Source organism: Microbacterium kunmingense (assembly GCF_023155745.1).
In the GTDB taxonomy this organism is placed as follows: Bacteria; Actinomycetota; Actinomycetes; order Actinomycetales; family Microbacteriaceae; genus Microbacterium; species Microbacterium kunmingense.
The window spans coordinates 57,154-107,744 of sequence record NZ_JAKNUS010000012.1 but is presented as its reverse complement, the minus strand read 5'-3'; the positions used below and the strand labels follow the sequence as shown (position 1 = coordinate 107,744).

Sequence of the window (50,591 nt, the reverse complement as noted above, 5' to 3'; positions counted from 1 at the left end):
ACGCTCGCACCGCGGCCCTTGACCCCTGGCTGGAGCACTACAACACTGGACGTCGCCACTCAGCACTCGGAGGCAAGCCCCCGATCAGCCGCCTGCAACCAACGTCCTGACCCGGTACATCTAGGGCGACACCGCCAGCGATGAGGGCGAGCGCGGTGCGGATCCACGCGAGGAACGTTCGCTCGTTGGCGAGGGTGAAGCGCGCGTCGGGCTCGATACCGTGCCGAAAGACGGATGCTGGGAAGCGACGATCCCCGCTCACAGGGCAACCGTCCGGAAGCCGGCGTTTCCCATCGACGAATCCGGAGTGTTCTGCGACCGCGCGGAATTCCGATAGCGGTTGCAGTAGGAGATCTGGCAGAGGTAGCTGCCGCCGCGCAGCACCCGCGCGACTCCCCGGTCGGGTCCCGCCGGCGAGTCCACGGGCGATCGGCGGTAATACGCGGGGTCGAACCAGTCCTGGCACCACTCCCACACGTTGCCGACGCTCTGCCACGGGCCGAAGCCGTTGGGTTCGAAGCTACGCACCGGTGCGGTTGTCAGATAGCCGTCCTGGCGGGTGTTCGCCCGCGGGAAATCTCCCTGCCAGATGTTCGCGCGCCAGCCGCCGTCGTCGACCTCGTCGCCACCCCACGGGTACTTCGCCCCCGTGAGAACACCGCGCGCCGCATACTCCCACTCGGCCTCGGTCGGCAGCCGGCGACCCGCCCAGGCGCAGTACGCCTGAGCATCGTTCCAGCTCACATGCACAACCGGGTGATCACCGAGCGAATCGCCGCGGCACTCCCGCACCGCCCGATCGGACTCGAGCAGCTGCCCGACGGCTTCGAGGTCGAGCTCGTCGAGACGGCAGAACGTGGTGAGGTCAGGGGTCGCGAACGTAGGGTGGTGCAAGTCGAGGTCGTTCCGGCGAACGGTGAGTGTAGGAACTTCCATCCTGGAAGACCTCGACGCCTATCCGCGAACCAGCGGCCGGCTCTCGACTACACGCTCAACGGCGAAGAGCCGGATATCGGCCAAGTCCGACTGAACGCGAACGCCCCCCGGGCGGGACGGATCCCGCCCGGGGGCGTCACGACGGCCGGGCCACGGCTAGGAGGGCACGACCTCGGTCTCGCCCGCCCAGGCCGGCTCGCGTCCCTCGTCGAGAGCCACGTCGAACGGCTTCTGATCGCTCAGCGTCCACTCCGGCAGGTAGGTCTTCTGGCCACCGTTGACGGCCGACTCGTGCGACAGGATGCCCGCACACGTGATGTTCGCCGCCTGCACCGCGTTGGGGAACGTCTCCCCCTCGCCGGCGACCGCCATGAGCAACGCGTGGGCGAGATGCGGGTGCGATCCCCCGTGGCCGCCGCCCTGCACGAACGACCGGTGCTCCGACTCGCCCTCATCGGTGTAGACGCCCGCGGTCGTGAACGACTGGATCTCGGCGGGCAGCCGGCTCGCGAAGTCGGGCACCTCGATCCGCTCGGCACGCTCGCCGAGGTAGACGACGTGCGAACCGTCCTCCCTCTGCGACCACTCGAAGGAACGGATCGCACCGTACGCGTCGAAGCTCTCCCGGTACTCCCGGGCGACGGCCCAGAGATGCCGGGTGACCTCCGCGCCCAGATCGGCGTCGAGGAACTTGATGTGGGTCGACTCGACCGCGAACGGCGAGCCGTAGGCGGACTTCATCCGCTCGAAGACCGAGCCCGATCCGAGCGCCTGGACGTACTCGGCCTGGTGGCGGCCAAGCGCGAGCGTGGGGCTGATCGCGTGCGTCGCGTTGTACATCGGCGGCATGCCGTCCCAGTACGACGGCCACCCGGTCATGTCCTGGTGGTGCGAGGCGCGCAGGAACTGGAGCTTGCCGAGCGCGCCCGAGCGATAGAGGTCCTGGACGAAGAGGAACTCACGGCTGTACACCGTCGTCTCCATCATCATGTACGTCAGGCCCGTGCGACGCTGGGCGTCGACGATGCGCTTGCAGTCCTCGACGGAGATCGCCATCGGAATGGTGCAGCCGACGTGCTTGCCCGCCTCCAGAGCGGCGACGACATGGTCGGCGTGGAACTGCAGCGGGGTGTTGATGTGGATGATGTCGATGGATGCGTCGGCCAGCATCCGGTCGTAGTCGGTGTAGCGGACTTCCACTCCGTACCGGTCCCCGACCTCGTCGAGCTTCGATTGCGTGCGCTGGCAGATGGCATACATCTCGGCATTCGGGTGCCGCTGGTAGATGGGGATGAACTCCGCACCGAATTCCAGTCCCACGATGCCCACTCGGTACACGTCCTTGATGGCCATGTTCTCGTCCTTTCCTGCTCCGACGGAGCTGCTCACTTCTTCGTTTCTCCCGCGTCGACGGTCATCGCGAGCCCGGTGACGCGGCGCGCCTCGTCCGACAGCAACCAGGTGACCGCTGCCGTGACGTCGTCAATCTCGACGTTCCGCGCGATCAGCTGTCGCTCGCGGAACCCGCTCAGCAGTTCCTCGCGCGGAATCCCGTTCAGCTCGACCATCGCGGTCGTCATGTCCGTGTCGACCCCGGCGGGGTGAACGGAGTTGCACCGGATGCCGTAGGGTCCGAGCTCCGCGGCGAGCGCTTCCGCCAGCCCCACAAGACCGGCTTTGGCCGCCACATAGTGGCTGAGTCCGGGCACTGCTTTGATCGCGACCCCTGAGCCGATGAGGACGACGGATGCGTTCTCCGCCCTCCGCAGCAGATGGGGCACGACCGCACGACAGGTGTAGAAGGCCCCCGACAGCGTGACGTCGATCATCGTGCGCCAGTTCTCGACGGGGAGCTCCCACGTGTTGTGGAAACGGTCCGTGATGCCCGCGTTCACCACGAGGTGGTCGATCCCGCCGAGCCTCTCGGCGGCGGCATCGGCGGCCGCTTGGAGCCCGGCGGGATCGCGCACGTCGACCTCGAAGACCTCGGCGGAGCGACCGATCGCGCGCACCTCCGCGGCCACGGCGGCGAGGTCGGCTCTCGTCGCGGTCGGATAGGGCGGGTGATCGATCGCCCCGGCGCCTCCGAGGTCGACGAGCGCGACATCCGCTCCTTCGCGGGCGAGCCGAAGCGCGTGGCTGCGACCCTGCCCACGACCCGCGCCCGTCACGAACGCGACCCGGCCGCTGAAGCGGTCGCCCACTATGCGACCATCGGCGTCGAGCTGGCGAGCCGGAGGCCGTTGGAGGCCAGCAGACCCTCGGCGCTCAGATACGCGAGTGCCTGCACGGTCTGGTTCGGGTTGTATCCGCCGTAGCTGACGAACTGGCCCCCGCCGACGGCGAACAGGCCGCGGCACTCGTGGACCTCGCCGTACACGTTCGTCACCGATGTCGCCGGGTCGAGGCCCATGCGGTGCACACCCACGTCGTGGGTCGACAGGTGGTACGGCGGCCGCGGCGAGTCCATCCAGTACTCCGTCGCGCCCATCTCCTTCGCGATGCGCTCCTTGTACCGACCCATCAGAGTCACGGAGTTCGCGTCGTGGTCCTCCCAATCGTGCGTGATGCGCAGAGCCGGCTGACCCCAGCGGTCCTTGACCACCGGGTCCAGGTCCGCGTAGTGACGCGCGTAGGGGAAGTTGGTGGTCTGCGAGTACATGCGGTGCATGTGACGGTACTTGTCGCGCATCCAGTGCTTGAACTCGAGGCCGAACTTCGCGACGCCCGGGTTCATGTTGTGGTACGCCTCGATCGGCTGAAGGTCACCGGTGACGCTGATGATCGGCGATCCCCACAGCACACCGAGGTCGTTGTCGGGAACGAGCTCGGACGTGTAGTCGTCGATCGCGCTGGACGCGTTGAACGTCCCCATGAACGGGTTGGTGACCTCCGGCAGCACCGAGGTGAACCAGCCGAAATTGTGCGTCATGAAGTGCTGACCGACCTGACCGTTCGAATTGATGCCGGAGATGAGCATCAGCCGAACGTTCTCGAGCGCGTACGCCGTCAGCACGACGGTGTTCGAGAACACGTCGTGCGTCTCGCCGAGCGCGTCGACGTAGGTCACCCCGCGCACTTCACGCCCGTCGGGAGAGCGGTTGATGCGCAGCACCCGGCTGCGCGCGCGGAGCTCGAGGTTGCCCGTGGCCTTGGCTGCGGGCACCGACGTCACCTGTGTCGTGGACTTCGCCTTCACATGGCACGGGAAGCCATGGCAGAACCCGCAGTTCACACAGGCAGGACGACCCCGATACTCCTCGGAGTTGATGGCGAGGGGCTGACGGAACGGATGCAGGCCGAGGCGCTCCGTCGCCGCCACCCACGGCACGTCTCCCGGCCCCTGTGCGACAGGCGGCATCGGATAATCGCGCTCACGGGGCGGGTCGAAGGGGTTTCCGCCCTCCTGGAGCACGCCCCCGACGTTCCCTGCCCGCCCGGAGAGGCCCTGCTCCTGCTCGACCCGCTCGTAGTAGGGCTCGAGGTCGGCATAGCTGATCGGCCAGTCCGCGAGCGACGACCCCTCCGGCAGCGCGGCCTCCCCAAACCTCTCCGCGATGGCCGATCGCATCCGGAAATCCGCCTCGCGGAACCGGTACGCGGCGCATCCCCAGTGCAGGGTCCCGCCCCCCGTGCCGATCGAGGGCAGGCCGTAGAGCGGCTCGTCGGTGCCGAGCGTGCCCGCCGACCAGGGCAGCACACGCGCGGTCGACGATTCGTTCGGACGCCACGTGACAGGATCGACGTTCACGCCGGCCACGATCGCCCCGCGCTGGTAGTAGCGGAGTTCGTCCTGCTTGACCATGAAGTCCTCCTGCGTGTAGTCAGGACCCTTCTCGAGTGCCAGCACGTGTGCACCGGCCTTGGTCAGCTGCTCGGCGATGATTCCTCCGGCCGAACCCATTCCGACGATGATCGCGTCGTATTCCGCTCTCATTTCATGCTTCCTATCCGGGAGTACAGATCCTTGACGGTGAGGATGGGGATGCTCGTAGAGTCCACCCCGGGGTGCATCTGCTCCGGCGTATACCCCCATTGCGCGCCGGGGAAGCCCACCAGCTTCCAACCGACGACGTCACGATTGCCGCCGTAGGCCGGATCGCCGAAGAACCCCTGCACGGTGTGTTCGCGGACGATGCGGTAGAACTGCCCCAGGAAGGCGTCTGGTCGAGCGCCGCTGAGCTCGTCGAGCTCTGCGATGACCGCGAGCTGCTGCTCGCCGTCGAGGTCGAGATACGCGGCTCCCGCGGTCTCCACGGCGAACGCCTCGAACTCGGCGAGCCCCTCCCGGTAGATCGGCTGAAGGTCGCGCATGAATCCCGACAACGCACGGTCGATGTACTCCGTGACGCCGGCTTCCCTCGCCCCCGGCGACCCCTCCTCGGAGGGGATGATTTGGCCGACGATCGCGTCGATGGTCGCGGCTTCCCGCGGATTCAGGAAGAGAAGGGCGAAGTCAGGGTGGAACGCCGACCCGGTCATCGTCACTGCCTTTCGTGTGTAGGACTACGCGCTGGGGTTGGCGCGAGCTGCCATCTTCTGCTCGACGAGGGGACGCAAGTACTCGATGGAGGTGCGCGCGTCCTCGTCGGGCTCGATGCCACGGCGGTGGAAACCAGTCTCCATCGTCAGGAACCCGTCGAACTTCACATCGATCAGCGCGTCGATGAGCGCGGGGAAGTCGCCGACTCCCGACCCCGGCGGAAGCCGGTCGTTGTCGGAGATGTGGATGTGCTTGAGGTTCTCGCCCATCTTGTAGGCGTAGTCGCTCAAGACCTCTTTGTTGTACATGATGTGGAAGGTGTCGAACATGAGCTTCACGTTGGGGCGGTCGACGTCTTCCATCAACTCGATCGCGTCGTCGGCGCTCATGCACAGGTTGGTGTCGTGCGAGGTCGGCTCGATCACGAGCGTCACCCCGGTGTGCGCGATCGCGTCGGCGACCTCGGTGAGAACCTCGCGGCTCCACTTCCAGGCCTGACGACGCGTGGTGCCGAAGATGATCCAGCCGGGCAGGTAGATGAGGGTCTTGCCGCCCCACTGCGCGGTGATCTCGGCGAGCTCCTTATAGTGCTCCACCGTCGCGCGGCGCTCTTCGATGTACGGCGAGGCGGGGTTGTTCCCGGGCCCCCCGGACGGAGCGGGTAGCATGCTGGAGAGCTGGAGGCCGTGCTCGTCGAGGAGTTCCCGCACCTGCTTGCGCCGGTCTGCGCCGAGGTGCGGAGGGTAGGCGTGCGGCGCAGCGGCGCCGATCTCGATTCCGTCGTAGCCGAGTCCCGCGATGCGCTTGATCGTCTCATCGAGGGTGTAGGCCGGAACCCAGACGAAGAAGCTGGAGTAGGCCCAGGTGTTGTAGGAGATCTTCATTGCGTGTGTCCTTTCAGGGAGAAGTGTGGGGCCGGACGCTCACCGACGCATCCGGCCCCGGCGCGATCACTGGGGAGCGCGCCCCGTGTACTCTTCGACGTTGTCGGCGTTGATGAGGGTCGAATCGAGCACGATGCGCTCGTCGATGGGCTCGCCGGCGCACAGCTTCGCGGCGGCGATGACCGACTCCTTCACGACGAGCGGGTATCCGACTGTCGCCGCGTACTCCCCCGCCTGAACGAGGTCGAGGGCGCCCGACTCTCCGTCGATCCCGTAGACCTTGATCTCGCCCTCGCGACCGGCCTCCTTGATGGCCTGGATGGCGCCGAAGGACATCTGGTCGTTGTGCGTGAAGACGGCGTCGATCTCGCCGGAGCCGAATCGCTGGAGGAAGTCCTCCATCACCTGCAGACCTTCGGCGCGATCGTAGTTCGCCGTCTGGGTGGCGATGATCTCGACGTTCGAGCCCTCGAGGGCCTGGCGGAACCCGTCGCCGCGATCGATCGTCGGCGATGCGCCCAGGCTGCCCGCGAGTTCGACGACGTTCGCGCCGTCGGGGAAGTCGGCGACGATGGCCTCGCCGCTCACGATTCCGGCCTCGACGTTGTCGGACCCGATGTAGGTCGACACCTCGGCGTCGACGGCGCGATCGGCCGCGATCACCTGGATGCCGGCGGCGGTCGCTCGGTCAACGGCCCCGGCCAGTGCCGCGGCGTCCTGCGGGGAGATGATCAGCACGTCGATGCCCTGCGCGATCATGTCGTCGACCTGACCGGACTGGACCGTGGAATCCCCCTGGCCGTCGCTCACGGTGACGTCCATGCCCGGGAAGAACGCTTCCGCGAACTCGGGGATCTGCTGCGTCGACTTCGCGCCGTACGGGAAGGAGGCGCTGCTCCACGAGACGCCGACGGAGCAGTCGATCGACGCGGGGTCCGCCTCGAGCGCGAGCTGCTCCTGGCACTCCTCGCCGCAATAGATGCTCGGAGCGAGTTCGTCACCGACCGCCTCGTTCTCCGATGTGGATCCTGCAGACCCGCTCGACGTGCAACCCGCGGTCATCAGGGCGATGGAACCGATGGCCGCCGCCAGGACGAGCCGACTTCCTCTGGTGTTTCTCAGGGCGTGCATCGTTGCACCTTTCTTCTTGGTGGTGGTGGGGGGATCTTCTCGTGAGCCCGGGGCTCGGGGAAGTGCTTCGCTACGTACCTGCCATGGCGCCGCGCGTGTCGTCTGAACCGGACTGGGGCGAGGTCGGCTTCGCTCCCGATTTCGGCGCGGACTGCTTCCTCTCGCTCAGTCGTCGCCTCGTCGCCTGCACCGCGACCAGCACGGCGATGACGATGACGACGCCCTTGACGATCTGCTGGTCGAAGGGCGAGATGCCGATCAGGTTCATGACGTTCGAAAGCACCGCGAGCAGGAGCGCGCCGAACACCGTCCCGACAGCGCCGCCGGTGCCGCCCATCAGGCTCGTCCCGCCGATGACGACCGCGGTGATGGCGTCGAGGTTCGCAAGGCTGCCCGCGGTGGGGTCGCCGACGCCGAGTCGTGACGCCGTCATCACTCCGGCCAGCCCCGCGCAGAGGCCGCTGATCGCGTACGCCATGACCAGCGTGCGCTTGGTGCGTACGCCCGAGAGGCGTGCGGCCTCGAGGCTTCCGCCGATCGCGTAGATGTAGCGACCGAAGGAGAGATAGCGGAGCGCCAGGATGCCGACGATCGCGACGATGACGAACACGAGAAAGGGCCCAGGGATGCCGAGCACGTTTCCGCTGCCGATCACCCGGAAGATCTCGGCCGCATTGTTGAACTGCTGGGGTCCTCCGTTGGTCAGCCGCAGCGACAATCCCTGGATGGCGACCATCGTCGCCAACGTCATGATGAAGGGTTGGATGCCCAGAACCGCGACGCCGATCCCGTTCAGGATGCCGACGCCGACGCCGACGAGCAACGCGACGATCATGGCGAGGGGGACGACCATTCCGTTGTTGATCAGCATGGCGGTCGTGACACCCGAGAGCGCCAGGATCGATCCGACGCTCAGATCGATCCCGCCGGTCAGGATGACGAACGTCATCCCGATCGCGATCACCCCGATGATGGCCGACTGACGGCCGACGTTCAGGAGGTTGCTGGGCTGGAAGAAGGCCGGGACGAAGACCGCGACGAGCACGACGATCCCGATGAAGATCACGATGGGGAGCCAGTTTCCGCGTACCTTCATCGATAAAGAATTCAAGGCGCCGTTGCCTGCGGTAGTCGTGTTCATCGGTTTCCTCCCACTGCGTGGAACATGATCTCTTCTTCGGTTGCGGTCGCGCCGTCGAGCTCGGCCGCGATCCCGCCGTGATACATCACGAGGATCCGGTGACTCAGCGCAAGCACCTCGGGCAGCTCCGAGGAGATGACGATCACCGCACGACCCTGCTCGCAGAGCGTCTGGATGAGCTCGTATATCTCCTGCTTCGCACCGATGTCGATGCCGCGTGTCGGCTCATCGAGGATGAGCACGTCGGCCCCCGCCTCCAGCCACTTCGCAAGCACGACCTTCTGCTGATTGCCCCCGGACAGGGTGCCGACGGGCGCGCCGACGTCGCCGGCCTTGATGCGCAGCTTCGTTACGTACTCGGCCGCGGTGCGGCGATCGGCCGCGGGCTGAGACCGCACGGCTCCGCGCTTGAGCATCCGCACGATCGGGATGTTCGCCGCTGTGGAGAGCGCGATGAACAGGCCCTGGCTCTTCCGCTCCTCCGGGACCAGCCCGATTCCGGCACGGATCGCCCGCAGTGGATTGTTGATCGTGGTCTTGGTGCCGGCAACGGTGACCGTGCCGCTCGTGATGGCATCCGCGCCGTAGATAGCGCGCGCGAGTTCGGTGCGTCCCGCGCCGCGCAGGCCCGCGATGCCCAGCACCTCCCCCGAACGGACGGAGAACGAGATGTCATCGAGCACGCCCGCGCGCGAAAGGTTCTTCACCTCCAGCGCCACGTCCCCGAAGGACTGGTTGACCGCACGAGGCGCCCGGGTGAAGTCCCGGCCGACCATCTTCGAGACGAGGTCGTCATGGTCGGTCTCGGAGATCTTTCCGGCGCCGGTCAGCTTGCCGTCCTTCAGCACGACGTAGCGGTCGGCGAGGCCGAAGACCTCCTCGAGGCGGTGCGAGACGAAGATCACGCTCACCCCGCGCTCCTTCAGGCCGTGGACGAGCGCGAGAAGATGGTCGACGTCCTCGCCGCCGAGAACCGCCGTGGGCTCGTCGAGGATCACGATCTGCGCCCGCCTGTGCAGCGCCTTCGCGATCTCGAGCATCTGCTTCTCCGCGATGCCGAGCTGACGCACCTTCATGGTGACGTCGACGGCCAGTCCGAGATCGCTCAGGAACGCGGCAGCCTCCTTGTTGGCCGCCCGCCAGTTGATGATCCCCTTTCCGGGGTACGCGCCGAAGAGGAGATTCTCGGCGACCGAGAGATCGGGGAAGAGACTGAGCTCCTGGTACACGGTCGCGATGCCGAGGTCCTCGGCGGCTGCGGGGCCGTTTATCGTCGCGCGGCGTCCGTTGACGAAGATCTCGCCGGCGTCCGGATCGTGGGCCCCCGAGAGGATGCGGATCAGCGTCGATTTGCCGGCTCCGTTCTCACCGATCAGAGCGACCACCTGTCCGGGCTCGATCCCGAAGCTTACGTCGTCCAGTGCCTGGACCCCCAGGAAGTGCTTCGAGAGCCCCTTCACCTCGAGTCTGAGCGTCATCGTCGACCTCTTTCGTTCGGCAGTCGTCTGTGGCTGTCTAGTTGCTGACTTTGACCTACCGTAGATAAGGTCACAGACAGAAAAAAGACGCCCGAATTATTTCGTTTTCTGCATAAATAGAGACCAGCGAAGGGTCGATTCGACGCCAATGGGAACACTGTGGACAGAAGTACAGCTTCTGAAGCCGGACCGCAACCTCGCACCCGATGCCCATGCCGCCCGCAGCGTCATCGCTCGGATGATCGCCGACGGCGGACTTGTGAGCCGGCGGGAGATCGTGAAGGTGACCGGACTCGCGCGGTCGACGATCGACGGCCACCTCGGCGTTCTGCTCGAGAACGGCCTCATCGAGGACGGCGGTCTCGGCGGGAGCAATCTCCGGGGCCGGCCCGCGCAGGTCTTCAAGGTCAGTGCGGCCAGGGGCGTCGTACTGGTGGCCGACGTCTCGATCGAGGTGACCCGCCTGGCGCTGACCACCCTGGACAAGGTGGTGGTCGAGCGGCGCGACATCGACATGCACGTCGAGGTGGGCCCCACGGTGCTGCTCGGCGCCATCTGCGACGCCTTCACCGAGATGCTCCATGCGAACTCGCTCGCCGCGGACGATGCCCTGGCGATATCCGTCGGGCTCCCCGGGCCGGTGGACTCGCATCTCGGCTTCGCCGTTCGCCCCCCGCTGATGCCGGGGTGGGACGGCTTCAGCGTCTGCAAGTTCATGGCGGAACGCTTCGTGTGCGACGTCATCGTCGACAACGACGTCAATCTCATGGCGCTGGGCGAGGCACGCGCCTACGGCGGCGCCCACCTCCCCCTGTTGATGATCAACATCAGTACGGGTGTCGGCGCCGGCTTCGTCAGCGAGAGCGGCCTGCTGCTGCACGGGGCGGATGGTGCGGCCGCAGACATCGGGCACATCCAGATGCGCGACATGAGCGACGTGCTCTGCAGCTGCGGGAACCGCGGGTGCCTCGAGGCGATCGCGTCAGTGGGCGCCATGGCAGGTCGCGTGTCGAAGGCGCTCGGCACTCCCGTCACGTCGAAGGACCTCATCAGCCGACTCGTGCTCGGAGACGCCACGACCGTCAGCGTCGTGCGGGAGACCGCCGCGACGCTCGGTCGCGCGATCGCCGACCTGGTGAACTTCTGCAATCCGGCCCGGATCGTGATCGGCGGAGATGTCACCGAGTGCACGGAAGACGTGCTCTCGCAGATCCGGAGCGTGGTCTACCAGCAGGCGCAACCGCTGGCGACCCGCAACCTCTCCGTCACGCACAGCTCGCTGGGAAACGAGGCCGGCCTGATCGGCGGGATGGTCTCGGGCATCGAACAGGTGCTCTCGCCCCGCGGCATCCAGTACCTCACCCGTCCGGCCGACTCCACGATGCTTCCCCTCGGGCTGCAGATCGGAGCCTGATGGGCGCACCGGTGGGCCGGTGATGGTGGGCACTTCTCGAGCCAGGTCACACGAGGCGGGCGCCGGCTAGAGTCCCAGCGAAGCAGAGTCGACGGCGTGACTCGTTTCCCGGCTCTTCGCCGTTGAGCGTGTAGTCGAGAGCCCGCCGCTGGTTCGCGGATAGGCGTCGAGGTCTTCCAGGATGGAAGTTCCTAACCACGTTCTACCGTCTCGACGAGCTCGGCCTCGAAGCCGTCGGGCAGCTGCTCGAGTCCGATCGGGCGGTGCGGGAGTGCCGCGTCGTCGACGATGACCCGTGGTGCCGGAAGTGCGGCGCGGAGGGCGTGCCGCGCGACACGGTGACCCGTCCACTCGCGCATGAGCCGTTCGGGCACCGGCCGACGACACTGCTGGTGCGAGTGCGCCGGTACCGGTGCGGCCACTGCCGGCGCACCTGGCGGCAGGACACCAGCAAAGCGGCGGCGCCGCGGGCGAAGATCTCCCGCCGGGGGGGGATCTGCTGGGCGCTCACCGCGATCGTGGTCGACCACCTCACCGTCTCCCGCGCCGCAGCCGGCCTCGGGGTGTCGTGGCACACCGCGAACACCGCGATCCTCGCCGAAGGCAAGCGGCGGCTGATCGACGACCCGTGCCGGTTCGACGGGTGACTACGATCGGTGTCGACGAGCATGTCTGGCGTCACACGAGGTTCGGTGACGAGTACGTGAACGTGATCATCGACCGCACCCCAGCCCGAAACAAGACCGGGCCGGCCAGGTTGCTGCTGTTCGGCAATGGCCAGGAACATCTTCGGCTGCCGAACTCCCCGGACGGCTGGTTCGCGGGAGCGGTACGGCGTGCGCGCAAGATCGACCCCACGATCCAGCACCTCACTCCACACGACCTCCGTCACACGGCAGCAAGCCTCGCGATCAGCGCCGGCGCAAACGTCAAGGCTGTTCAGCGCATGCTCGGACACGCGTCGGCCGCCATGACACTCGACACCTACGCGGATCTCTTCGACGACGATCTCGACTACGTAGCCGGCGCGCTCAGTCGCGCCCGCGAAGGTCGCGTCGTCGTGGTGCCGGAGAAGCGTCGCGAGCTCGAGTAGACCCGATTCCGGATCATCCGCGCGAGGTCGTGCTCACGGCTGCATGCTTGCTCGCCGGCGAGTCCCCTGAAAGGGCGACTTCGAACGGTTTTACTCTTTCTGTTCCCACGGGCCGTTTCGGGCATGAAGAAAGCCCCCGACTTCCGCGAAATTACGCGGAAGTCGGGGCCTTTCAGGCTGGCGGTGACGGTGGGATTTGAACCCACGGTAGGGGGTTACCCTACACAACTTTTCGAGAGTTGCACCTTCGGCCGCTCGGACACGTCACCGCCGAAGAGTCTACGACACGCCGCGGTCGGTCGCGAATCGCGGCATCCCGTCTCCCTTCGCCTGTCGACAATGACGACCGCGCGCCGCACATCGTGACAGGCGAACCACGCCGGCCCGCCTTCGCCTGTCACGTTGGGTGACGGCAAGCGACACGTCGTGACAGGCGAATCACCCCGGCGAACAAACGGCCCGGCGCCAGGCGCGAACCCGAGACCGGATGCCGCGGGCCGGCGCGCCACCCCGCCCCACCCAGCCGGCGAACAACACCACTCGCTCGGCGCCGAGACATCCGCCCACATCCGCGCACCCGCGCCTGGGAGACTGAGCGCATGGCGGTCATCGAGAACTCCAAGGTCACCATCGTCGGCGCTGGAAGCGTGGGTGCGAGCACCGCGTATGCGTCGCTGATCCGCGGCTCGGCCCGCCACGTCGCCCTTTACGACATCGCCACCGCGAAGGTCGACGCCGAAGTGCTCGACCTCGCCCACGGCACCCAGTTCACCGGGCGGAGCGACATCACCGGCGGCAGCGACATCTCGGTCGCCGAGGGCTCGCACGTCGTCGTCATCACCGCGGGCGCGAAGCAGGATCCCGGGCAGACGCGCATCGACCTCGCCGCCGTGAACGCCGGCATCCTCCAGCGCATGCTCCCCGAGCTCCTCGAGGTGGCCCCCCACGCGATCTACGTCATCGTCACCAACCCCTGCGACGTGCTGACCGTGCGCGCGCAGCAGGAGACCGGGCTCCCGCCCGAGCGCATCTTCGCCTCGGGCACGGTGCTCGACACCTCGCGCCTGCGCTGGAAGCTCGCGCAGCGCGCGGGGGTGTCGACCTCGAGCGTGCACGCCTACATCGTCGGCGAGCACGGCGACACCGAGTTCCCGCTGTGGTCGCGCGCGACGATCGGCACGGTGCCGATCCGCGAGTGGCAGGCCGAGGGTCATCCGCCGATGACCCAGACCGAACTCGACGACATCGCGGTGGATGTGCGGGATGCCGCGTACAAAGTCATCCAGGGGAAGGGCGCGACGAACTACGCCATCGGCCTCTCCAGTGCTCGCATCATCGAGGCGATCCTCGGCGACGAGCACGCGGTGATGCCGGTTTCGACGGTCCTCCGCGACTTCCACGGCGTCGACGGGGTCGCCCTCTCGGTGCCCTCGATCGTCAGCGCGTCGGGCGCGACGCCGGTGCGTGAGACCGGATTCTCCGACCACGAGCTCGAGCTGTTCCAGCGCTCTGCCGCCGCGATCCACGACGTCGCGCGCTCCCTGCGCTGACCGCCCGGCCCGCTCAGCCGCGACCTCAGCGCTGACCCGCGACCGCGACCGTGACCGCGACCGACCCCGCTTTAACCCTTCAGCCGAGGAACCCTCGAAGCAGGGCCTCCGATCCGGCGAGGTGCTCGATGATGGCCGCCTCGGCGGCATCCGCTCTCCCGGCCAGGATCGCGGTGACGATCGCCTCGTGCTGAGCGTTGGAGTGCTCGATGTTGCGGGGCAGGAGCGGGAACGCGTCGAGCCACTCGTTGACCTGCGCCCGGTTCTCGGCGATGAGGGCCACGAGCGAGGGAACGGCGGCGAGCTCGGCGATCGTGAGGTGCAGCAGAGTGTCGAGCCGCCGGTAGTCGTCGGTGCCGGCGAGCGCGGCCTCCTCGTGGCGGGCCCACAGCTCCGCCCGCGCGTCGGGATCGAGGGTGCGTCCCGCGGCGGCCCGCGCGGCCCCCGTCTCGAGCACCCGGCGAAGACCCAGCACGTCTTCGAGCTCGGCCGCGCTCACCGCGACCGCCGCCGGCTGCGGCAGCGGATCGGCGACGAACGTGCCGCCGTACCGTCCGCGGCGCCTGACGAGATAGCCGGTGTCGGCGAGCTCGCGGATCGCCTCGCGCACCGTGTCGCGGCTCACCCCGTAGAGCCCCGCGAGCTCACGCTCGGGCGGGAGCGACTGCCCCGGCGCGACGACCCCCAGCCGCACCGTCTGGATGAGCCGGGCCACCGTGTCTTCGAGGGCGTTCCCCCCGCGCACCGGGCGGTAGACCGCGCGCCGCACGGCGGGAAGGGGCACCTCGACCGACACCGCGCTCACCTACAGGGGCGTGACGTACGCGTTGGTGATGCCGCCGTCGACGACGAACGCCGTGGCGGTGATGAACGAGGCGTCGTCGGAGGCGAGGAAGGCGACCGCGGCGGCCATCTCCTCGGGCTCGGCGAACCGCCCCATGGGCACGTGGACGAGGCGGCGCTGCGCGCGCTCGGGGTCTTTCGCGAAGAGCTCCTGCAGCAGCGGGGTGTTCACCGGCCCCGGGCAGAGCGCGTTCACGCGGATCCCCTGCCGGGCGAACTGCACCCCGAGCTCCCGGGTCATCGCCAGCACCCCGCCCTTTGACGCGGTGTACGAGATCTGCGAGGTCGCCGATCCGAGGAGGGCCACGAACGACGCGGTGTTGATGATCGATCCGCGCCCGGCGGGCAGCATGTGGCGCAGCGCCGCGCGCGAGCAGAGGTACACGCTCTTGAGGTTGACGTCCTGCACCCGATCCCACGCCGGCAGCTCGGTCGTCTCGATCGAGTCGTCGTCGGCGGGCGAGATGCCGGCGTTGTTGAAGGCGATGTCGAGGCGCCCGAGATCGCCGGCGACCGAGTCGAAGAGCTGATTGACGGATGCCTCGTCGGCGACGTCGACCGGACGGAAGAGGCCGTCCACCTCAGCGGCCGCCCGTTCGCCCGACGCCGGGTCGACGTCGGCGATCACGACGCGGGCGCCCTCGGCGGCGAAGCGACGGGCGGTGGCGAGGCCGATGCCGCTCGCGCCGCCGGTGACGATGGCGACCCGGTCGGCGAGGCGTTGCGTGAGGTCCATGGGTGTTTCCTGTTCGGGTCGTGCGGGTCAGTCGGTGGCGAAGAAGACGTTCTTGGTCTCGGTGAAATGCTCGGCGGCGTCGGGTCCGAGCTCGCGCCCGAGGCCGGAGGCCTTCATACCGCCGAACGGAGTGGCGTAGCGCACCGAGGAGTGGGAGTTGACCGACAGCACGCCGCTCTTCACCCCTCGGGCGACCCGCACGGCGCGGCCGAGATTCTCTGTCCACAGCGACCCGGCGAGGCCGTAGATGGTGTCGTTGGCGAGGCGGATCGCGTCGGCCTCGTCGTCGAAGGGCAGCACCGCGACGACGGGTCCGAAGACCTCGTCCTGCGCGAGCCGGTCACCGGGGGATGCCAGCACCACGGTGGGCGCGAACCAGAACCCGTCACCGGTGGGCGCCGCTCCGCGGAAGGCGACGTCGGCGCCGTCGAGGAAGCCGGCGACGGTGTCGCGGTGGGAGGCGGAGATGAGCGGACCCATGTCGGTGTCGGGCGACGCGGGGTCGCCGACCCGCCACGCCTGGACGGCCGGCTCGAGCAGCTCGAGGAACCGGTCGTAGACCGAGCGCTCCACGAGGAGGCGGCTGCGGGCGCAGCAGTCCTGCCCGGCGTTGTCGAACACCGAGCCGGGAGCGCTCGCGGCGGCGCGCTCGAGGTCGGCGTCGGCGAAGACGATGTTCGCCGACTTGCCGCCGAGCTCCAGCGTCACGGGCTTCAGCATGCGGGCGCAGCCTGCCGCGACATCCGTCCCCACCTCGGTCGACCCCGTGAAGACGACCTTCCGCACATCGGGGTGGCTGACGAAGCGCTGCCCGACGACCGAGCCCGACCCCGTGACGACCTGGAAGAGCCCGTCGGGAAGCCCCGCCTCGAGGGCGAGCTCGCCGAGCCGAACGGCGGTGAGCGGTGTCAGCTCGGCGGGCTTGAGCACCACCGCGTTTCCGGCGGCGAGCGCGGGCGCGAACCCCCACGAGGCGATCGTCATCGGGAAGTTCCACGGCACGATGATGCCGACGACGCCGTACGGCTCATGGAAGGTGACGTCGAGGCCCCCGGCGACCGGGATCTGCTGCCCGATGAGGCGCTCCGGCGCCGCGGCGTAGTAGTTCAGCACCTGGGCGACGTGCGATGCCTCCCACCGCGCCGACCCGATGGGGTGCCCGGAATTCTCCACCTCCAGGGCGGCGAGCTCGTCGACGTGCGCCTCGACCACGCGTGCGAAGGAGCGCAGCGCGTCGGCGCGCGCCACGGGCGCGAGGGCCGCCCAGGTCCGCTGCGCGGCGACGGCGCCCGCGATTGCGGCATCGACCTCGGCGAGACCCGCGCGCGGGATCTCACGGAACGCCCGTCCGGTCGCGGGGTTGACGAGGGTGATCGTGTCGCTCATGCCGACACCTCCTGCTCCGAATGCGGCGCGCGCGAGCGTGCGCGGTAGTCGGCGGCCTCGCGCACGAGCCCGGCGAACAGCCGACGGTCATCGAGATTCTGTTCGGGATGCCACTGCACACCGAGCAGGTATCCGTCACCGGTTCCCTCCACGGCGTAGACGAGTCCGTCGTCGGTGCGCGCGGTCACGGTGAGGCCCTCGCCGAGGCGGTCGATGCCCTGGTGGTGGTAACTGTGCACCTCCTGCGTGCCCGCCCCGACGAGTTCGGCGAGGCGCGTGCCCGCCTCCACCTCGGTCGGGTTCGTCGCGAAGACCCCGTTCCCGAGCCGGTACTTCTCGGTGCCGAGCACGTCGGGCAGGTGCTGGTGCAGGGTGCCGCCGCGGGCGACGTTGACCACCTGCATCCCGCGACAGATCGCCAGCACCGGCATCCGTCTCTCCTCCGCGCCCGAGAACAGCGCCATCTCCCACGCGTCGCGATCCGCGCGGGCGGGGTCGGTGAGCGGATGCCGCGGGGCGCCGTACAGCTCGGGCTGGACGTCGACCCCGCCGGTGAGGATGAGTCCGTCGAGCCCGTCGAGGACCGCCGGCGCGGCGTCATCGGGCGCGGGCTGCGGCGGGAGGAGCACCGCGATGCCGCCCGAGGCCGTCACGGCGTCGAAGTACACCTCGGGGAGGAAGGCGGCGCGCACGTTCCACACGCCCTGGGCCGCCTGCTCGAGATAGGTGGTCAGGCCGATGACCGGCCGTCGGGTCTGCGCGACGGCGAGGCCGCCCTGATCAGAGCCGTTCGAAGCCACGCACCCGCTCCCAGTCGGTCACGGCGGCGTCGTAGGCCTCGACCTCGATGCGCGCCTGGTTGAGGTAGTGCTCGACGACCTCGTCGCCGAAGGCGGCCCGGGCGATCGCCGACTCGTCGAAGAGCCGCGCCGCCTCGCGGAGGGTCGTCGGCAGGTGGTCGACTCCGGCCGCATAGGCGTTCCCCCGGAGCGGGTCGGGGAGCGGCAGCTCGTGCTCGAGGCCGTGGAGGCCGCCGGCGATGATCGCCGAGATGGCCATGTAGGGGTTGACGTCACCGCCGGGCACCCGGTTCTCCACGCGCAGCGACGAGCCGTGTCCGACCACGCGCAGCGCGCAGGTGCGGTTGTCGATCCCCCACGCGATGCCCGTGGGGGCGAAGCTCCCCTTCGCGAAGCGCTTGTAGGAGTTGATCGTCGGGGCGTAGAGCAGGGTGAACTCGCGGAGCGTGGCGAGGATGCCGGCGATCCACGACTGCATGAGCGGGCTGAAGCCGTGGGGGCCGTCGCCGGCCATCACCGGCTCCCCCGCCTCCGAGCGCACCGAGAGGTGGATGTGGCAGCTGTTGCCCTCGCGCTCGTTGAACTTCGCCATGAACGTGATCGCCTTGCCGTGCTGGTCGGCGATCTGCTTGGCCCCGGTCTTGTAGATGGTGTGCTGGTCGGCGGTCTCGAGCACCTCGGCGAAGCGGAACGCGATCTCCTGCTGGCCGAGGTTGCACTCGCCCTTGACGCCCTCGCAGTACATGCCCGCCCCGTCCATTCCGACCCGGATGTCGCGCAGCAGCGGCTCGAGTCGGGTGGAGGCGAGGATGTCGTAGTCGACGTTGTAGTCGGTGGAGGGCGCGAGGTCGCGGTACCCCTTGGCCCACGCCGAGCGGTAGCTCTCGTCGAAGACCATGAACTCCAGCTCGGTGCCGCTGTAGCCGACGAGCCCGCGCTCGGCCAGGCGCGCGCGCTGGGCCTGCAGGATCGCGCGAGGCGACTGCGCGACGGGGTCGCCGCTCTCCCAGCCGAGGTCGGCCATGACCAGCGCCGTGCCCGGCTGCCAGGGGATACGGCGGAGGGTCTCGACGTCCGGGAGCAGCATCATGTCGCCGTAGCCGGTCTCCCAGCTGGCCATCGTGTAGCCGTCGACGGTGTTCATGTCGACGTCGACCGAGAGGAGGTAGTTGCAGGCCTCCGCGCCGTGGTGCAGCACCTCCTCCTGGAAGAGGCGCGCCGAGACGCGCTTTCCGACCAGGCGCCCCTGGGCATCGGCGAATCCGACGATCACGGTGTCGATCTCGCCGGCCGCGATGGCGGCGGTCAATTCGGGCGGGGTCAGGTTTCCCGGCATCCCATGCTCCTCACTGTCGCGCAGCGCTCCCGTACCGTCGTCGGCGTCGGTGCCTTCCACCCGGTGCCGCTCGACCGATGGGCCGCCGACCGGAGGGCTCCGGTCGCGACCACTGTAACCGGCCGGGGCGAGATAAAGGTAGACACAGCCGACCAATGGGGCCACAATCATCCGCAAGGCGCGTACCCTCGCCGCACCCGAGCGCACGGAGGACCGATGTCACAGTCGAGAAGCGAGTCGCAGAAGGTCGCCGGAGCGACCTATACGCGAGCCGGCCAGGAGTATTTCGAGAAGCGTGGACTCAAACGCGCCGCGGGGATCTGGGGCCTCTGGGGCCTCGCCGTCGCGGCGGTGATCTCGGGCGACTTCTCGGGCTGGAACTTCGGCATCGACTTCGCCGGATTCGGCGGCATGCTGATCGCCTTCGCCGTACTGGTGCTCATGTACTACGGATTGATCTTCTCGATCGGCGAGATGGCGGCGGCCATGCCGCACACCGGTGGGGCGTACTCGTTCGCGCGCTCGGCGATGGGCCCCTGGGGAGGGCTCGTCACCGGCGCGGCGGAGACGATCGAGTACGTCGCCACCACCGCGGTGATCGTGTACTTCTCGGCGTCGTACGCCGACGCGATCACGAGCGAGCTGCTGAACCTCTCGCTCCCGCCGTGGGTGTGGTGGCTGGTGCTCTACGTGGTCTTCATCGCCCTGAACTCGGCGGGCGCGGCGATCTCGTTCCGCTTCGCGATCGTCGTGTCGATCATCTCGATCGGCATCATCGTCGTCTTCTCCCTCATGGCGGTCTTCTCGGGCGCGTTCCAGTGGGCGAACCTCTGGGACATCGCCCCCGACCCGGGCCAGACGGCGTTCCTCCCGCACGGCGTCTTCCCGATCCTGTTCGCCCTTCCCTTCGCGATGTGGTTCTTCCTCGGCATCGAGGAGCTGCCGCTCGCGGCGGAGGAGTCGCACAACCCGGTGCGCGACATCCCGAAGGCGGGGTTCTGGGCCCGCGGCACCCTCATCGTCACCGGGCTCCTCGTTCTCTTCCTCAACACCGGTGTCATCGGCGCCGAGGCGACCGGGGTCGCGGGCGAGCCGCTGCTCGACGGGTTCCGTGCGATCGTGGGTGACGAGGCGGCCGCGGTTCTCGCGCTCCTCGCCCTCGTCGGGCTCCTCGCGTCGCTGCAGGGGATCATGTTCGCCTACGGCCGCAACATGTACTCCCTTTCCCGCGCCGGGTACTACCCGCGCTTCCTCTCCCTCACCGGAAAGCGCAAGACCCCGTGGGTGGCACTGACCGTCGGTGCGGCGATCGGCTTCGTGGCGCTGGCGATTCTCGACACCCTCTCCGCGGTGAACGAGGGCGCCGGGGCTGTCGCCGGGGCGATCGTGCTGAACATCGCAGTGTGGGGCGCGGTGCTGGCCTACTTCCTCCAGATGGTGTCGTTCGTGCTGCTGCGCCGGAAGTTCCCAAACGTCGCTCGTCCGTACAAGAGCCCCTGGGGTGTTCCCGGTGCGGTGATGGCAGCGGTGATCGCGGCGATCGTCTTCGTCGGGTTCCTCCTGAACCCGACCTTCCTTCCGGCGATCATCGCGATCGTGGTGGTGTACGTCATCATCCTGCTCGGATTCGGACTGTTCTTCCGTCACCGTCTCGTGCTTTCGCCCGAGGAGGAATACGCTTTGTCCGGGGGGCGTCACGGCGACCCCCAGGCAGAGGGATACGACGCCATGGAGTCTCCGGTCTTCGGCAAGGACGCCTGACCTTTCTCACCGGGGCGAGGCGCTGCAGCTGGGGGGTTGCGGCGCCTCGCCGACGGTGAGCAGATCGGATGTCGGGGGTCGCGGCTAAGGTCGCACCATGCCCCGTCGCGCCGCCACCACCGCTCCCTACCGGTGCACCGAGTGCGGATGGACGACGGCGCGCTGGGTCGGTCGGTGCGGCGAGTGCCAGCAGTGGGGAACGGTCGTCGAGGCTGCCGAGCAGACCGGGATCGTGACGCAGATCACGCCGGTCGCGCCGGGCGCCCAGCGCGCAGCTCGACCGATCACCGCCGTCGATACGCGGGATGCCCCGCGCCGGACGACGGGGGTGGGCGAGTTCGATCGCGTCCTCGGCGGCGGCCTCGTTCCCGGCGCCGCCATTCTCCTCTCCGGCGAGCCGGGCGTCGGCAAGTCGACGCTGCTGCTCGAGGTCGCCGTGCACACCGCTCGCAGCGGCCAACGCGTGCTGTACGCCAGCGCCGAGGAATCGCTCGCCCAGGTGCGCCTCCGCGCCGAGCGCACGGGCGCCCTGCACGACGAGCTGTATCTGGCCAGCGAGACCGACCTGGCCACCATCCTCGGTCACATCGACGAGGTCGCTCCCGACCTGCTGATCGTCGATTCGGTGCAGACGGTGTCCTCCGCGCTGTCCGACGGCGCGGCCGGGCAGCCGAGCCAGGTCCGCGAGGTCGCCTCCACCCTCATCCGCGTGGCCAAGGAGCGCGCGCTGCCGACGATCCTCGTCGGACACGTCACGAAAGACGGCACGATCGCGGGCCCGCGCATCCTCGAGCACCTCGTCGACGTGGTGTGCCAGTTCGAGGGTGACCGGCAGACGTCGCTCCGCTTCGTGCGGGCTCTGAAGAACCGGTTCGGTCCCACCGATGAGGTCGGATGCTTCGACATGACCGGGGAGGGGATCGCGGAGGTGCCCGACCCGAGCGCGCTGTTCCTCGGGCACGGTGAGCCGGTGCCCGGCACCTGCGTGACGATCGCGCTCGAGGGCCGGCGGGCGATGCCCGTCGAGATCCAGGCGCTCACCATTCCGACGGCTTCCCCGAACGCGCGCCGCGTCGTCAGCGGCGTAGACGGAGCACGCGTGGCGATGATCCTCGCCGTGATCGAGAAGCGCCTCAACCTCACGGTCTCGGCGTGCGACGTCTACGTCTCCACCGTCGGTGGGGTGCGACTGCTCGAGCCTGCGGCTGACCTCGCCATCGCGGTCGCCGTCGTCAACTCGATGCGCGACCGAGCTCTCGCGCGCGGTGTCGCCGCGATCGGCGAGCTCACCCTGGCCGGTGAAGTGCGGCCGGTCACCCAGGCCGCGCAGCGGCGGACCGAGGCGGCGCGCCTCGGCTACGCGACCGTCGTCGACGCGTCATCCGGTCACCTCGCGGCCGCGCTCCGCGACCTCGTGCCGCACGCGTCGGGTCGCTTGCGCGACATCCCCGAGTTCTGAGCCGCGCGCGCGCCCGCGCGGCGCCCGCGCTGCCCGCGCGCGATCACCCTGCCGCCCATCCCAGCGGCACGCCGGAGGAGATCCGCAGAAGGGAGGCGCCGCCACCACCCCCTCAACCTCCCGTGCGTCGATCTCCTCCCGTGCGCCGCCGGCACGGAGCCACACCGCGGTGAACCCGGCGCGCGGCGCCCGGGCGTGCGCGTCGCCGAGCCCGGTCACCTTGAGACCCATCCCAGCGGCACACCGGAGGAGATCCGCACAAGGGAGGCGCCGCCGCCGCCCTCCAACCTCCCGTGCGTCGATCTCCTCCCGTGCGCCGCCGACACCCAACCCCCACCACGCGGCCACACATCGCGCGGCGCGTCAGGCGTCCAGCGCGGCGATGAGGTCGTCGGGTGACGCCTGCATGGGGTGCGGGCCGGCGATGTCGAAGAAGACCGTCTTCACGGCGTCGCGGTGACGGCCGAGGAACGCGCGCAGCCACGCGGGTGACTGCAGCGCCACCGTGGGCGGCAGGCTCTCGGGCTTGTGCGCGGCATCACTGAACAGCAGGAGTGCCAGGTCGCCCGACTCGGGGTCGCGGTATGTCCACACCTCGCCCGCATCGCGCGGGTCATCGCGCGCCCCGGCGCGCAGCAGCGGCACGACCGTCGGTCCGTGTCGAAGGGCGAACGCGACGGCGGCCATGTCCTGGGTCTGGAGCGCATCGCTGAGCGCGGTGTTGCGGAACTCCAGCTCGGGCACTCGTCGTGCGCGCTTCTTCCCCGCCATCCCTCCAGCCTAGGGGAACGTCAATGGCCCTCCCGGAGACCCTCTGCGAGGAGAGGATCGGCGGAAGGGCCATGCCCATCGGGGCATGTCTGGACGCTCGCTGGGGACGAACTCGCTGCTGGGGACAACGACGACCGCTCGTCCGATGGACGTGTCCAGGATACGTCCACGCATCGGCGTTTCGCTGTCCCCCAATTGGGGGACACGCCCGTGTCATCCGGGCCCTTCGGACTCGAATTTCCGCAGCCGCGGAAAAGAAGAAAATCTTGTCCCCCAAACGGTGGACAAGGCCGCTCGACGGCGGCTAGTGTGATCACGGCGATCGAGCGGGGCTGGGGCTACAAGCCGCTCGATCCAACTGGGGAAGCTGGGAGCCGAGGGGGCATGGGGGCCGACTGATCGTTCACAGCATGCGAATCCCCTCGCATCGATTGCTTCGATGCGAGGGGATCGCAATCCCGTCTGAAGCACGATACCGATTGGGGATTCGGACGGGCCGGCTGCTTGGGGGACGCCGGCCCGGTGCTGGGGACACCTGCGTGCTTCTGAGTCCAGGGACCAGCCCACTCTAACCCGGCCGCGGCGCCCACACGCCGCGGCCGGGCCGGTATACCGCCTGGTCAGACGATATATCGGTTCACGGTCGGGTACTCCGGGGCGACGGCGCTCACAGCAGCAGGAACTGCGCGGTGTTCGTGGAGTTCACGCCGCCGATCGAGACGTACAGGTGGTATGACGTGCCCGCGGCGGGCGCGGCCTGACGCTCCGTCCCGCCACAGCTCTCCACCGACGAACGGGTCCGATCCCAGGTGATCGGGGCCGCACTGGTGACGACCTGCCCGGCCTCGAGGAGGACCATCAGGTCGCTCGGCTCGGCCTGGCAATCGGTGGACTTCCACCACGTGTCGTTGCCGCTCATCACAGTGAAGACCTGACCCGTCGTCCCGACGTTGAGCGTGCAGGCGTCGCCGTTATTCGTGAGCCGGATCGACAGCTGCGGGTTCTCCCCCGCGGCATACTCGGTCTTGTCGGTCACCGCCTCGACGAGGAGGTCTCCAGGGACGCACGGTTCAGCCGATGGAGCGGCCGGGGCGTCGCCCTCGCCGGCCGCGGCGTCGGCGTCTGGCGCGGCGGTCGCATCACTCGGCCCCGGAGTGGGCGTCGCCGCCGAGCCGTCGGACTCCAACGCCGGCAGGTCGGTGGCCACCGGATCACCGGTCGGCGTCGAGGAGGCGACGGGCGCGGGCCCGTCGGCGGCGGATCCACGCCAGGGGGGCGCGACGACCAGCCACACCACGAGGCCGATCACGGCGAGCAGACCGAGGAGCACCACCAGGCGCCGCCGACGGTAGACCGCCGGTGAGTGGCGCCGGCGTGTGACGGTTCCGGTCATGCGACAAGGCTAGGTCGCGGTTCTCACCGGTCCTGGACGGCGCGCCCGAAGGCCCGGGAAACGACAGCGCCGACGCGCCGCCGTGAGGCGGGCGCGTCGGCGCGGAGACGTCGGTCAGCGGGTGACGCTGCGGTTGCGCGTGACGAGCACGTAGATCCCGAGCACGATGATCGCGCCGATGATCGAGCCGATGATGCCGGCCGGCTGCAGGAAGCCGCCCATGGGGTCGGCGCCGAAGATGAGGAATCCGAGGAACCCTCCCACGAACGAGCCGACGATGCCGAGCACGATGGTCAGCAGGATGCCCATGCTCTGCTTGCCGGGGATGACGGCGCGGGCGATGAGACCGGCGATGAGGCCGATGACGATGAGGCCGAGGATGGTCCAGAGCATGATCTCTCCTTGTGGGTCAGGCCATGGGGCCGGGTCCGCGCTCCGGGTGAAACGCTGCGTCTATCTGAGCAGACGCTGGACGAATCGCTCCAAGCCTTGCGCGGCAGAGAAATCGGGTGTAAGCGCCGAGAGGTCAGAGTGTCTTGAGCATCCGCGTGTTGCCGAGGGTGTTGGGCTTCACGTGCGCGAGATCGAGGAACTCGGCGATGCCCTCGTCGGGGCTGCGCACCAGCTGCGAGTACACATCCGAGTCGACGATCTGCTCGCCGATCTCGTCGAACCCGCGGCTGCGGAAGAAGTCCACCTCGAACGTGAGGCAGAACAGCCTGGTGAGCCCGAGGGTGCGCGCGTTCTCTTCGAGGCGGTCCACGAGAGCCCGGCCGACGCCGTGGTGCAGCCACTCGTCCGCGACGATGAGGGTCCGCACCTCACCGAGGTCTTCCCACATCACGTGCAGTGCGCCGCATCCGATCAGAATCCCGTCGGCGGTCTCGGCGACGACGAACTGCTGGGTGGACTCGTACAGCACCACGAGGTCTTTTCCGAGCAGGATGCGCTTTTGCACATAGGGCTCCAGAAGAGTCTGGATGCCGCGGATGTCGGCGGTGCGCGCGGGGCGGACGGTGTAGTCGGACATCGGCTCCACGATACGCCCCGTTCTCGGCGACGACAGACGAAGGGGCGGGCACCGGCATCCGGCACCCGCCCCTTTCGTTCCTCGCTCGCTCAGCCTCCGGCGACGATGTCCGGCGTCGCGCTGATCTCACCGGCGGCGCCGACCCCGACGGCGACCTTGTCGCCGCGCGGACCGTGCTCGAAGACGAACTCGCCGTTCTCGGCATCGACCTTCACGTGGTCACCGGGCTCCAGCTCGCCGTGGAGGATCTTCTCCGACAGGCGGTCCTCCACCTCGCGCTGCATGGCACGGCGGAGCGGCCGGGCGCCGAGCGCCGGGTCGAAGCCGATCTCGATCAGCTTGTCCTTCGCGGCATCGGTCAGCTCCACCGTCATGTCGCGGTCGAGCAGACGCTCGCCGAGGCGCTTGGTGAACAACCCCACGATCTGACGCAGCTCGTCCTTGTTCAGCTGCGGGAAGACGATGATGTCGTCGACGCGGTTGAGGAACTCGGGCTTGAAGTTGCGCTTGAGCTCCTCGTTGACCTTGCCCTTCATCCGGTCGTAGGTTGTCCCCTGGTCGCCCTCCACCTGGAAGCCGACGGGACCGCCCGCGATCGCCGACGAACCAAGGTTCGTCGTCATGATGATGACGGTGTTCTTGAAGTCGATCACGCGACCCTGACCGTCGGTCAGGCGACCCTCTTCGAGGATCTGCAGGAGCGAGTTGAAGATGTCGGGGTGGGCCTTCTCGATCTCGTCGAAGAGCACCACGCTGAAGGGCTTGCGCCGCACCTTCTCGGTCAGCTGACCGCCCTCTTCGAAGCCGACGAACCCGGGAGGGGCGCCGAACAGTCGCGAGACGGTGTGCTTCTCGCCGAACTCCGACATGTCGAGGGAGATCAGCGCCGACTCGTCGTCGAAGAGGAACTCGGCGAGCGCCTTGGCGAGCTCGGTCTTTCCGACACCGGTGGGGCCGGCGAAGATGAACGAGCCCGACGGGCGCTTGGGGTCCTTCAGGCCCGCGCGCTGACGACGGATCGTCTTCGACAGCGCGGCGATCGCCTCTTCCTGACCGATGACCCGCTGGTGCAGGGCCTTCTCCATGAAGACGAGGCGGCTGGACTCCTCCTCGGTGAGCTTGAACACCGGGATGCCGGTCGCCTGGGCGAGCACCTCGGCGATCAGACCCTCGTCGACCACCGCGTGCGAGGCGACGTCGCCTGAGCGCCACTGCTTCTCCAGGCGCAGGCGCTCAGCCAGGAGCGACTTCTCCTCGTCGCGCAGCGACGCCGCCTTCTCGAAGTCCTGCTCCTCGCTCGCGCGCTCCTTGTCCTCGCGCACCTTGGCGATCTTGTCGTCGAACTCGCGGAGCTCCGGCGGGCTCGACAGGATCGACAGCCGCAGACGGGCGCCTGCCTCGTCGATCAGGTCGATCGCCTTGTCGGGCAGGAACCGGTCGGAGATGTAGCGGTCGGCGAGGTTCGCGGCGGCGACGATCGCGCCATCCGTGATCTGCACCTTGTGGTGCGCCTCGTACCGGTCGCGAAGCCCCTTCAGAATGTTGATCGCGTGGGGCAGGCTCGGCTCGGCGACCTGGATCGGCTGGAAGCGACGCTCGAGCGCAGCATCCTTCTCGAAATGCTTGCGGTACTCATCCAGGGTCGTGGCACCGATCGTCTGCAGTTCGCCCCGGGCGAGGAGGGGCTTGAGGATGGATGCCGCGTCGATGGCGCCCTCGGCCGCACCGGCGCCGACGAGCGTGTGGATCTCGTCGATGAACACGATGATGTCGCCGCGGGTGCGGATCTCCTTGGTGACCTTCTTCAGGCGCTCCTCGAAGTCACCGCGGTAACGGGACCCCGCGATGAGCGACCCCAGGTCGAGGGAGTACAGCTGCTTGTCCTTGAGCGTCTCGGGCACGTCACCCTTGACGATCGCCTGGGCGAGGCCCTCGACGACGGCGGTCTTGCCGACACCGGGCTCACCGATGAGGACGGGGTTGTTCTTGGAGCGGCGCGAGAGGATCTGCATGACCCGCTCGATCTCCTTCTCGCGGCCGATCACCGGGTCGAGCTTGTTGTCGCGCGCGGCCTGCGTGAGGTTGCGGCCGAACTGGTCGAGCACCTGCGAGCCGCCCTGCGGGCCGGAGGTCTGCTGCTCGCCGGCGCCGGTGGAGACGCCCGCGGGCTCCTTGCCCTGGTAGCCCGAGAGCAGCTGGATGACCTGCTGGCGCACCTTGTTCAAGTCGGCGCCGAGCTTGACCAGCACCTGGGCGGCGACGCCCTCGCCCTCGCGGATGAGGCCGAGCAGGATGTGCTCGGTGCCGATGTAGTTGTGGCCGAGCTGCAGCGCTTCGCGCAGCGACAGCTCGAGCACCTTCTTCGCGCGCGGCGTGAAGGGGATGTGGCCGGTGGGCTGCTGCTGCCCCTGGCCGATGATGTCCTGCACCTGCTCGCGCACGGCGTCGAGCGAGATGCCGAGGGACTCGAGCGCCTTCGCGGCAACGCCCTCACCCTCGTGGATCAGCCCGAGCAGGATGTGCTCGGTGCCGATGTAGTTGTGGTTGAGCATCTTCGCCTCTTCTTGGGCGAGCACAACCACACGACGGGCTCGGTCGGTGAATCTCTCGAACATCGTTCACTCTCCTCCAGGACGCTTCGGGTCGGCTCTCCCCCTGCGTCTTACATCGAGGGTAGCCAGCAGGCCTCGGCCCGATGCCCGTGTTCGCCGTGGGCATAGCGTCACCCGCGATGTGCCGGCGCGCCGTGGCGCGCGGCGGACTTGCGTCGCGGCATCCGCTGACTTATCGTTTTTCGATAACAACGTTTATCGATATGAAGGCGGGATGAAGATGACGACGGCACAGGCGACCGAACCGCAGGTCTGGTCACGATGGGATGCTGCGGCGATGTGGTTCTACGGCCTCCTCGGCGTGGCTTTCGTGGTGTGGACCCTCGTGGGGGCGACAAGACGCATCATCGAGGTCGTCGGAGGCGCCGCAGGCGGGGCGGGCGGCACGGTTCCGGTACTCGGGGAGTTCGCCGGCACCCCCGCCGAGGCGCCCATCGGACCGGACGGCGCGGCGGTGACCGTCGAGCTCGACCGCGCTGTGCTGCTTCCGACCGAGCTCCCGATCGCGTCGACCGTCGCCCTGGTGCTGGAGCAGGTGGTCATCGCGCTGTCGGTGACGCTCGCCGTCGGCTGCCTGCTGGTGCTTACCTGGAGCATCCTGCACGGGCGGCTGTTCAGCCGCCGGAACACCGCCCTCGTGGCCACCGCGACCGGCGCCGCGCTCGTCGGCTTCGCCGGCGCACCCTTCTTCGCGAACATGGGGGCCAACGGCGCGTTCGCGTGGATCTCGGATCGCACCTTCGACAACGTCCTCCTCTCGGTCGATCCGGTGCTGTGGTTCGGCGTGGCGTTCGTAGGGTCGATCGTCACGACCGCGTTCTCGGTCGGCGCGCGCCTGCAGCGCGACACCGAGGGCCTCGTATGACTCCGGCGGAGGACGAGGGCCCCACGGGGGTCCACTGCCGCCTCGACGAACTGCTCGAGGAGCGCGGGATGACGCTGACCCGCCTGTCGGAACTGGTGGGGGTCTCGGTGGTGAACCTGTCGGTCCTGAAGAACGACCGAGCTCGCGCCATCCGGTACTCGACACTGTCGGCGATCTGCCGCGTGCTGGACTGCGAGATCGGCGACCTTCTCGTGCGCGCCGACTGAGCGTCGCGCCCGGCGTGCGCCGCGCGATCATCACGCGAGCGCGCCGCGCACGCGGTTCACGAGCGCGGCTGCGCCCTCTGGTCCGGCTGCGACCCGTCTCGCGCCCGGCTCGCTTCGCCTGTCGCATTCGGCTCCCACCGGCGACAATCCGCGACAGGTGAACCGGGTGTTTCCGATTCACCGGACGCAAATGAGCACCCGCCCCAACCCTTTGCGACAGGCGAGGGGCCTCATCGCGGAAGGCGAGTGGCGAAGGCCCTTCGCACGCGGGCGACAACTTCTGCCGGGTCGGTGAACAGTTGCTTCTTGGTCACGCGAATGATGATCCAGCCGGCCGCGGCGAGCCGCTCGTACCGCGCGATGTCGAGGGCCCATTGCTCCGGGTCGAGAAGGTGGTGCTCTCCCTCGTACTCCAGGCCGATCTTGAGCTCGGGGTATGCCAGATCGAGTGCGGCGAGGTACATCCCGGCTTCGACGACCTCGAAGTTGAGCTCCGGCTCCGGAAGGCCGTCGTCGACCACGACGAGTCGCAGGTGGGTCTCGGGGCGTGACGCCGACCTGGTTCTGATCTGCGGAAGGGCCTTCCGCAGACGCACCACTCCGACTCGCCGTCCCGCTTCGGCGGCGGCAGCAAGCTCGTGCAGTTCAGCGAGGGGTGCGGTCACCCTCCAACTTCGAACCGCGGCGTCGCCGACGGCGACGACATCGCGAACGTCCGGGAGCACCGCTGCCAACGCAGCCCACGTGGTCGCTGGGCTTGTCACGAGCAGGCCGGTCGCCGGGTGCCGTCGAACGTGCGTCAGCTTCTCGTGAGCCTGGTGTCCTCGCACGCCTCGTCCGCGCGGGGCGCGACCCGGCGCCCAGACGGAGACGTCGATCGATTCCGTCCGCACGAGGCTCGCCGGAAGCGGCAATCCCCACAGCACCGCGGCGGTGACGTGACTGAAGAAGACGCCTGTGGCAGCGACCGCGGAGTAGGCGAGGGCGCGGTAGATGTGAGCTTCTTCGTTGGCGCCTCGCGCACCGAGGATCGGGGTGGACCACGACGAGCTGACGTCGGGGTCGAGGGAGCGAACGCCGTGGAATGGCCGCCGGAATGACGGGTGGCGGAGGCGAGCACGGGTCAAGCCGGCACGGAGCGCGTCGCCCACCCGGAAGTGCGGTCCGAGTTCGGCGGGGAGGAAGGGTCGTGACATGCGGAAACCCTGCCGAAAGGCGCGGCGCCACCGACGTTCTCAGGCCTCATCTGTGGGCAACTGTGCCCCCGCCTCGCCTGTGCAGGAGCCGATCATGAATGCGCCTCGCCGTCTCGCTGGTCGCGAATGGCGCGTGTCAATCGCACTTCGAGCCAGGCGAACGCGGGTCGCTGGGCGCAGTGCGCATTCGCCTGACTGAATGTGCGGCGGCCGCGCGCAAGGTGTGACAGGCGAGGACAGAGCACGACGTGCGCGAGCGAGCGGGCGAGCGGGAGCGCGAGAGGGCGCGGGACCGCGCGCGAGCGCGCGCGCCTCAGGGGGTGCCGAGAACCGGCAGCCGGATGTCGGCGAACTCGCCGCCCGACAGCACAGCCGTGACCGCCGCGTCGTCGTCGACGGCTCCGGTGACCGCGACGACGGTGACGCGCGGCGCCATGTCGGCGGTGCACACCTGGTCGGCGACGGGCTCGGCGAAGCGCACCTGCACCTCGGCGCCGGCCGCCTCGGCGGACTCCAGCACCGGCGGGCAGGTCGAGGACCCCCAGCTGAGGATCAGCATCATGTCGTCATCGGCCCACCCCGCGCTCGGCGCGAACTCCTCGGGCACGGCGATCTCGCCCTCGAGTCCGTCGAGGTCGGTGTCGTCGGCGTAGGTGCCGGTGACGACGATCTCGAGCTCGCGGGTCGGGTCGACGCCCTCGGGCAGGCCCACGTACGACCCGCGCGGCACGAGGTCGCGCGTGCACGCCTCGCCCTCGGGGTCGCTGATGTCGACGGTGAGCACGCCGTCGGCGTAGGTCGGCTCACCGATCACCGGCAGACACGACGACGACCCGTACGTGACCAGTCCCACGCCGCGTCCGCCGTCGAGCCACGCCGCTTCGACGTCGTCCGTCCCCGCCGCGCCGCCTGACGCCCCGGGCGACGCCGACTCCGACGCCGAGCCCGACGCCGAGGGCGCCGTCGACGCCGCGCCCCCACTGCCCGCGGGTGTCGCGCACCCGGAGAGCACCGCCGCCCCCGCTCCGAGAACGACGAAAGCGAGAAGCAGGCGAGGTCGGGTCATGCCCACATCATCCCGCGAACGGCGGCCCGCGTCATCCGTCTTCTGAAACGCCCTACTGCAGCGCCGACGTGAGCCGGGCGATGTTGTCGATCACGGTCGAGCGCAGCGGCTGCTTCAGCCACTCCTCGAGCGTCAGCTCGCGCGACAGCGAGCGGTACTTGTCCTCGACGCCGCGCATCTCGCGCACGAACTCCTCGCCGCGCACGAGCATTGAGATCTCCATGTTCAGACCGAAGGAGCGCATGTCCATGTTGCTCGATCCGATGACGGCGATCTCATCGTCGATCGTCATGCACTTGGAGTGCAGGATGTACGGCTTCCGGTACATCCAGATCTTCACGCCGGCACGCAGCAGCGCCTCGTAGTAGCTGCGCTGAGCGTGGTACACCATCGCCTGGTCGCCCTCTTCCGAGACGAACAGCTCCACCTCGAGGCCCCGCTGGCACGCGGTCGTGATCGCCAGGAGCAGCGCCTCGTCGGGCACGAAGTACGGGCTGACGATGATGATGCGGCGCTGCGCGTAGTACAGCAGCGCCGCGAAGAGCCTCAGGTTGTTCTCGGAGTCGAACCCCGGGCCCGACGGCACGATCTGGCAGTCGAGGTCGCCGTGGCTGGACTCGACCTTGAAAAGGTCGATCTCATCGGTGAGGATCTCGTCGGTCTCGCTGTACCAGTCGCTGAGGAACACCGCATTGATGGATGCCACGACGGGGCCGTGCAGCCGCACCATCAGGTCGACCCAGTGGAGCCCCCGCTTGATGTTCTTGCGGAGGTTGTACGTGGAGTCGGTGACGTTCTGCGACCCCATGTAGCCGACCTTGCCGTCCACGACGAGGAGCTTGCGGTGGTTGCGGAGGTCGGGCCGCTGATACTTCCCCTTCAGCGGCTGCACCGGGAGCATGAGCTTCCAGCGCGCCCCCATCGCGTCGAGCCGGCGGAGCGTCTGCTTGTAGAACGGCTTGCCGCGGTTGGCCCAGTGATCCAGGAGCACCCGCACGACCACGCCGCGCGCGGCGACCTCTTCCAGCGCGGCGAAGAACTTCTCGGTCGATGCGTCGGTCTGGAGGATGTAGAACTCCACGTGCACGTACCGCTCGGCGGTGCGGATGGCCTCGGCCATCTCGTCGAGGCTCTCCTGGTAGTCGGAGATGAGGTGCGCGTCGTTGTCGCCGGCGAGGGGCATCGCGCCGAGGGCGCGGTTCATCGTCACCAGCGACTGGAACCACTGCGGGGCGTGCGGGCGGAGGGTTCCGAAGTCGAGCCCGGCGCTGGTGTCGCGGATGTACTGATTGATGGCGTCCTGCTGGCGCCGGCGCTTGCGCGGCAGCCGCGGGTTGCCGATCAGCAGGAAGAGGAACACCCCGATCAGGGGGATGAAGTAGATGGCGAGCAGCCACGCCATGGCGGCGGTCGGGCGACGGTTCCGCGGCACGTAGATGACGGCGAGGATGCGCACGATGATGTCGAAGACGAACACCAGGATGAGCCACCACGACGCATCCAGTGTGATCTCGATCACATCTCCCCCGTTCGCCCCGCCCGCCCACTGCCAGCGTAGCGGCCGGCGCCGTCAGCGCCCGGCGGCGGGCGCCGGGGGCGCGTCGGGAGCCGACGACGCGGGGGGAAGGCCGCGCTTTGCGCGCTCCTGCGCCTCGATACGGGTGTAGGCGCGCCGCTCATTGCGGTCGGCGTGCAGGATGCTGCGGAGGATCCAGAAGAACAGGGCGCTGACCACCACGGTGGGAAGAAGAGTCCACGCCGCTGCGATCCAGAAGCCGTCCATGCCTCCAAGGATACGCGGGCCCACCCTGGGCACGGCCCGGGAGAGAGCGGATGCGACGGCGCGACCTCTCCTGCACAGCCGGCCGGATCCGCGAGTTGACCACAGAGTGCAGCACGCGGCCGCCACGGACGTCCGAGGGCGGCCAGGGTCGGGGCATGACCACGATCGTGAAGGCCGGTACCGCGGCCCAGTTCCTCTCCCTCGTCCCTCGGATGCTCGGCTACGTGCCCTCGAACAGCGTCGTGCTCGTGCCGTTCGAGGGCACGCGCACGCGGGGCGCGATGCGCATCGATCTGCCCGCGGTCGCCGACCTCGACGCCGCTGCTGCCACGCATGTCGGGCTGGTGTGCCGCATCGAGGCGGCCGACGCCCTCGCCGTGGTGGTGTTCACCGACGAGCTGTTCGGCGGCGGCGCGGCGCCGTGGACCGCGCTCGCCCAGGGCATCCGCGACAGAGCCGACGCCAGCGGCCTGCGCGTGGTGGACATGCTCTGCCATGCGCCCGACGGGTGGGCGTCGTACCTCGATTCCGACACTCCGCCCGGGGGACGGCCCCTCCCCGAGCTCCTCGAAGCGGACGTGGCGACGCCCGCGCTCGCCGACATCCCCCTCGCAGCGGGTGACCAGTGGTCGGGCGCGACACTGCCCGCTGTCGACTTCGCCGAGAAGGAGAGGGTCGGGACGGCGCTGAAGGCGATCCGCGTCGCGATCGAGGGCTTCGGCTCGCACGCGACCGGCCCCCGCGCGCGCGTGGATCCGCGGGCACTGGAGGCGGTGTGCCTGCTCGATGACCTGCCGGCGCTGTTCGAGGAGGCGCTGCAGTGGAATCCCGAGATGCTCGACCCCTTCGACGCCGCGCTGCTGCTGTGGTGCCTCGACCGTCCGGCGACGCGGGACGTCGCGCTCGTGCAGTGGTGCGGCGACATCGACCGCGGCGACGAGGCGATGGCGGCGCAGCTGCGCTGGGAAGCGGGCGAGCCCTACCCGGCGGACATCGCCGAACGCATGTGGGGCGAGGGGCCGCAACCGTCGGCTGAGCGGCTGCAGGGGGCACTGGAGATCGCCCGCCGCATCGCGGCGGCGGCGCCCCGCGCCGTCCGACCCGGTCCGCTCGCGGTCTGCGGTTGGCTGTCGTGGGCGCTCGGCCGGTCGACGCACGCCGAGTGGTTCGCCGATCGGGCGGCCGAGATCGACCCCGCCCACGGACTCACGGGCATCGTCCAGGGGATGGTGCGCGGCGGGCACCTGCCTGCCTGGGCGTTCCCGCCGACCGCCACGTGGCGCCCGCTGGACGCGAACGGTCCTCTTACTTGACGAGCGGGAAGAGGATGGTCTCGCGGATGCCGAGCCCGGTGATCGCCATGAGGAGCCGGTCGATCCCCATGCCCATGCCCCCGGTGGGGGGCATGCCGTGCTCGAGGGCGCGCAGGAACTCCTCGTCGATCCGCATGGCCTCGACGTCGCCGCGCGCGGCGAGCTTCGCCTGCTCGACGAACCGCTCGCGCTGGATGACCGGGTCCACGAGCTCGGAGTACCCGGTGGCCAGCTCGAATCCGCGGACGTACAGGTCCCACTTCTCCACCAGGCCCGGAATCGATCGGTGCTCGCGCACCAGCGGGCTGGTGTCGACGGGGAAGTCCATCACGAAGGTGGGGCGCGTGAGGCCGGGCTTGACGAAGTGCTCCCACAGCTCCTCAACGAGCTTGCCGTGGGTCGCGTGCGGGGGTGCCTCGACGCCGACCTCGGCGGCGAAGGCCAGAAGGTCGTCGAGCGAGGTCTCAGGAGTGATGGCCCGACCCGCGGCATCCGAAAGGGAGTCGTACATCGACAGCCGCTCCCACTGCCCGCCCAGGTCGTACACCGTGCCGTCGGCCCACGTGACGGTCGTCGATCCGGCGACCGCGACGGCGGCGTTCTGGATGAGCTCCTGGGTGAGGTCGGCGATGCCGTGGTAGTCGGTGTAGGCCTGGTAGGCCTCGAGCATCGCGAACTCGGGGCTGTGGGTGGAGTCGGCGCCCTCGTTGCGGAAGTTGCGGTTGATCTCGAACACCCGATCGAGCCCGCCGACCACCGCGCGCTTGAGGAACAGCTCGGGCGCGATGCGGAGGTACAGCTCGGTGTCGAAGGCGTTGGAGTGCGTGACGAACGGGCGAGCCGATGCGCCGCCGTGCTGCACCTGCAGCATCGGCGTTTCGACCTCGATGAAGTCGTGGGCGGTGAACGTCTGACGCAGGCTCGCGTTCACCGCGGCCCGCGCACGCACGGTCGCGCGCGCCTGGTCGCGCACGATGAGGTCGAGGAAGCGGCTGCGCACCCGACCCTCCTCGCTCAGCTCGCCGTAGACGTTCGGAAGGGGGAGCACGGCCTTCGCGGCGATCTCCCACGACGTGGCCATGATCGACAGTTCGCCGCGGCGGCTCGAGATCACCTCGCCCGAGACGAAGACGTGGTCGCCGAGGTCGACGAGCTCCTTCCAGCGCTGCAGAGACTCCTCCCCGACCGAGGCGAGGGAGATCATGGCCTGGATGCGACTGCCGTCGCCCGACTGCAGAGTGGCGAAGCACAGCTTCCCGGTGTTCCGGCTGAAGACCACCCGTCCCGCGACGCCCGCGGTCACCCCGGTCTCCGCCCCCGCCTCGAGGTCGCCGAAGCGCGCCCGGAGGGCGGGGATCGTGTCGGTGACCGGCACCGCCACGGGATAGGCGCCGCCCGCGGCATCCGTCCGCTCGGCGATGAGACGCTCGCGCTTGGCCAGGCGTACGGCCTTCTGCTCGAAGACCTCTTCGTCGCTGGGCTCGGCGGGGTCAGCGGGCGCGGGCGAATCGGTCATGAAAAGGCTCCTCGGGGGTCGCCGTCAAGTGTATCGACGGGTGCCCGAGCGCTCAGCGGCGGGATCCGCCGGCGGTCGCCGGGAGGTCACCTCGTCGGCGGTCCGCGCTCGCGGGCGCGGGAGCGGCCGTCACTGCAGCGAGATCTCGGTGTTGTCGATGAAGCGGTGCCCCGCGACGGTCGCGGCGATGAGTGCGAGCGCCCGCCCGCGATGGCCCTCGTCCACGGGGAGGAAGGTCGCGGGGTCGACCACGGTGAGGTACTCGAGGTTGATCCGCGGCTCGCCCATGAGCGCCGACTGGGCCGCCGCGATGCACGCGTCGACCCCGCGGTCGGCGTTCGAGGCCGCAGCATCCAGGGCCATCGTCAGTTTGCCGGCCGCCTGGCGGTCGCGGTCCTCGAGCAGCGATGCGCGGGTGGACACCGGCAGGCCGTCGTCGCCGCGTACCGTCTCGACCGTGGCGACGTCGATGTCGAAGAAGAGGTCGCGGATCATCCGCTCGACCAGGAAGATCCGCTGCCGGTCGCGGAGCCCGTAGACGGCGACGTCGGGCTGCACCAGGTGGAACAGCTTCGCCTCGACGGTGAGGAGACCGTCGAAGTAGTACGGGCGGAACCGGCCCTCGTACCGGAGGCCCAGGTCGCCGGCGCTGATCTTCGTCGTCACGCTCCCGTTCGGGAGGAGGTCCGCGGTGCCGGGGGCGAACACGACATCGACACCCAGCGACTCCAGCAGCAGACGGTCAGCGTCGGGGGTGCGCGGGTAGGCCTCGAAGTCGGCGGTCGTGGCGAACCGCAGCGGATTGACGAAGGTCGACACCACCACGATGTCGGCGCGCTCGCGGGCGGTGTCGATGAGGTCGATGTGACCGTCGTGCAGCGAGCCGATCGTCGACACCAGCGCGACCCTCGCATCCGGGCCGTCGCGTCGGACCTCGGCCAGGCGGCTGCGCAGCGCCTCGGGGGTGCGGATCATCCGATGATCGTATCGGCGGCGCGATCCCCGCCCGCACGGTCCGTGACAGCGGCCGCATCGTCGTGTCCAATGGACACCATGCCCGAGCCACGCGACGCCGCCGACGCGCTCGCCGAGATCCACCGCGCCGAGTGGGGACGGATCGTCGGGGGCCTCGCCCGCCGCTTCGGCGACCTCGACCTCGCCGAGGAGGTCGCGGCGGACGCCTTCGCCGTCGCCGTCGAGCGCTGGGCCGCCGACGGCGTGCCGCCCAATCCGGGGGCGTGGATCACCACGACCGCGCGTCGGAAGGCGATCGACCGCCTGCGGCGCGAGGCACGCCGAGACGACAAGCACCGCGAGGCCCTGCTCATCGCCGACGACTCACCCGCCGAAGAGGTGGGCGCGGTCGCTGATGATCGGCTGCGGCTGCTCTTCGCGTGCTGTCATCCGCTTCTGGGGGTGGAGACCCGGGTCGCCCTGACCCTCCGGGTCGTCGTCGGCCTCACCGTCGCAGAGATCGCGCACCTCTTCCTCGTGCCGCCCACGACGATCGCGCAGCGCATCACCCGGGGGAAGGCGAAGATCGGCGCGGCGCGCATCCCGTTCCGCGTGCCCGAGGCGGGCGATCTCCCCGAACGCGCCGCCGCGGTAGTCACCGTGCTCTCGCTGATGTACACGCACGGCTACGCCGCGACTGGAGAAGCCCCCGACCGACTGCGGATCGACCTCCTCACCGAGGCGGTCCGGCTCGCACGCGAGCTGCACGTCCTCCTTCCCGACGACGGCGACGTCACGGGACTCCTCGCCCTCCTTCTCGCCTCGGCCGCGCGGATCCCCGCCCGCCTCGCCCCGGACGGCGCGCTCGTCACCCTCTCCGAGCAGAACCGCGACGCATGGGATCGGGCGATGATCTCCGAGGCCGACGCGCTCATCGCCGAGCGGCAGCGGATCGCCCGGGCCACCGGCATCCGTCTCGGACGCTTCGAGCTTCTCGCCGCCGTCCACCTCGTGCACGCACGCGCCCCCGACGCCGGGAGCACCGACTGGTCGCAGATCGTGACGCTCTACGAGATGCTCGAGCGGGTCGACCCGAGCCCGATCGTGGGCGTGAACCACGCCATCGCCGTCGCCGAGGCGGATTCACCCGAAGCGGGCCTCGCGGTCCTGGAAAGACACGACGACACCCTGGCGGAGCACTACGCGTTCCACGCCGTCCGCGCCCACCTGCGCGCTGCGGGAGGGGAGACCGCCGAGGCGCTGCGGGCGTACGACCGCGCGATCTCGCTCGCCCCGTCTCCCGAGATGGCCGAACTGCTCGCGGCGCGACGGAGGAACCTCGCGCACAATTCGTCGCACTGAATGTGCGACGAGATGTCGGATCGGGCGGTCTCCGATCGTCGCTTGTTCGAAGAGGCCTGTTTGGGCCCCGCGTGACCATACGGAAGAGGAGCAGATGAGCAACAGATACCTGGTCATCCACATGACCGACCCCACCGGTACCGACATCCCGAGGGACGAGGACCAGCGCATGCTGGAGGGCTGGCTCGCCGAGGGCGAGAAGAAGGGGATGCTGCAGAGCGGCGCCCCGACCGCACCGGCCGATCAGGCGAAATCCGTGGTGGTGCGCGAGGGTCGAGCCCTCATCACCGACGGCCCGTTCCCCGAGTTCACCGAGTGGTTCGCCGGGTACGACATCATCTCGGCCGAGTCGATCGACGACGTCGCCGCCCTCATGACACAGCATCCGACCGCGATCGCGGGACGGGTGTACGTGCTGCCGCTGGTGAAGCTCCCCTGGGACGAGGACTGATCCCGCGTCGCGGCGCCCGGGAATGCTCGGGCGCCGCGACGCGCTTCACTCCTTCATGACGAACATCACGCAGCCTGCACAGTCGTCCGGAACCTTCCGCATCGGCGGCGACCTCGAGGTCAATCGCCTGGGCTACGGAACCATGCAGCTCACCGGGCCGGGCGTCTGGGGCCCGCCGAAGGACCATGACGAGGCGATCCGAGTCCTCCGCCGAGCGGTCGAACTCGGCGTGAACTTCTTCGACACCGCCGAGTCGTACGGTCCCTACGTCGCCGAGGAGCTCCTCAAGGAGGCGCTGCATCCGTACGCCGACGACGTGGTCATCGCGACGAAGTCGGGCCTGACGCGCACGGCCCCGAACGTCTGGCCGCCGCTCGGACGCCCGGAGTTCCTGCGCCAGGGCGCCGAGATGAGCCTCCGCCGGCTCGGGCTCGAGCGCATCGATCTCTTCCAGCTGCACCGCATCGACCCGAAGGTGCCCCTCGAAGACCAGGTCGGCGAGCTGAAGGCGCTGCAGGACGAGGGCAAGATCCGCCACATCGGTCTGTCGGAAGTCACGATCGACGAGGTGAAGCAGGCGCAGGAGATCGCCGAGATCGTCACCGTGCAGAACCTCTACAACCTGCAGACCCGAGACGCCGAGGACCTGCTCGACTGGTCGGAGGAGCAGGGAATCGGCTTCATCCCGTGGTTCCCGCTCGCGACCGGCGGCCTGACCGGCGCCGACTCGCCGCTGACCGACATCGCCGCGCGCAAGGAGGCGACGCCCGCGCAGATCGCCCTCGCCTGGCTGCTCAAGCGCTCGCCGGTCATGCTCCCCATCCCGGGGACCTCGAGCGTCGCCCATCTGGAGGACAACATGCAGGGTGGCGTCATCGAACTGACCGACGAGGAGTTCGCCGAGCTCTCCGCCCTCCGCGGCTGACACGCGCAGGGGTGCACCTTCGCGCCGAGGGAGTGCACCCTCGCGCGGAGGGATCAGGCGTCGGCGCGGGTCAGGGCGTGGTCGATCGTGGTGTGCACGAGGCTCGACAGGTATCGGCCGGGATCCTCGACCCCGGCGCGGGTGAGCAGGTCGGCCGCCTGGGCGATGATCGAGCGCGAGAACTCCGTCGCGGTGGAGATCGCCTCGGCGTAGATCGGCCGCTGCTCCTCGGCCACCTCGACCGGCTCGCAGCCGAGCTCGACCGCGAGCGCCTGCGCGATCGGCAGCACCGGCGCGGGCGCGGTCACGGCCGCGTAGGCGTGCGTCAGCTGCCGCAGATCGATGGATGACCCCGTGAAGGCGATCGCGGGGTGGATGGCCAGCGGGATGGCGCCTCGCGCCGTCGCCGGCTGGAGTACATCGATGCCGTGGGAGGCGTCGGTGTGCAGCACCAGCTGACCGGGCCGCCAGGCCTCGACCGTGGCGAGACCCGCGACGAGCCCAGGGAGCTCGGCGCGGGGGACGGCGATCACGACGAGATCACTCCCCGCGACGACGTCGACGGGGTCGAGCACCGGCACGTCGGGGAGCACCGCGTCGAGGCGGTCGCGGTCGGAGCCGGCGGTGATCCCGACGATCGCGTGCCCCGCGCCGCGGAGCGCCGCGCCCATCACCGGACCCACCCGGCCTGCGCCGATGATCCCGACACCGAGCCGGCCGTCGCGCCTCACGGTGACACCTCCGTGCGACGCGCCTCCTCGCTCGGCCCCGCGGGCGCGGACGCGTCCGACGTCGGCGCGGCATCCGTCCCCGGCACGGCGACAGTCCCCGGCGCGGCGACACCGAGGGGCTCCTCCCCGGCCCAGCGGTGACTGCGATCACTCGCGGCCGCGACGATGGCGGCGGCCTCCGTGCGGTCGAACAGCGACACCGCGTCATCCCGATCGATGATGCCGAGCGAGCCGCTCACGCGCCCGATCACGGTGTGCACCTGGAGGTTCGCCACGCGCAGCGCGCGATCGACCGGCCCCTGCGCGATCGCGAGGCTCTGCATGCGCGCAAGCGGGAAGAGCGCGAGCTTGCGCCAGATGAAGCCTCGGCGCACGAACAGCGCGTCCGGGGTGACGAAGGCGCCGTTGCGCCGCCAGCTGGTGGGTCGCAGCCACGCCGCCCGGCGCGGGGTGGTCACGTACGGGTCATCCCCCTCGGGGCCGAGGACGCCGTGCTGGAAAACGAGCGGCCACTCCTCGCGGGGAAGGTGGGGCAGCATCAGCTGGAGCACGCGCTCGACGTCGGCGCGGGTCCCCACGGGCAGGACGGTGGCGAACTGGTCCGACCCCGCGGCCTCCAGCCCGCGCCCCGACAGCCGGTTGACGGTGATCGCCCACCACCCGGCGGGTCGCCACAGGATCGGCTGGCTGATCTCCAGCGCGTGGATGCGCCCCGGGGGCAGCGTCTCGGTCACGGTGGTGAACAGGCCGAAGGTGATGCGCACCCCGCTCGAGGTCGGCGCTATCGAGTAGCGCAGCGATCGCGTGATCGTGCGGACCCAGTACGCGCCGAAACCGAGGAGCGCGGGGATGGCCGAAAGAAGCAGCCACGGGGTTCCCAGCACCGAGGCGACGATGATCGCGCCAACGAGGACGAGGAAGAACAGCAGCGATCCGTCGAGGAGGTGGGAGGCGATGAGGCGTCCGACCGGGATGTTCACGACGGAATCCGGCTCGTCGACGGGGTCTTCGGCGCCCTCGATCATCTCGTTCAGACCCGCGGCGAAGGTCGACGCCGCGCCTGCCACCCCGCGTCCGCCCGCCGCCGCGGCTGCCGCCTGACGAGCCTCGGCCAGGCGCCTGCCCGACGCGAGCCGCAGGATGTCGGCGCGCACCTCTTCGGCGTTGGCGGTCGAGAGGTACTCGAGCTTGACGTTGCCGTCGGTGCCGGCCCCGACGACCTCGAGCTTGGCCATGCCCATCAGCCGGGCGATCATCGGCCGTGTGAGGTTGACCCCCTGCACGCGGTCCAGTGGCGCGCGCCGCTGGGTGCGGAACAGCACGCCGCTTCGCACCTCGACGTCGTCGCCGGTGATGCGGAAGGTGTGGAACCGCCACGACAGGTAGAAGGTCCCGACGAGCACGAGGACCACGATGATCACGGCGCCGAGGGCGACGAGGAGCAGACCGCGTTCGAAGATGAAGTCGAGCGGATCGCCGGTCTCGAAGTCGCCGGGGTCTACCTCGGGGACGAAGATCGGCACGACCCCCTGGATCAGGCGGTCGCGGAAGTTGGCGATGAGGATGCCGGCGATGACGACGAGCGTCAGCCCACCCCGAAGGAGCGGGGTGAGCGGGTGCAGGCGGTGCCAGTCTCCGTCGCTGAGCGGCGAACGGGTCGGCGCGGGAGCGCTGGTCACAGTCCTGTCCGACGGGTCTCGGCGACGTCGATGAGGGTGTCGCGGAGTTGCTCGGCAGCCTCCTGCGTGAGCCCCGGAAGGGTCACGCCCGTCACCGCCGCCGCGGTGACGATCTTCAGCTGGGCGATGCCGAACCCGCGGTCGAGCGGGCCGTGGGTGATGTCGACGAGCTGCATGCGCCCGTAGGGCACGGCGACGATCCGCTGCCACAGGATGCCGCGGCGGAACACCAGATCGTCTCGACGCAGCTGATAGCCGTACGACCGGGCCTGGCGGGGTGTCACGGCGAGCACGGCGGCGAGGATGACGAGCACGATCCCCGCCGGGATCATGAGCCAGCGGAAGTCGAACACGAACACCGCGACGAGGCCGGCGGCGAGCACGAGCAGGAAGAAGAACCCGGTGGTGATCAGCTGCACCCGCACGTAGCCGGTGGCGAGCTGGTACCAGGTGCCGTCGCCGAGCGGGAGCCGGTTCTCCGAGCGCGGCTCGACGACACGGTCGAACGACCCGGCGGTGAACACGGCGGGGTCGTAATCGTCCTGCCGGACGTCGTCCGCGGCCAGCGGCACGACCCCCGTCTCCCGCTGCACCGGAGGCGCGGACGGGGCGGGCGGCGCCGACGGGGCGGGCGGCGCCGGCGGCGAAGCGGGCACCCGCTCAGTGCCCGTCGGGCTGGAGTCCGGGGTCGGAGCCTCCGGGCTGTTCGTCATCATCGTCCTTCCGGATCGTGCAGAACTGCTCTGCGACCAGGCCCGCGATCACCAGCAGCACCGCGCACAGGGCCGTCGCGATGACGGCCCCCAACGAGCCTAGCGAGGGCGGAACAGGCCGGGTGAGGAGGAACAGCGCAAGGCCCCCCGCGATCCCCGTCACGATCGCCCCGACGAGGCTCGACGCCTTCGCGAGCACCGCGATGCGCAGCGCCCGGAACGGATCGACCGGGGCGGCCGTTCCCCGGGTGGCGCGGCGGATGGGCACCGCGAGGGCGACGATCACCACCGCGAGCAGCACGAGGAGGATGGGCAGCGAGACGGCCGGGGTGAAGGTCGCGCGCCCCGCCGAGGTGAGTGCCTGGTCGATGAGGAATCCGACACCGACGCCCAGGACGGCGACGACGAGAAGGACGAGCGGGCGCGTGCGCGTCACGAGGGTTCCCGCAGGCGGGAGAGGATGTCTGCGACCCGGCCGACTCCGGGGAGCACGGCGTCGGGATCGACCTGCAGCCAGGGCTCGAGCACGAAGTCGCGCTCCGCCGCCCGAGGGTGCGGGAGGATCAGCACCGGCCCGTCGCTGGTGAGCTCGCCGTAGGCGATGAGGTCGAGATCGAGCGTGCGATCGGCCCAGCGGGCCCCTCGCTCGCGGCCGTGGCGCGCTTCGATCGCGTGCAGGTAGCCGAGGAGCACCGTCGGCGCGAGGCGCGTGGTGAGAAGCGCCACCGAGTTGAGGTAGGCGGGGGCGTCGGCGTCGCGACCCTCCGGCGTCAGTGCGACCGATTCGATCGGCGTCGCGGTCTTCACGTGCGTGACGAGGGGCAGCCGTGCGAGATCGGTCAGCGCCGCCTCGAGGATGGCCTTCCGGTCGCCGAGATTCGACCCCAGCGCGACGACGGCGATCGCCTCGTCGCGACGGTTCGGCGTGGCATCCGTCTGCAGTTCCTCAGCCAGTCGACGACTCATCGGCCTGCCCTTCGGTGTCGGTGCGTGCGCGGCTGATCGTCACCGACACGTCGGCGAAGGTCAGCGGGATCGGGGCGTGCGGTTTGTGGACGGTGACGCGCACGTCGGAGACGAGCGCGCGACGCAGCACCGCGCGCGCGATGCGATCGGCGAGCGTTTCGAGGAGGTTCACCGGATCACCCGCGACGATCGCCGCGACCTCCTCGGCGAGCTCGCCGTAGTGGACGGTGTCGGCGACGTCGTCGCTCCTCGCGGCGGGACGGGTGTCGAGGGTCAGGACCAGGTCGACGACGAAGTCCTGCCCCTCGCGCCGTTCGTCGTCGTAGACGCCGTGGTACCCGAAGACCTTCAGGCCCGTCAGCGTGATGGTGTCGCCGTCCACCGGCGGTCTCCCTCCCAGGCCTGAGCGATCCGCAGGGCATCGCGGGTGGCACCGACGTCGTGCACGCGCACGCCCCAGACGCCCTCGCGTGCTGCGAGCGCACTCGTGACGGCGGTTGCGAGATCACGGCGCTCTTCCGACACGTCGTCGAGCGTCGGCGGCTGCGTCCCCCTCTGGGCGCCGAGGACGGTGGGAAGAAGCGTCTCGGCGAGGAACCGCTTGCGGCTGGTGCCAACGAGCACCCGCGGGCCGATGCCGAGGATGCGCGGGAGTCCGCGAAGCACCGACCAGTTCTGATCGCCGCGCTTCCCGAACCCGATCCCCGGATCGAGGATGACGCGGGACGGCGCGATGCCGGCGACCGCGGCCGCTTCCAGGCGCCCCGAGAGCTCGGTGACCACCTCGCGGATCACGTCGCCGTACTCCGCGCGGGCGTACATGTCGCTCGACGGCCCGCGCCAATGGCCCACGACGAATTCCGCTCCCGTACCGGCGACGGCCGTGAGCATGCCGGGGTCGGCGAGGCCCCCCGAGACGTCGTTGACGATCGTGGCCCCGGCCGCCACGGCCGCGGCGGCGGTGGCGGCGTTCATGGTGTCGATGCTCACCGCCGCGCCTTCGGCGGCGAGCGCGCGGATGACGGGGAGCACACGCTCCTGCTCCACCGAGGGAGCGACCCGTTCGGCGCCGGGGCGGGTCGACTCGCCCCCGATGTCGAGGAGGTCGGCGCCGGCGGCACGGAGGGCGAGGCCGTGCGCGATCGCGGCGTCCTGCGCGAAGAACCTCCCGCCGTCGCTGAAGGAGTCCGGTGTGACGTTGACGATGCCCATCACGACGGTCATTCGCCCCGTGCCTCCGATCCACGAGGTGCCCCCATGAGGAGCATGAGCTCGGTGCGCGAGGCGGGGTCGGTGAAGTCGCCGCGAGCGGCGATCGTCACCGTCGAGGCGTCCCGCTGACGCTCACCGCGGAAGGTGACGCAGCCGTGGGTGGCCTCGAGCACGACCAGCACGCCTCGGGTGTCCAGGGCATCCCAGATCGTGTCGGCGATCTGCTCGCCCAGGCGCTCCTGCACCTGAGGCCGCGAGGCGAGGATGTCGACGACCTTCGGCAGGGCGCCGAGGCCGACCACCTGCTCACCCGGCAGGTAGGCGATGTGGGCCTTGCCGCGGAAGAGCAGGAGGTGGTGCTCGCAGACGGAGCGGAAGTGGATGTCGCGGAGCATGACCGCGCCGGAGGGAAGCGTGTCGGGTGCGGGGCCGCGGCTGACCGAGATGGTGTGCGACAGCGGCTCGGCGGGGTCTTCCCCGACGCCGGAGAAGAACTCGGCGTAGGCGTCGGCGACGCGCTGCGGCGTGAGTTTCAGCCCCGGACGATCGGGATCCTCTCCGATCGCGGAGAGGATCTCGGTCACGAGCGCGGCGACGCGCTCTCGATCAACGGCCACAGGCCGAGCCTACGCGGTCGCCGGTCGCGCCTGTCCGCTCGGCCGACGCACCGCCGCCTTCTCGGCGGCCGGTTCCTCGGCCGCGGCCGAAGCCGCCACGCCCGCGGGTTCCGCGCGACGCGGGACCTCGACCGGGGGAAGGGTCGAGACCGGGCGGTCGCTGCTGGAGAGCCACTGCGGACGTGGCGGGAGCTTGGTGACGTCGGCGAAGATCTCGGCGAGCTCGATGTGATCGAGCGTCTCCTTCTCGAGCAGCGCCAGGGCGAGCTTGTCGAGCACGTCGCGATTGGCGTTGATGACCTCGTACGCCTCGTTGTGCGCCTGCTCGATGAGGGCGCGCACCTCGGCGTCGACCCGCTCGGCGATGCGCTCGGAGAAGTCGCGGCCATGACCCATGTCGCGGCCCATGAACACCTCGCCCGAGGACTGGCCGAGCTTGACCGGACCCACCTGCGTGGTCATCCCGTACTCGGTCACCATCTTGCGGGCGATGCTCGTGGCCTTCTCGATGTCGTTGGAGGCGCCCGTGGTGGGGTCGTGGAACACGATCTCCTCGGCGACCCGGCCGCCCATGGCGTAGGTCAGCTGATCCTGCAGCTCGTTGCGGGTGACGGAGTACTTGTCATCCAGCGGCAGCACCATCGTGTAGCCGAGGGCCTTGCCGCGCGGGAGGATCGTGACCTTCGTCACCGGGTCGGTGTGGTTCATCGCCGCTGCCGCGAGAGCGTGGCCGCCCTCGTGATAGGCGGTGATCAGCTTCTCCTTGTCGCGCATGACGCGGGTGCGACGCTGTGGACCGGCGATGACGCGGTCGATCGCCTCGTCGAGCGCCCGGTTGTCGATCAGCTGCGCGTTGGAGCGGGCGGTCAGGAGCGCCGCCTCGTTCAGGACGTTCGCGAGGTCGGCGCCGGTGAACCCGGGGGTCTTGCGGGCGACGACCTCGAGGTCGACGCTGTCGGCCAGCGGCTTGCCGCGGCCGTGCACCTGGAGGATCTTCTGGCGACCCTTCAGGTCGGGCGCGTCGACGCCGATCTGGCGGTCGAAGCGGCCGGGGCGAAGAAGAGCGGGGTCGAGGATGTCGGGTCGGTTCGTCGCGGCGATGACGATGACGTTCGCCTTCGGGTCGAAGCCGTCCATCTCCACGAGCATCTGGTTCAGGGTCTGCTCGCGCTCGTCGTGGCCGCCGCCCATGCCGGCGCCGCGGTGACGGCCGACGGCGTCGATCTCGTCGATGAAGATGATGGCGGGGGCGTTCTCCTTGGCCTGGTTGAACAGGTCGCGCACACGACTCGCGCCGACACCGACGAACATCTCGACGAAGTCCGAACCGGAGATCGAGTAAAAGGGGACGCCGGCCTCACCCGCGACCGCGCGCGCAAGGAGCGTCTTTCCGGTGCCGGGAGGGCCGTAGAGCAGCACACCCTTGGGGATGCGGGCGCCGACGGCCTGGAACTTCGCCGGGTCCTTCAGGAAGTCCTTGATCTCCTGCATCTCCTCGATGGCCTCATCGGCGCCGGCGACGTCGACGAAGGTGACCTGCGGCATCTCCTTGGTCACGAGCTTTGCGCGCGACTTGCCGAACTGCATCACCTTGCTGCCGCCGCCCTGGGCGCTGGAGAGCAGGAACCAGAAGAGCAGCCCCAGCAGCAGGAGCGGGATCATCAGCGACAGGAACCCGTCGAACCAGGACGGCTGCGGCACCGAGTCGTTGAAGCCGTCCTCGGGGTTTGCGGCGTTGATGGCGTTCACGACCTCTTCGGCGCGCGCCTGCACGTAGTAGAACTGCACCTCGGTGGCGCCCTCGTACGGCTCGGCGAGGGTGAGGTCGACGCGCTGGTCGCCGTCGGTGTTGAGGACCTCGGTCACCGTGCCGCCGTCGAGGAGTTCCAGCCCCTCCTGGGTGGAGATCTGCTTCGCACCGCCCAGGCTCGAGATCAGGGAGAAGCCCACGATCAGGAAGATCCCGATCAGCACGATGTAGAACAGCGGGTTCCTGGTGATCTTCTTCAGGTTCATGGTGCGGGCGGGGCCCGATCCCTTCCTCGACGAGCCGTGGGCGTAGCGGGAGCCGCGGCAACGGTGGATTCAGGGTATCGCGGGCTCTCTATGCCCGGCCTGTGCGTTCGTCGTGGGCGGAATCGACGCCGGTCAGCCCGCCGCGTCAGGCGTAGACGTGCGGCGCGAGCACCGCGACGTCGCGGAGGTTGCGGTACTTCTCGGCGTAGTCGAGGCCGTATCCGATGACGAAGTCGTTCGGGATGTCGAAGCCGACGTATTTGCAGTCGACGTGCACCTTCGCGGCATCCGGCTTGCGAAGGAGCGCGAACACCTCGACCGATGCGACACCGCGGGAGGCGAAGTTGTCCAGCAGCCACCGCAGCGTCAGCCCGGAATCGATGATGTCCTCGACGATGAGCACGTGCTTGTCGTGCAGGTCGGTGTCGAGGTCTTTGCGGATCTGCACCACCCCGCTCGAGCGGGTTCCGGTGCCGTACGACGACACCGCCATCCAGTCCATGGGGTAGGACACCGGTAGAGCCCGGGAGAAGTCGGCCATCACCATGATCGCGCCCTTGAGGACGCCGACGAGAACGACGTCCTTGCCCTCGTAGTCCGCAGCGACCTGCGCCGCGATCTCGTGGAGCTTCGCGTGGATCTCCTCCTCGGTCAGGAGGACCCGGGTGATGTCGCCTTCGATGTCAGCCGCGCGCATGCCGACCAGCTTACGGCGCCGCGTGTCGCCCGCCGAGCGGCTGCACAACTCCTCAAACCTCAAGCGCGGCGCTCCGCCCGGGGCGGTTCCGGCGACCCGCCGCTCGAATCTGCGGAGTTATGCGGATGGGCTTCTTCAACCTCCCCCGGTTCGGCCCATCGCGGGCGCGCGGGGATCGATGTCGCGAAAGCGGCGACCTCGGTGGCCAGGGATCGCATCTCCTGAGGCGCGAACGGCGGTACGCCAAACGTCGCCTGGCGGTCAGCGTGCGGTGAAGACCACGCGGCCGCCGACGCGCGCGGCGCGGCACGCGGGAAGGTCGATCGGGCCCTGCCCCGACCACGCCGTGACGAGGCGCGCCACCTCGAGCGTCTGCGCGCGGGTCAGGCTCTCGCCGAACTCGGCCGCCACCACGTGACGGATGATCCGATGCCGAAGCGCCGGCGGGTTGGCGGCGAGCGCTGCGACCGAGACGGCGATGCCCGCCTCGGCATGCTCGACGATGTCCTCGATCGTCTCGTCGATCATCTCCTCGAACGCGGCGGCGTCCTCCCGCAGCTGCTCGGCCGTGCGCGCCAGCGCCTCGGCGATGCCCGGGCCGAGCTCGGCCTCCATCACCGGCAGCACCCGCTCGCGCACCCGCACCCGGGTGAAGCGCGGATCGGCGTTGTGCGGGTCGTCCCACGGCGTCAACCCCAGCGCCAGGCACGCCGCCCGGGTGGTCTCGCGCCGCACACCCAAGAGCGGCCTGAGAAGCGGCACCCCGTCCAGATCGGATGCCGCGGCCATGCCCTGCAGGCTCGCCGCGCCCGATCCGCGGGCGAGGCCGAGCAGCACCGTCTCGGCCTGATCGTCGAGGGTGTGCCCGGTGAGGACGGCCGCCGCCCCCTCGGCCCGCGCCGCGTCGCGCAGCGCCCGGTAGCGCGCATCGCGCGCCGCTGCCTCCGGGCCACCCGTACCGTCGACCTCGACCCGCGTCACGCGGGCCGCGGCGCCCAGGGCCGACGCGGCACGGCGGGCGGCGTCAGCGGCATCCGCCGAACCGTCCTGGAGACCGTGATCGACCGTGACCGCGACCACCTCGATCGCGCGACGCGAGGCCTCGAACACCGCCGCGGCGGTCAGGGCGAGCGAGTCGGCGCCGCCCGACAGCCCGACGATGACCGAGGCCCCGTCGGGCACCGAGCCGAGGCCCCCGCGCACCGCCAGGCGCACCGCGGCCACAGCCGGGTCGAGCGGGGGTCGGTGCGTCACGCTCCCCACGCTACCGACCACCGGCGTGGCGACCATCGACAGCACGCAGTCCCGGCCCTACGGTGTGGCCATGGAATCCGAATCCGAGATGGGTCGCACCCGCTACCGGCTGTACATGATTATCGGCCTCGTCACGTCGCTGCTCCTGGCGGCCGCGGGCGTCGCGGCGCTGCTCACCAACGGGGGCCCGGTGCTGGGCTGGGCGATGATCATCGCCGGCCTCGCGATCGCCGTGGTGTCCGTCGTCCAGCTGCGACGATCCTGAGGCCGGAGGGCGCCGCGACTAGGCTGGTCGCCGGCCACCCACCGTTCTGAAGGAGCACAGGCATGGGCGCATACGACGCCGTCATCGAGATCCCGCGCAACAGCAACATCAAGTACGAGGTCGACCACGGCACCGGACGGGTCTTCCTCGACCGCATCCTCTTCACCCCCATGGGGTACCCGACCAACTACGGGTTCTTCGAGAACACCCTCGGCGAAGACGGCGACCCGCTCGACGTGCTCGTGCTCCTCGACCAGGACCTCATGCCCGGCATCCTGGCGAAGGTCCGCCCGGTGGGCGTGCTGAAGATGGTCGACGAGGCCGGCGGCGACGACAAGGTGGTCGCGGTGCTGGCGAAGGACCCGCGCTGGTCGCACATCCAGGACGTCGCCGACATCCCCGAGCACATCAAGAACGAGATCGGCCACTTCTTCGAGCACTACAAGGACCTCGAGGCCGGCAAATGGGTCAAGGTCGACCAGTGGGCCGACGCCGCCGAGGCCGAGCGACTCGTGAGCGAGGCCTTCACCCGCTTCGAGGAGCACG

Annotated in this window: 48 protein-coding genes, 1 tRNA gene and 3 pseudogenes (1 of these 52 running past the window's edge); 14 read left to right on the top strand and 38 right to left on the bottom strand. The window is 69.5% G+C overall.

All coding sequences use genetic code 11. The features are described 5' to 3' along the window. The coding region (locus MA875_RS15560; RefSeq protein ID WP_248242355.1) for an integrase core domain-containing protein at window positions 1-110 on the top strand (110 nt) is incomplete at its 5' end. On the opposite strand, the pseudogene MA875_RS15555 reads toward MA875_RS15560, so the two are convergent. From MA875_RS15555 to MA875_RS15510, 10 genes and pseudogenes are all read right to left on the bottom strand, one after another. Next, window positions 110-262: pseudogene (locus MA875_RS15555) on the bottom strand (YidH family protein); the annotation flags it as partial. The gene MA875_RS15560 and the pseudogene MA875_RS15555 sit on opposite strands and share 1 nt — an antisense overlap. Further along, window positions 259-774: pseudogene (locus MA875_RS15550) on the bottom strand (formylglycine-generating enzyme family protein); the annotation flags it as partial. The pseudogenes MA875_RS15555 and MA875_RS15550, both read right to left, overlap by 4 nt. 318 nt (window positions 775-1,092) lie before the next feature. After that, a complete protein-coding gene (locus MA875_RS15545) occupies window positions 1,093-2,325 on the bottom strand; it encodes a Gfo/Idh/MocA family protein (protein WP_248243162.1) in 1,233 nt (410 codons plus the stop codon). After that, the gene (locus MA875_RS15540; protein WP_248243161.1) at window positions 2,322-3,140 is read right to left on the bottom strand and encodes an SDR family oxidoreductase; all 819 of its coding nucleotides are present in this window, start codon (window positions 3,138-3,140) and stop codon (window positions 2,322-2,324) included. Before MA875_RS15540 ends, MA875_RS15545 begins: the two co-directional genes overlap by 4 nt. After that, entirely contained in the window at window positions 3,140-4,873 is a 1,734-nt protein-coding gene (locus MA875_RS15535; RefSeq protein ID WP_248243160.1) for a GMC family oxidoreductase, read from the bottom strand. Before MA875_RS15535 ends, MA875_RS15540 begins: the two co-directional genes overlap by 1 nt. After that, window positions 4,870-5,418 (bottom strand): gluconate 2-dehydrogenase subunit 3 family protein, encoded by a 549-nt coding sequence (locus tag MA875_RS15530; protein ID WP_248243159.1) that lies wholly within the window; start codon window positions 5,416-5,418, stop codon window positions 4,870-4,872. Before MA875_RS15530 ends, MA875_RS15535 begins: the two co-directional genes overlap by 4 nt. A gap of 24 nt (window positions 5,419-5,442) precedes the next feature. After that, a complete protein-coding gene (locus MA875_RS15525; protein WP_248243158.1) occupies window positions 5,443-6,303 on the bottom strand; it encodes a sugar phosphate isomerase/epimerase family protein in 861 nt (286 codons plus the stop codon). Window positions 6,304-6,369: 66 nt separating this feature from the next. Next, window positions 6,370-7,434: a substrate-binding domain-containing protein gene (locus tag MA875_RS15520; protein WP_248243157.1), complete on the bottom strand. Its 1,065-nt coding sequence runs from the start codon at window positions 7,432-7,434 to the stop codon at window positions 6,370-6,372. A 70-nt stretch (window positions 7,435-7,504) separates the two neighbouring features. Continuing rightward, the gene (locus MA875_RS15515; protein ID WP_248243156.1) at window positions 7,505-8,530 is read right to left on the bottom strand and encodes an ABC transporter permease; all 1,026 of its coding nucleotides are present in this window, start codon (window positions 8,528-8,530) and stop codon (window positions 7,505-7,507) included. Between the two features lie 41 nt (window positions 8,531-8,571). After that, complete coding sequence (locus tag MA875_RS15510) at window positions 8,572-10,053, bottom strand: sugar ABC transporter ATP-binding protein (RefSeq protein ID WP_248243155.1); 1,482 nt, start codon at window positions 10,051-10,053, stop codon at window positions 8,572-8,574. 148 nt (window positions 10,054-10,201) lie between these two features. Here MA875_RS15510 and MA875_RS15505 point away from each other — a divergent pair, with 148 nt between their 5' ends. Continuing rightward, complete coding sequence (locus tag MA875_RS15505) at window positions 10,202-11,467, top strand: ROK family transcriptional regulator (RefSeq protein ID WP_248243154.1); 1,266 nt, start codon at window positions 10,202-10,204, stop codon at window positions 11,465-11,467. Between the two features lie 191 nt (window positions 11,468-11,658). Continuing rightward, window positions 11,659-12,560, top strand: a pseudogene (locus MA875_RS17960) (tyrosine-type recombinase/integrase); the annotation flags it as partial. Window positions 12,561-12,738: 178 nt separating this feature from the next. On the opposite strand, the gene MA875_RS15495 reads toward MA875_RS17960, so the two are convergent. Beyond that, window positions 12,739-12,829 (bottom strand) — tRNA-Ser (locus MA875_RS15495). Between the two features lie 330 nt (window positions 12,830-13,159). Between MA875_RS15495 and MA875_RS15490 the strand changes: the two genes are divergently transcribed. Further along, window positions 13,160-14,110, top strand: a complete 951-nt coding sequence (locus tag MA875_RS15490) for an L-lactate dehydrogenase (protein WP_248243153.1) — start codon at window positions 13,160-13,162, stop codon at window positions 14,108-14,110. A 79-nt stretch (window positions 14,111-14,189) separates the two neighbouring features. On the opposite strand, the gene MA875_RS15485 is transcribed toward MA875_RS15490, so the two are convergent. From MA875_RS15485 to MA875_RS15465, 5 genes are read right to left on the bottom strand one after another with little or no spacing between them, the layout of a single operon-like run. Further along, on the bottom strand, window positions 14,190-14,906 hold the full coding sequence (locus MA875_RS15485) for a FadR/GntR family transcriptional regulator (protein ID WP_248243152.1): 717 nt from the start codon (window positions 14,904-14,906) through the stop codon (window positions 14,190-14,192). 9 nt (window positions 14,907-14,915) lie between these two features. Then, window positions 14,916-15,689, bottom strand: a complete 774-nt coding sequence (locus MA875_RS15480; RefSeq protein ID WP_248243151.1) for a 3-oxoacyl-ACP reductase — start codon at window positions 15,687-15,689, stop codon at window positions 14,916-14,918. 27 nt (window positions 15,690-15,716) lie between these two features. Further along, the gene (locus MA875_RS15475; RefSeq protein WP_248243150.1) at window positions 15,717-17,075 is read right to left on the bottom strand and encodes an aldehyde dehydrogenase family protein; all 1,359 of its coding nucleotides are present in this window, start codon (window positions 17,073-17,075) and stop codon (window positions 15,717-15,719) included. Continuing rightward, entirely contained in the window at window positions 17,072-17,875 is an 804-nt protein-coding gene (locus MA875_RS15470; protein ID WP_248243149.1) for a gamma-glutamyl-gamma-aminobutyrate hydrolase family protein, read from the bottom strand. Before MA875_RS15470 ends, MA875_RS15475 begins: the two co-directional genes overlap by 4 nt. Further along, window positions 17,856-19,211, bottom strand: a complete 1,356-nt coding sequence (locus tag MA875_RS15465; RefSeq protein WP_248243148.1) for a glutamine synthetase family protein — start codon at window positions 19,209-19,211, stop codon at window positions 17,856-17,858. Before MA875_RS15465 ends, MA875_RS15470 begins: the two co-directional genes overlap by 20 nt. Before the next feature lie 216 nt (window positions 19,212-19,427). Here MA875_RS15465 and MA875_RS15460 point away from each other — a divergent pair, with 216 nt between their 5' ends. Both MA875_RS15460 and radA read left to right on the top strand, forming a co-directional pair. Further along, window positions 19,428-20,972 carry an amino acid permease gene (locus MA875_RS15460; RefSeq protein WP_248243147.1) on the top strand — a complete coding sequence of 515 codons (1,545 nt, stop codon included), beginning with the start codon at window positions 19,428-19,430 and terminating at the stop codon, window positions 20,970-20,972. A 97-nt stretch (window positions 20,973-21,069) separates the two neighbouring features. Next, window positions 21,070-22,431 (top strand): DNA repair protein RadA, encoded by a 1,362-nt coding sequence (gene radA / locus MA875_RS15455; RefSeq protein ID WP_248243146.1) that lies wholly within the window; start codon window positions 21,070-21,072, stop codon window positions 22,429-22,431. 363 nt (window positions 22,432-22,794) lie between these two features. Here radA and MA875_RS15450 read toward each other — a convergent pair whose 3' ends face one another. The 5 genes from MA875_RS15450 to MA875_RS15430 all read right to left on the bottom strand — a co-directional run bounded on the left by MA875_RS15450 (window position 22,795) and on the right by MA875_RS15430 (window position 28,240). Further along, window positions 22,795-23,202: a dehydrogenase gene (locus tag MA875_RS15450; protein ID WP_248243145.1), complete on the bottom strand. Its 408-nt coding sequence runs from the start codon at window positions 23,200-23,202 to the stop codon at window positions 22,795-22,797. Between the two features lie 667 nt (window positions 23,203-23,869). Next, complete coding sequence (locus MA875_RS15445; RefSeq protein WP_248243144.1) at window positions 23,870-24,595, bottom strand: hypothetical protein; 726 nt, start codon at window positions 24,593-24,595, stop codon at window positions 23,870-23,872. Between the two features lie 114 nt (window positions 24,596-24,709). Continuing rightward, entirely contained in the window at window positions 24,710-24,988 is a 279-nt protein-coding gene (locus tag MA875_RS15440; RefSeq protein WP_179561403.1) for a GlsB/YeaQ/YmgE family stress response membrane protein, read from the bottom strand. A 133-nt stretch (window positions 24,989-25,121) separates the two neighbouring features. Beyond that, entirely contained in the window at window positions 25,122-25,625 is a 504-nt protein-coding gene (locus MA875_RS15435; RefSeq protein WP_248243143.1) for an amino-acid N-acetyltransferase, read from the bottom strand. 89 nt (window positions 25,626-25,714) lie between these two features. After that, a complete protein-coding gene (locus MA875_RS15430; RefSeq protein WP_248243142.1) occupies window positions 25,715-28,240 on the bottom strand; it encodes an ATP-dependent Clp protease ATP-binding subunit in 2,526 nt (841 codons plus the stop codon). A 211-nt stretch (window positions 28,241-28,451) separates the two neighbouring features. Here MA875_RS15430 and MA875_RS15425 point away from each other — a divergent pair, with 211 nt between their 5' ends. Together MA875_RS15425 and MA875_RS15420 are read left to right on the top strand one after the other, a co-directional pair. Beyond that, a complete protein-coding gene (locus tag MA875_RS15425) occupies window positions 28,452-29,102 on the top strand; it encodes a hypothetical protein (protein WP_248243141.1) in 651 nt (216 codons plus the stop codon). Next, window positions 29,099-29,329, top strand: coding sequence for a helix-turn-helix domain-containing protein (locus tag MA875_RS15420; RefSeq protein WP_248243140.1), 231 nt, complete (start codon window positions 29,099-29,101; stop codon window positions 29,327-29,329). Before MA875_RS15425 ends, MA875_RS15420 begins: the two co-directional genes overlap by 4 nt. Before the next feature lie 230 nt (window positions 29,330-29,559). Here the strand turns inward: MA875_RS15420 and MA875_RS15415 are convergent, their stop codons facing one another. The 4 genes from MA875_RS15415 to MA875_RS15400 form a co-directional block, all read right to left on the bottom strand. Continuing rightward, window positions 29,560-30,525 (bottom strand): endonuclease domain-containing protein, encoded by a 966-nt coding sequence (locus tag MA875_RS15415; RefSeq protein WP_248243139.1) that lies wholly within the window; start codon window positions 30,523-30,525, stop codon window positions 29,560-29,562. A gap of 313 nt (window positions 30,526-30,838) precedes the next feature. After that, complete coding sequence (locus tag MA875_RS15410; protein ID WP_248243138.1) at window positions 30,839-31,591, bottom strand: hypothetical protein; 753 nt, start codon at window positions 31,589-31,591, stop codon at window positions 30,839-30,841. 52 nt (window positions 31,592-31,643) lie between these two features. Further along, window positions 31,644-33,110 carry a cardiolipin synthase gene (gene cls / locus MA875_RS15405; protein ID WP_248243137.1) on the bottom strand — a complete coding sequence of 489 codons (1,467 nt, stop codon included), beginning with the start codon at window positions 33,108-33,110 and terminating at the stop codon, window positions 31,644-31,646. 51 nt (window positions 33,111-33,161) lie between these two features. Continuing rightward, window positions 33,162-33,374: a hypothetical protein gene (locus MA875_RS15400; protein WP_248243136.1), complete on the bottom strand. Its 213-nt coding sequence runs from the start codon at window positions 33,372-33,374 to the stop codon at window positions 33,162-33,164. 155 nt (window positions 33,375-33,529) lie between these two features. On the opposite strand from MA875_RS15400, the gene MA875_RS15395 reads away from it, so the two are divergent. Then, window positions 33,530-34,687 carry a DUF4192 family protein gene (locus tag MA875_RS15395; protein WP_248243135.1) on the top strand — a complete coding sequence of 386 codons (1,158 nt, stop codon included), beginning with the start codon at window positions 33,530-33,532 and terminating at the stop codon, window positions 34,685-34,687. Here MA875_RS15395 and lysS read toward each other — a convergent pair. Both lysS and panC read right to left on the bottom strand, forming a co-directional pair. Next, complete coding sequence (gene lysS / locus MA875_RS15390; protein WP_248243134.1) at window positions 34,680-36,203, bottom strand: lysine--tRNA ligase; 1,524 nt, start codon at window positions 36,201-36,203, stop codon at window positions 34,680-34,682. The genes MA875_RS15395 and lysS overlap by 8 nt on opposite strands. 129 nt (window positions 36,204-36,332) lie before the next feature. Further along, window positions 36,333-37,178: a pantoate--beta-alanine ligase gene (gene panC, locus MA875_RS15385; protein ID WP_248243133.1), complete on the bottom strand. Its 846-nt coding sequence runs from the start codon at window positions 37,176-37,178 to the stop codon at window positions 36,333-36,335. A 78-nt stretch (window positions 37,179-37,256) separates the two neighbouring features. Here panC and MA875_RS15380 point away from each other — a divergent pair, with 78 nt between their 5' ends. The 3 genes from MA875_RS15380 to MA875_RS15370 all read left to right on the top strand — a co-directional run bounded on the left by MA875_RS15380 (window position 37,257) and on the right by MA875_RS15370 (window position 39,895). Next, a complete protein-coding gene (locus tag MA875_RS15380) occupies window positions 37,257-38,519 on the top strand; it encodes an RNA polymerase sigma factor (RefSeq protein WP_248243132.1) in 1,263 nt (420 codons plus the stop codon). 94 nt (window positions 38,520-38,613) lie between these two features. After that, window positions 38,614-38,970, top strand: coding sequence for a YciI family protein (locus MA875_RS15375; RefSeq protein WP_248243131.1), 357 nt, complete (start codon window positions 38,614-38,616; stop codon window positions 38,968-38,970). A gap of 55 nt (window positions 38,971-39,025) precedes the next feature. Continuing rightward, on the top strand, window positions 39,026-39,895 hold the full coding sequence (locus tag MA875_RS15370; protein WP_248243130.1) for an aldo/keto reductase: 870 nt from the start codon (window positions 39,026-39,028) through the stop codon (window positions 39,893-39,895). A gap of 53 nt (window positions 39,896-39,948) precedes the next feature. Here the strand turns inward: MA875_RS15370 and MA875_RS15365 are convergent, their stop codons facing one another. From MA875_RS15365 to tilS, 11 genes are all read right to left on the bottom strand, one after another. Then, complete coding sequence (locus MA875_RS15365) at window positions 39,949-40,626, bottom strand: DUF2520 domain-containing protein (RefSeq protein ID WP_308221542.1); 678 nt, start codon at window positions 40,624-40,626, stop codon at window positions 39,949-39,951. Beyond that, window positions 40,623-42,305, bottom strand: coding sequence for a PH domain-containing protein (locus MA875_RS15360; RefSeq protein WP_248243129.1), 1,683 nt, complete (start codon window positions 42,303-42,305; stop codon window positions 40,623-40,625). The genes MA875_RS15365 and MA875_RS15360 overlap by 4 nt, the downstream gene beginning before the upstream one ends. Next, window positions 42,302-42,829 carry a PH domain-containing protein gene (locus MA875_RS15355; protein ID WP_372492595.1) on the bottom strand — a complete coding sequence of 176 codons (528 nt, stop codon included), beginning with the start codon at window positions 42,827-42,829 and terminating at the stop codon, window positions 42,302-42,304. Before MA875_RS15355 ends, MA875_RS15360 begins: the two co-directional genes overlap by 4 nt. Before the next feature lie 136 nt (window positions 42,830-42,965). Beyond that, complete coding sequence (locus tag MA875_RS15350) at window positions 42,966-43,454, bottom strand: DUF3180 domain-containing protein (protein ID WP_248243128.1); 489 nt, start codon at window positions 43,452-43,454, stop codon at window positions 42,966-42,968. Next, window positions 43,451-43,984, bottom strand: coding sequence for a 2-amino-4-hydroxy-6-hydroxymethyldihydropteridine diphosphokinase (gene folK / locus MA875_RS15345; RefSeq protein ID WP_248243127.1), 534 nt, complete (start codon window positions 43,982-43,984; stop codon window positions 43,451-43,453). Before folK ends, MA875_RS15350 begins: the two co-directional genes overlap by 4 nt. Then, on the bottom strand, window positions 43,965-44,366 hold the full coding sequence (gene folB, locus MA875_RS15340) for a dihydroneopterin aldolase (RefSeq protein WP_248243126.1): 402 nt from the start codon (window positions 44,364-44,366) through the stop codon (window positions 43,965-43,967). The genes folK and folB overlap by 20 nt, the downstream gene beginning before the upstream one ends. After that, complete coding sequence (gene folP, locus MA875_RS15335) at window positions 44,342-45,208, bottom strand: dihydropteroate synthase (protein WP_248243125.1); 867 nt, start codon at window positions 45,206-45,208, stop codon at window positions 44,342-44,344. Before folP ends, folB begins: the two co-directional genes overlap by 25 nt. Next, on the bottom strand, window positions 45,205-45,813 hold the full coding sequence (gene folE / locus MA875_RS15330; RefSeq protein ID WP_248243124.1) for a GTP cyclohydrolase I: 609 nt from the start codon (window positions 45,811-45,813) through the stop codon (window positions 45,205-45,207). Before folE ends, folP begins: the two co-directional genes overlap by 4 nt. 9 nt (window positions 45,814-45,822) lie before the next feature. Continuing rightward, window positions 45,823-47,829: an ATP-dependent zinc metalloprotease FtsH gene (gene ftsH / locus MA875_RS15325; RefSeq protein ID WP_248243123.1), complete on the bottom strand. Its 2,007-nt coding sequence runs from the start codon at window positions 47,827-47,829 to the stop codon at window positions 45,823-45,825. A gap of 145 nt (window positions 47,830-47,974) precedes the next feature. Continuing rightward, entirely contained in the window at window positions 47,975-48,526 is a 552-nt protein-coding gene (gene hpt, locus MA875_RS15320) for a hypoxanthine phosphoribosyltransferase (protein WP_248243122.1), read from the bottom strand. Between the two features lie 261 nt (window positions 48,527-48,787). After that, on the bottom strand, window positions 48,788-49,816 hold the full coding sequence (gene tilS / locus MA875_RS15315) for a tRNA lysidine(34) synthetase TilS (RefSeq protein ID WP_248243121.1): 1,029 nt from the start codon (window positions 49,814-49,816) through the stop codon (window positions 48,788-48,790). 34 nt (window positions 49,817-49,850) lie between these two features. Here tilS and MA875_RS15310 point away from each other — a divergent pair, with 34 nt between their 5' ends. Both MA875_RS15310 and ppa read left to right on the top strand, forming a co-directional pair. Then, a complete protein-coding gene (locus MA875_RS15310) occupies window positions 49,851-50,045 on the top strand; it encodes a hypothetical protein (RefSeq protein ID WP_248243120.1) in 195 nt (64 codons plus the stop codon). A gap of 62 nt (window positions 50,046-50,107) precedes the next feature. Continuing rightward, on the top strand, window positions 50,108-50,591 hold the 5' portion of the coding sequence (gene ppa / locus MA875_RS15305; RefSeq protein WP_248243119.1) for an inorganic diphosphatase. The gene runs 53 nt beyond the window's last position; only the first 484 of its 537 coding nucleotides appear in the window; it begins with the start codon at window positions 50,108-50,110; its stop codon lies beyond the right edge, outside the window.

Excerpts from the sequence above, each read along its gene's own strand:
- hpt (WP_248243122.1), bottom strand. The coding sequence starts at position 48,526 with ATGCGCGCGGCTGACATCGAAGGCGACATCACCCGGGTCCTCCTGACC.
- MA875_RS15530 (WP_248243159.1), bottom strand. The coding sequence starts at position 5,418 with ATGACCGGGTCGGCGTTCCACCCTGACTTCGCCCTTCTCTTCCTGAAT.
- MA875_RS15435 (WP_248243143.1), bottom strand. The coding sequence starts at position 25,625 with ATGTCCGACTACACCGTCCGCCCCGCGCGCACCGCCGACATCCGCGGC.
- MA875_RS15440 (WP_179561403.1), bottom strand. The coding sequence starts at position 24,988 with ATGCTCTGGACCATCCTCGGCCTCATCGTCATCGGCCTCATCGCCGGT.
- MA875_RS15480 (WP_248243151.1), bottom strand. The coding sequence starts at position 15,689 with ATGGACCTCACGCAACGCCTCGCCGACCGGGTCGCCATCGTCACCGGC.
- MA875_RS15415 (WP_248243139.1), bottom strand. The coding sequence starts at position 30,525 with ATGTCACGACCCTTCCTCCCCGCCGAACTCGGACCGCACTTCCGGGTG.
- MA875_RS15380 (WP_248243132.1), top strand. The coding sequence starts at position 37,257 with ATGCCCGAGCCACGCGACGCCGCCGACGCGCTCGCCGAGATCCACCGC.
- MA875_RS15410 (WP_248243138.1), bottom strand. The coding sequence starts at position 31,591 with ATGACCCGACCTCGCCTGCTTCTCGCTTTCGTCGTTCTCGGAGCGGGG.
- MA875_RS15520 (WP_248243157.1), bottom strand. The coding sequence starts at position 7,434 with ATGCACGCCCTGAGAAACACCAGAGGAAGTCGGCTCGTCCTGGCGGCG.
- folP (WP_248243125.1), bottom strand. The coding sequence starts at position 45,208 with ATGACCGTCGTGATGGGCATCGTCAACGTCACACCGGACTCCTTCAGC.
- MA875_RS15445 (WP_248243144.1), bottom strand. The coding sequence starts at position 24,595 with ATGACCGGAACCGTCACACGCCGGCGCCACTCACCGGCGGTCTACCGT.
- ftsH (WP_248243123.1), bottom strand. The coding sequence starts at position 47,829 with ATGAACCTGAAGAAGATCACCAGGAACCCGCTGTTCTACATCGTGCTG.
- MA875_RS15310 (WP_248243120.1), top strand. The coding sequence starts at position 49,851 with ATGGAATCCGAATCCGAGATGGGTCGCACCCGCTACCGGCTGTACATG.
- MA875_RS15400 (WP_248243136.1), bottom strand. The coding sequence starts at position 33,374 with ATGGACGGCTTCTGGATCGCAGCGGCGTGGACTCTTCTTCCCACCGTG.
- folK (WP_248243127.1), bottom strand. The coding sequence starts at position 43,984 with ATGAGTCGTCGACTGGCTGAGGAACTGCAGACGGATGCCACGCCGAAC.
- radA (WP_248243146.1), top strand. The coding sequence starts at position 21,070 with ATGCCCCGTCGCGCCGCCACCACCGCTCCCTACCGGTGCACCGAGTGC.
- MA875_RS15490 (WP_248243153.1), top strand. The coding sequence starts at position 13,160 with ATGGCGGTCATCGAGAACTCCAAGGTCACCATCGTCGGCGCTGGAAGC.
- MA875_RS15370 (WP_248243130.1), top strand. The coding sequence starts at position 39,026 with ATGACGAACATCACGCAGCCTGCACAGTCGTCCGGAACCTTCCGCATC.
- lysS (WP_248243134.1), bottom strand. The coding sequence starts at position 36,203 with ATGACCGATTCGCCCGCGCCCGCTGACCCCGCCGAGCCCAGCGACGAA.
- MA875_RS15395 (WP_248243135.1), top strand. The coding sequence starts at position 33,530 with ATGACCACGATCGTGAAGGCCGGTACCGCGGCCCAGTTCCTCTCCCTC.
- MA875_RS15525 (WP_248243158.1), bottom strand. The coding sequence starts at position 6,303 with ATGAAGATCTCCTACAACACCTGGGCCTACTCCAGCTTCTTCGTCTGG.
- MA875_RS15430 (WP_248243142.1), bottom strand. The coding sequence starts at position 28,240 with ATGTTCGAGAGATTCACCGACCGAGCCCGTCGTGTGGTTGTGCTCGCC.
- MA875_RS15450 (WP_248243145.1), bottom strand. The coding sequence starts at position 23,202 with ATGGCGGGGAAGAAGCGCGCACGACGAGTGCCCGAGCTGGAGTTCCGC.
- MA875_RS15510 (WP_248243155.1), bottom strand. The coding sequence starts at position 10,053 with ATGACGCTCAGACTCGAGGTGAAGGGGCTCTCGAAGCACTTCCTGGGG.
- MA875_RS15375 (WP_248243131.1), top strand. The coding sequence starts at position 38,614 with ATGAGCAACAGATACCTGGTCATCCACATGACCGACCCCACCGGTACC.
- MA875_RS15475 (WP_248243150.1), bottom strand. The coding sequence starts at position 17,075 with ATGAGCGACACGATCACCCTCGTCAACCCCGCGACCGGACGGGCGTTC.
- MA875_RS15535 (WP_248243160.1), bottom strand. The coding sequence starts at position 4,873 with ATGAGAGCGGAATACGACGCGATCATCGTCGGAATGGGTTCGGCCGGA.
- MA875_RS15515 (WP_248243156.1), bottom strand. The coding sequence starts at position 8,530 with ATGAAGGTACGCGGAAACTGGCTCCCCATCGTGATCTTCATCGGGATC.
- MA875_RS15465 (WP_248243148.1), bottom strand. The coding sequence starts at position 19,211 with ATGCCGGGAAACCTGACCCCGCCCGAATTGACCGCCGCCATCGCGGCC.
- MA875_RS15425 (WP_248243141.1), top strand. The coding sequence starts at position 28,452 with ATGAAGATGACGACGGCACAGGCGACCGAACCGCAGGTCTGGTCACGA.
- tilS (WP_248243121.1), bottom strand. The coding sequence starts at position 49,816 with ATGGTCGCCACGCCGGTGGTCGGTAGCGTGGGGAGCGTGACGCACCGA.
- MA875_RS15505 (WP_248243154.1), top strand. The coding sequence starts at position 10,202 with ATGGGAACACTGTGGACAGAAGTACAGCTTCTGAAGCCGGACCGCAAC.
- MA875_RS15420 (WP_248243140.1), top strand. The coding sequence starts at position 29,099 with ATGACTCCGGCGGAGGACGAGGGCCCCACGGGGGTCCACTGCCGCCTC.
- MA875_RS15460 (WP_248243147.1), top strand. The coding sequence starts at position 19,428 with ATGTCACAGTCGAGAAGCGAGTCGCAGAAGGTCGCCGGAGCGACCTAT.
- panC (WP_248243133.1), bottom strand. The coding sequence starts at position 37,178 with ATGATCCGCACCCCCGAGGCGCTGCGCAGCCGCCTGGCCGAGGTCCGA.